The sequence below is a fragment of the Neobacillus novalis NBRC 102450 genome (genome assembly GCF_001591805.1).
In the GTDB taxonomy this organism is placed as follows: Bacteria; Bacillota; Bacilli; order Bacillales; family Cytobacillaceae; genus Neobacillus; species Neobacillus novalis.
Genome location: NZ_BCVP01000026.1, coordinates 57,672 through 110,722, shown reverse-complemented (window position 1 = coordinate 110,722; position 53,051 = coordinate 57,672). Strand labels below are relative to the sequence as shown.

General features: G+C 36.8%; 39 protein-coding genes and 3 pseudogenes (1 of these 42 only partly in view). 30 read left to right on the top strand and 12 right to left on the bottom strand.

What is annotated here, in order from left to right; all coding sequences use genetic code 11:
* The first annotated feature begins 570 nt into the window (after positions 1 to 570).
* From BANVL01_RS19105 to BANVL01_RS28340, 8 genes are all read left to right on the top strand, one after another.
* Positions 571 to 1,278, top strand: coding sequence for an Ltp family lipoprotein (locus BANVL01_RS19105; RefSeq protein WP_066086671.1), 708 nt, complete (start codon positions 571 to 573; stop codon positions 1,276 to 1,278).
* 663 nt (positions 1,279 to 1,941) lie between these two features.
* Positions 1,942 to 2,928 (top strand): DnaD domain-containing protein, encoded by a 987-nt coding sequence (locus tag BANVL01_RS19100; protein ID WP_066096446.1) that lies wholly within the window; start codon positions 1,942 to 1,944, stop codon positions 2,926 to 2,928.
* Entirely contained in the window at positions 2,925 to 3,119 is a 195-nt protein-coding gene (locus BANVL01_RS19095; RefSeq protein ID WP_066086674.1) for a DnaB-like helicase N-terminal domain-containing protein, read from the top strand. Before BANVL01_RS19100 ends, BANVL01_RS19095 begins: the two co-directional genes overlap by 4 nt.
* 5 nt (positions 3,120 to 3,124) lie before the next feature.
* Positions 3,125 to 3,448, top strand: a complete 324-nt coding sequence (locus BANVL01_RS19090; protein ID WP_066086677.1) for a hypothetical protein — start codon at positions 3,125 to 3,127, stop codon at positions 3,446 to 3,448.
* A gap of 30 nt (positions 3,449 to 3,478) precedes the next feature.
* Positions 3,479 to 3,676: a hypothetical protein gene (locus BANVL01_RS27450; protein ID WP_169803202.1), complete on the top strand. Its 198-nt coding sequence runs from the start codon at positions 3,479 to 3,481 to the stop codon at positions 3,674 to 3,676.
* A 218-nt stretch (positions 3,677 to 3,894) separates the two neighbouring features.
* Positions 3,895 to 4,455: a hypothetical protein gene (locus BANVL01_RS19085; protein ID WP_066086680.1), complete on the top strand. Its 561-nt coding sequence runs from the start codon at positions 3,895 to 3,897 to the stop codon at positions 4,453 to 4,455.
* A 144-nt stretch (positions 4,456 to 4,599) separates the two neighbouring features.
* Positions 4,600 to 5,061, top strand: coding sequence for a PDDEXK family nuclease (locus BANVL01_RS28345; RefSeq protein ID WP_235845659.1), 462 nt, complete (start codon positions 4,600 to 4,602; stop codon positions 5,059 to 5,061).
* A 59-nt stretch (positions 5,062 to 5,120) separates the two neighbouring features.
* Positions 5,121 to 5,630, top strand: a complete 510-nt coding sequence (locus tag BANVL01_RS28340; protein ID WP_235845657.1) for a hypothetical protein — start codon at positions 5,121 to 5,123, stop codon at positions 5,628 to 5,630.
* Positions 5,631 to 5,764: 134 nt separating this feature from the next.
* Here the strand turns inward: BANVL01_RS28340 and BANVL01_RS28630 are convergent, their stop codons facing one another.
* A complete protein-coding gene (locus BANVL01_RS28630; RefSeq protein ID WP_268874952.1) occupies positions 5,765 to 5,893 on the bottom strand; it encodes a hypothetical protein in 129 nt (42 codons plus the stop codon).
* A 543-nt stretch (positions 5,894 to 6,436) separates the two neighbouring features.
* Between BANVL01_RS28630 and BANVL01_RS19075 the strand changes: the two genes are divergently transcribed.
* The 9 genes from BANVL01_RS19075 (at position 6,437) to BANVL01_RS19035 (ending at position 24,349) form a co-directional block, all read left to right on the top strand.
* A complete protein-coding gene (locus BANVL01_RS19075; RefSeq protein WP_066086681.1) occupies positions 6,437 to 8,116 on the top strand; it encodes a hypothetical protein in 1,680 nt (559 codons plus the stop codon).
* A 10-nt stretch (positions 8,117 to 8,126) separates the two neighbouring features.
* On the top strand, positions 8,127 to 9,701 hold the full coding sequence (locus BANVL01_RS19070) for a hypothetical protein (RefSeq protein WP_066086687.1): 1,575 nt from the start codon (positions 8,127 to 8,129) through the stop codon (positions 9,699 to 9,701).
* A complete protein-coding gene (locus tag BANVL01_RS19065) occupies positions 9,698 to 14,755 on the top strand; it encodes an FtsK/SpoIIIE domain-containing protein (protein WP_066148043.1) in 5,058 nt (1,685 codons plus the stop codon). The genes BANVL01_RS19070 and BANVL01_RS19065 overlap by 4 nt, the downstream gene beginning before the upstream one ends.
* 113 nt (positions 14,756 to 14,868) lie before the next feature.
* A complete protein-coding gene (locus BANVL01_RS19060; RefSeq protein ID WP_066086691.1) occupies positions 14,869 to 15,759 on the top strand; it encodes a DUF4007 family protein in 891 nt (296 codons plus the stop codon).
* Positions 15,743 to 19,195 (top strand): hypothetical protein, encoded by a 3,453-nt coding sequence (locus BANVL01_RS19055; protein ID WP_066086694.1) that lies wholly within the window; start codon positions 15,743 to 15,745, stop codon positions 19,193 to 19,195. Before BANVL01_RS19060 ends, BANVL01_RS19055 begins: the two co-directional genes overlap by 17 nt.
* Positions 19,196 to 19,198: 3 nt before the next feature.
* Positions 19,199 to 20,050, top strand: a complete 852-nt coding sequence (locus tag BANVL01_RS19050) for a phosphoadenosine phosphosulfate reductase domain-containing protein (protein ID WP_235845655.1) — start codon at positions 19,199 to 19,201, stop codon at positions 20,048 to 20,050.
* A gap of 171 nt (positions 20,051 to 20,221) precedes the next feature.
* Positions 20,222 to 21,859, top strand: a complete 1,638-nt coding sequence (locus tag BANVL01_RS19045) for a DEAD/DEAH box helicase (protein WP_066086698.1) — start codon at positions 20,222 to 20,224, stop codon at positions 21,857 to 21,859.
* Positions 21,852 to 23,663 carry an ATP-binding protein gene (locus tag BANVL01_RS19040; protein ID WP_066086703.1) on the top strand — a complete coding sequence of 604 codons (1,812 nt, stop codon included), beginning with the start codon at positions 21,852 to 21,854 and terminating at the stop codon, positions 23,661 to 23,663. The genes BANVL01_RS19045 and BANVL01_RS19040 overlap by 8 nt, the downstream gene beginning before the upstream one ends.
* Positions 23,664 to 23,956: 293 nt before the next feature.
* Positions 23,957 to 24,349: a L5-gp82 domain-containing phage-derived protein gene (locus BANVL01_RS19035; RefSeq protein ID WP_066086706.1), complete on the top strand. Its 393-nt coding sequence runs from the start codon at positions 23,957 to 23,959 to the stop codon at positions 24,347 to 24,349.
* A gap of 411 nt (positions 24,350 to 24,760) precedes the next feature.
* Here the strand turns inward: BANVL01_RS19035 and BANVL01_RS19030 are convergent, their stop codons facing one another.
* Positions 24,761 to 25,285 (bottom strand): IS3 family transposase, encoded by a 525-nt coding sequence (locus BANVL01_RS19030; protein ID WP_066086707.1) that lies wholly within the window; start codon positions 25,283 to 25,285, stop codon positions 24,761 to 24,763.
* 38 nt (positions 25,286 to 25,323) lie between these two features.
* Complete coding sequence (locus BANVL01_RS19025) at positions 25,324 to 25,710, bottom strand: ABC transporter ATP-binding protein (RefSeq protein ID WP_235845654.1); 387 nt, start codon at positions 25,708 to 25,710, stop codon at positions 25,324 to 25,326.
* A gap of 215 nt (positions 25,711 to 25,925) precedes the next feature.
* Between BANVL01_RS19025 and BANVL01_RS19020 the strand changes: the two are divergent.
* Positions 25,926 to 27,832: pseudogene (locus tag BANVL01_RS19020) on the top strand (DEAD/DEAH box helicase).
* 669 nt (positions 27,833 to 28,501) lie between these two features.
* Here BANVL01_RS19020 and BANVL01_RS19015 read toward each other — a convergent pair.
* A complete protein-coding gene (locus BANVL01_RS19015; protein ID WP_066086711.1) occupies positions 28,502 to 29,167 on the bottom strand; it encodes a toxoflavin lyase-like VOC family protein in 666 nt (221 codons plus the stop codon).
* A gap of 115 nt (positions 29,168 to 29,282) precedes the next feature.
* Positions 29,283 to 29,592, bottom strand: a pseudogene (locus tag BANVL01_RS27445) (helix-turn-helix domain-containing protein); the annotation flags it as partial.
* Between the two features lie 261 nt (positions 29,593 to 29,853).
* On the opposite strand from BANVL01_RS27445, the gene BANVL01_RS19005 reads away from it, so the two are divergent.
* Positions 29,854 to 30,054, top strand: a complete 201-nt coding sequence (locus BANVL01_RS19005) for a hypothetical protein (protein ID WP_066086713.1) — start codon at positions 29,854 to 29,856, stop codon at positions 30,052 to 30,054.
* A gap of 86 nt (positions 30,055 to 30,140) precedes the next feature.
* Here BANVL01_RS19005 and BANVL01_RS19000 read toward each other — a convergent pair whose 3' ends face one another.
* Both BANVL01_RS19000 and BANVL01_RS18995 read right to left on the bottom strand, forming a co-directional pair.
* Entirely contained in the window at positions 30,141 to 30,908 is a 768-nt protein-coding gene (locus BANVL01_RS19000) for a hypothetical protein (protein ID WP_066086716.1), read from the bottom strand.
* Between the two features lie 341 nt (positions 30,909 to 31,249).
* The gene (locus BANVL01_RS18995) at positions 31,250 to 32,440 is read right to left on the bottom strand and encodes an MFS transporter (RefSeq protein WP_066086722.1); all 1,191 of its coding nucleotides are present in this window, start codon (positions 32,438 to 32,440) and stop codon (positions 31,250 to 31,252) included.
* Positions 32,441 to 32,570: 130 nt separating this feature from the next.
* On the opposite strand from BANVL01_RS18995, the gene BANVL01_RS27440 reads away from it, so the two are divergent.
* Positions 32,571 to 32,774, top strand: coding sequence for a hypothetical protein (locus tag BANVL01_RS27440; RefSeq protein ID WP_156482365.1), 204 nt, complete (start codon positions 32,571 to 32,573; stop codon positions 32,772 to 32,774).
* Between the two features lie 28 nt (positions 32,775 to 32,802).
* On the top strand, positions 32,803 to 34,005 hold the full coding sequence (locus BANVL01_RS18990) for an MFS transporter (RefSeq protein WP_066086725.1): 1,203 nt from the start codon (positions 32,803 to 32,805) through the stop codon (positions 34,003 to 34,005).
* 270 nt (positions 34,006 to 34,275) lie between these two features.
* Here the strand turns inward: BANVL01_RS18990 and BANVL01_RS18985 are convergent, their stop codons facing one another.
* On the bottom strand, positions 34,276 to 34,593 hold the full coding sequence (locus tag BANVL01_RS18985; RefSeq protein WP_066086728.1) for a hypothetical protein: 318 nt from the start codon (positions 34,591 to 34,593) through the stop codon (positions 34,276 to 34,278).
* A gap of 663 nt (positions 34,594 to 35,256) precedes the next feature.
* Here BANVL01_RS18985 and BANVL01_RS18980 point away from each other — a divergent pair.
* Positions 35,257 to 36,609 carry a glycosyltransferase family 2 protein gene (locus BANVL01_RS18980; protein WP_066086735.1) on the top strand — a complete coding sequence of 451 codons (1,353 nt, stop codon included), beginning with the start codon at positions 35,257 to 35,259 and terminating at the stop codon, positions 36,607 to 36,609.
* 270 nt (positions 36,610 to 36,879) lie between these two features.
* Here BANVL01_RS18980 and BANVL01_RS18975 read toward each other — a convergent pair whose 3' ends face one another.
* Positions 36,880 to 38,094: an MFS transporter gene (locus BANVL01_RS18975; RefSeq protein WP_066086743.1), complete on the bottom strand. Its 1,215-nt coding sequence runs from the start codon at positions 38,092 to 38,094 to the stop codon at positions 36,880 to 36,882.
* A gap of 184 nt (positions 38,095 to 38,278) precedes the next feature.
* Between BANVL01_RS18975 and BANVL01_RS18970 the strand changes: the two genes are divergently transcribed.
* The gene (locus tag BANVL01_RS18970) at positions 38,279 to 38,650 is read left to right on the top strand and encodes a winged helix-turn-helix transcriptional regulator (protein ID WP_066086748.1); all 372 of its coding nucleotides are present in this window, start codon (positions 38,279 to 38,281) and stop codon (positions 38,648 to 38,650) included.
* Between the two features lie 408 nt (positions 38,651 to 39,058).
* On the opposite strand, the gene BANVL01_RS18965 is transcribed toward BANVL01_RS18970, so the two are convergent.
* Complete coding sequence (locus BANVL01_RS18965) at positions 39,059 to 39,721, bottom strand: nitroreductase family protein (RefSeq protein ID WP_066086753.1); 663 nt, start codon at positions 39,719 to 39,721, stop codon at positions 39,059 to 39,061.
* Positions 39,722 to 40,073: 352 nt separating this feature from the next.
* On the opposite strand from BANVL01_RS18965, the gene BANVL01_RS18960 reads away from it, so the two are divergent.
* From BANVL01_RS18960 to BANVL01_RS18945, 4 genes are all read left to right on the top strand, one after another.
* Positions 40,074 to 41,069 carry a zinc-dependent alcohol dehydrogenase family protein gene (locus BANVL01_RS18960; RefSeq protein ID WP_066086756.1) on the top strand — a complete coding sequence of 332 codons (996 nt, stop codon included), beginning with the start codon at positions 40,074 to 40,076 and terminating at the stop codon, positions 41,067 to 41,069.
* A gap of 214 nt (positions 41,070 to 41,283) precedes the next feature.
* On the top strand, positions 41,284 to 41,472 hold the full coding sequence (locus BANVL01_RS18955) for a hypothetical protein (protein WP_066086759.1): 189 nt from the start codon (positions 41,284 to 41,286) through the stop codon (positions 41,470 to 41,472).
* 229 nt (positions 41,473 to 41,701) lie between these two features.
* The gene (locus tag BANVL01_RS18950; protein WP_066086762.1) at positions 41,702 to 41,938 is read left to right on the top strand and encodes a hypothetical protein; all 237 of its coding nucleotides are present in this window, start codon (positions 41,702 to 41,704) and stop codon (positions 41,936 to 41,938) included.
* Positions 41,939 to 42,336: 398 nt separating this feature from the next.
* A complete protein-coding gene (locus tag BANVL01_RS18945; RefSeq protein WP_066086765.1) occupies positions 42,337 to 43,044 on the top strand; it encodes a DNA alkylation repair protein in 708 nt (235 codons plus the stop codon).
* Between the two features lie 143 nt (positions 43,045 to 43,187).
* Here BANVL01_RS18945 and BANVL01_RS28335 read toward each other — a convergent pair.
* Positions 43,188 to 43,307: pseudogene (locus BANVL01_RS28335) on the bottom strand (DUF3006 domain-containing protein); the annotation flags it as partial.
* Between the two features lie 378 nt (positions 43,308 to 43,685).
* Here BANVL01_RS28335 and BANVL01_RS18940 point away from each other — a divergent pair.
* Positions 43,686 to 44,441 carry a class I SAM-dependent methyltransferase gene (locus BANVL01_RS18940; protein WP_066086767.1) on the top strand — a complete coding sequence of 252 codons (756 nt, stop codon included), beginning with the start codon at positions 43,686 to 43,688 and terminating at the stop codon, positions 44,439 to 44,441.
* Between the two features lie 370 nt (positions 44,442 to 44,811).
* Here BANVL01_RS18940 and BANVL01_RS27875 read toward each other — a convergent pair whose 3' ends face one another.
* On the bottom strand, positions 44,812 to 44,991 hold the full coding sequence (locus tag BANVL01_RS27875) for a hypothetical protein (RefSeq protein ID WP_066086771.1): 180 nt from the start codon (positions 44,989 to 44,991) through the stop codon (positions 44,812 to 44,814).
* Between the two features lie 409 nt (positions 44,992 to 45,400).
* Between BANVL01_RS27875 and BANVL01_RS18930 the strand changes: the two genes are divergently transcribed.
* Positions 45,401 to 46,267, top strand: coding sequence for an amidohydrolase family protein (locus tag BANVL01_RS18930; protein ID WP_066086774.1), 867 nt, complete (start codon positions 45,401 to 45,403; stop codon positions 46,265 to 46,267).
* 258 nt (positions 46,268 to 46,525) lie between these two features.
* Positions 46,526 to 53,051 carry the 5' portion of a carboxypeptidase regulatory-like domain-containing protein gene (locus tag BANVL01_RS18925; RefSeq protein WP_066086777.1) on the top strand. The gene runs 2,594 nt beyond the window's last position, so the window shows 6,526 of its 9,120 coding nt (coding positions 1-6,526); the start codon lies at positions 46,526 to 46,528; its stop codon lies beyond the right edge, outside the window.

Below are 53,051 nucleotides of genomic sequence, written 5' to 3'. Positions count from 1 at the left end.
GAGTTAGATACAAACCGATCCCTAATGGGGCAAGAAAAAATAAAGCGGGTGCTGCCAAAAGCGGTTTCCACAGGGACTTACCTGGTTTACTTGATTCCCCATTCTTTTCCTCACTCAACATGAACTCCTCCTTTCCATTTGAAGTCATCGGTACATTATCATATGTAAGTCAACACAAAAACGGAAAATTCTAAAGTCCCATTTTTTTTGAAAAGGATTTTACTAAAAGCGGACTCAGTAAGGGCTGCCGTAATTTTATTTAAGGAATTCTTAAGGTCATTCCCCTGGTGAACTAAAGCTTTACCGTGCCGGGGGACTGATCCCTTTTTCACTATAGCAAACAAAGAAAATGTAATATGAAATGCCAATCGGATTGCATGTCAATTTGATGGGCATTTTTTATTATATTTTGTGAACCAACGCAGTTAAACTATCGGGGTGTTTTAGTGAATAAGGGATAGCGTCAGGAAAATGAAGAATTACAACGCTACGTCAGACTAATAGAATGATACTATTTTACTATAGATATGATATAATTTTATACAAAATGATATAAGGGTGGTACAGGAAATGGAGAAACAACAAAAACAGAAAAAACCGTTCTATAAAAAATGGTGGGTTTGGGTGATTGCGATTATTATTATTGTGGCTGCTGTCAACAGCAACGACGATGATAAAGCGGACGCAAACAAAAAGGAAAGCAAGTCGGCTGTCACCGAATCGGTAAAGGATAAACCAGAGGAGAAAAAAGAGGAACCAAAAAAAGAGGAACCAAAAAAAGAGGAACCAAAAAAAGAAGATACGAAGGCAGAGGATAATGTTCCTGCAGAATATAAATCTGCTTTGAAAAAGGCTGAATCGTATGCAAAAACAATGAACATGTCAAAACAAGGAATTTATGAACAATTAACTTCTGAATATGGTGAAAAGTTTTCCGCAGAATCTGCTAAGTATGCAATGGATAATCTTAAATTTGACTGGAAAGCAAACGCTTTGAAAAAGGCTGAATCCTATTCAAAAACTATGCACATGTCAAAACAAGGAATTTATGATCAACTTATTTCTGAACAAGGTGAAAAATTTACTAATGATGAAGCACAGTACGCAATTGACAATTTAAAAGCCGATTTTAATAAAAATGCCTTGGAAAAGGCAAAAAGCTATCAGGAATCAATGAGTATGTCACCAGAAGCGATAAGAGACCAACTGACTTCTGAATACGGTGAAAAATTTACAAAAGAAGAAGCCGATTATGCTATTAAGAATTTAAATAAATAAAACGCAAAACACGCCCTCATCCTTTTCTTTGGTTAAGGGCGTTTTATTGCCATTGGGAGAATCGTCATGAAAATGTGCATAGCGCTGTAAATTCGCATTTTCCTGACGGTATCCCAATTAGCAACAAAAATAAATTCTGAGAATAGTCTAGTCCTACGGATTGGCTATTTAATTTTTAAACAAAAAGCATCGTAATATGAGGTGCAATTTGATATGCATTTTACTTTACATTTTTATTTGTTAATTAACGTTTTGCGATAGGAAATGGAACCCGTTATATTAAATATAGATATAAGATACCGATAGCGCTGCGTGTCTAGCATTTTTCGACTACTTCATTCAAAAAAGCCTATAAAATCACCCAAAATTGTAAAAACGCCTTCAAAAATGATTTTTGAAGGCGTTTTTTGACGTTTTGCTCTAAAAATCCCTTCATAAATAAAAAATGGGGATTCGCTTTACCCCGCCAATCTCGCTATCGTAGAAGTACTGAGACGCGGGCTTTTTTCATATTGCCCTTGCAAAGGACAAGGTTATGAATAGTGTCATAAAAGATTCAGATTCAATTGAAAAACATATGACCATTTTCTTCATTTAACTATAAAAAAGTAATGAAGAAGTTTTATTTGAAGAAAGGCAGTGGTTGATTTGGCAAAGTATAGAATGGTGCGTACGGATTTTTGGAAGAATCCGATTGTTTCAGAAGAGATGACACCGGAGGACAAATACTTTTATTTGTACTTGCTTACCAATCCACATACGACCCAAATTGGAATCTATAAGATTACCAAAAAACAAATGGCTTTTGATTTGGGCTATTCTATTGAAAGTGTTCATTCGTTAATGGAACGATTCATCGTGCATCACAAGGTAATTCGTTACAATCCAGAAACGAGAGAACTCGCGATTAAAAACTGGGGTAAATATAATCTCCATAAAGGCGGAAAACCGGTTATGGATTGTATTTATTCCGAGTTAAAAGATGTGGAGGATCTCTCACTCATTCAATATATTTCGGTAGGCATTCAAAAACAGGAAATTCGCAGTCTATTTGAATCCTTTTGTGGACAAAAAGAGTTGTCTAACTGCAATGATGTTAGTGACGAAAATGAAATTGATACATATGTCGAAACTGAATGCGAAGGTTTAGACGATACGTTCATGCAACGATATACGATACGTGGACAAAAAGAAAATGAAAATAAAAAAGAAAATAAAAAACAACAACAAGAAGCTTTTAATCCAAATATAGAGGAAAAGCCAGACATCGTGAATCCATTACATAATAATCAAAAAGATGTGAAAGAAATTGTAGAGTTTTGGGACGTTAATGGATTTGGTTTTTCGAACGTAAATGCGAAACAGCAGCTGTTAGCTTGGTTGGATGATTCTAGTTTTTTACAGCCGAAAGATGTGATGATAAAAGCGATGAATATTGCCTGTGCTAATAACAAGCGAAGGCTTAGCTATGTGGTTGGGATCCTGAAAAACTGGGAAAATGAGTCTTTACTCACTGTAGAAGAAATTGATGCCTACCATGAGAACCAAAAGTCCGTACCGAAGCATAGGCAATCAACCGAATCGTTTAAAGCTGGAAGAGATATTCCAAGTGGATTTGAACTCGACCTTACGGAAGGTGAAGAGGATTGAGTATCGCGGAAAAAGCGTTTTTAGGAAGCATGATGAAGGCGGAGTACTTACTCAAGGATACCGTGATCCAACCTGAGCTGCTGGAATGTACACGAAATAAAGAAGTCATGAGAAGAATGGTGGAGTTAACACGAACTGGTAAGAATATCGATTTGATCACATTGTCAACCCTACCCGACCTTGAATCGTAGGGGGAATGTCTTACCTAGCGGAGCTGTTATCGCACGCGGAAGTTGAGAAGTTTGAGGGAATGGAGAAGCTCATTCTTGATCTGTGGAAGGAACGGGAAAAGAGAAACATATTAACGGTTGCTGCCATAAATGATTGGGAGATTTCGAAAGTCATTGCCGAATTGGATAAAATCAACCAAATGAAGATGGATAATCACACGCCCTTACAACAGGCGTTGGCAGATATCTATGAGGCACCCTGGGAAGATCCAATACGCCAGAAAAGTGCAAAAACAGGTATCATCCTGACCCACTCAAGTCAATTTTATGGAGGAAATTCCTATTTGTAGGTAACGGAAATATAAAAATCCCTCAAAACGATGGGGAAGGATTTTGATTGCCCTGTCATTTGTTTAATTAAGGGAGGCAGACTATCGATGGAGTTTGAAGACGGGAACAAAAATGATGCTTACGGTAGACTGTTTGCCTATGATTTCGTGGATGGGGTATCCGTTAAAGAGACACTGCTAAAAGAAGTATTTGCACGGGTGGAATATATTATGGATATGAACGGGTGAAAATCTAGTATAGAGGAGCAAACTGAAGATCTGGAGCACCTAGGACTATGTGATATTTAGGAGATTTAATGGGGGTGTGAATGATAGAGAAGGAAAAAATAGCGAAAGCCAGTTTCGTTTTTATTATGATTTATGAAGTAGCGGTTGTTTCTTGGGAGGAGTAATCCCAGATTTTGTCGAATTACAATATAAAAATAATATATATTGGAGTCAAAAAGATGAAACATACTATTCTAGAACCTATTAAATTACCAAACATTTTGCGAGGACGCAACATTCATCATAACGTCATCCCCACAGTTTGTAATTTAAAAAATATGCTGAACAAACTGATTTCAGTTCAAGGTGTTTACACCCAATTAAAACAATGGGAAAAGCGAAGTTATCAAGCGTATCAAATAGACGAAATTAAACTAGCAATCTTATTCGCATCCGATGAACAAAGAAAAAACTTAATTAAACAACATATTCTTAGCGGCAGCCCAAATGAATTTGGAGCAAGCTGCATCGATATTTACTTAGTAGCCTATGTTGCCGAAACCTATGGACCTGGTAAAGCTGTTTTTGTTGATTACATAATGAAAAGCGGTATTTCAGAAAAAGTAAATTCCGCTCAAGCTATTTGGCAAGTGGGAAAGGGTGACGGTGTTTATCTTGAAATACTAAATAATGACGGAACAATTCGGGATTGGGACTTTTTTGCAAAATGGATAAATGGTAATCAGCGATGGGATAATGGCAATTCTTTAAAACATTTGAGTATTTCAGGTGATCATTGATGCAGAACGGGATAGATAATAGTTTAGAAAAAAGGGAACTTCACAAAGTATATACGCTAATGGGAGCCGATAGTGAACCCTATGAGAGTGAAACTCCAGGGACATAAAGTATGATTCTTTTTAGATTTTGGAAACATAACTAATATGGTTTATGAAATTTTGTTAGGTATGTGGGGTGATTTAGTGTACGTTTTGAATGGCAGAAAAGCAGAGAAAATAGAGGCAGTCACTTTTGCTGATTTAAGAATGCAAGAAAGTGATATAGAAGAAATTCTAAGAAGCAGTATCGATATGATTTGTGATGATGAAGAATCAATGCTCATTGTGGGTCAGCAAGTCAAGAATGAAAAGAATGGTCGGAGCGACTTAACTGCAATTGATAATAATGGGAATATCGTCTTAATCGAAATTAAACGGGACCGAAAAGATATTGAAGGCAGGAAAGAGGCTTTTGAATTTCAGGCTATCCGTTACGCAGCAAGTTATGCCACCCTTGAGAGTACAGAGGATCTTGTGAAAAAAGTTTATGCACCCTATATCGAAAAATATCGAAGTGAATTTGAACTTGGCGTACTAACCTCTTATGAGCTCGAATCCGAAAGTTAAACGAATTTTTGAGGGTCAACGAGGCGGAAAAGAGTTTTAACAAAAAGCAAAAGATTGTTTTGGTAGCTTCAGATTTCGATGAACAGACACTTTCCGCAGTGTCCTGGCTAAATAGTAATCATGTGGATATGAGTTGTTATAAACTTACTCCCTTTAAGGTCAATGATGAAATTTATTTACAAACGGAAAAAGTTTTACCCGTCACCAATTTTGAAGATTACTATGTGAATCTTATGGATAAATCATTAGCTACAATGGTAAAAAGAAATAAAGGTGGTACCCGACGGACTCTACCAAAGATAGATGCAATGCTTGGTTGGGGAGTGGTCAAAGAAGGAGATGTTATTGCAGCCAAGGATAGAGACAATGAAGGAATACTTCTAGCTAATGGAAACATCATGGTAAATGACAAAGAAAAATCTATGCAATCGTGGTTAAAGGAGATTTATGGATGGTCCAGTGTACAAACATATGTTTTTGCAATCCATAAAGAAAGCGGTAAATCTCTATCGCAGATTAGAGAAGAATATATGTCTCAACAGGCAATGGAAGCTACTGATGATTTTTAAGTATAGTTTTTGAATATACAAAGAAATAATTATTCTTTATCAAAATCGACAAGTACCCGGAACTTGTCGATTTTATTTAAATTGGATAAACAAGAGGCAAAACATAACACTTAAAAAAGGATACCTTGAAATCATCAATTAGTTATTTCGCCGTACCTGCTTTTCCATGTTAACCACTCCTCGTTTGGATTGTACACCACCAAGAAAAACTGCTTTTGGCCCATCGCATTAGCCAATTGGTTCTCCTTATCGTGTTTTTTCATTCACATTTACCTTCAAAAAAACCCAGCAGAACCGTCCCCATGGTCCCGGGTCATTCCCCTGGTGAACTAAAGCTTTACCGTGTCGGGGGACTGACCCCTTTTTCTGTGCAAGGCCAGTGGGTCAGATCCTTGATGCGCTAACGCTTTAGCACACTGGGGGTCCCGCTGACCCTGGAGTATTATCCTACACAGGCACAAACTATAAAACCGCCTTTTTGGACTAAAACACTTTTTCATTTAGAGGAAGTGTTTTTTTATTTTCAAAATCTAAGTATACCTATGAGCGAAATCGATTAGTTTGAATTTCTTAGATTGTTTAACTTGTTTCCAATAGTTAATAGTGATCTATTTTCCAATTAACATAGAAATTTCTTCTTTATTATTAAAACTGAGTTAACTTACCTATTTATATTTGTGGCATTTAAGTATTATTTTACTAATTTATTTGAAGTTAAGTCCTAATGTTCCCATTATTTGTGATATAATATTTATAGTTTAGAATCAAGAGTAAATAATTTGAAAATTCTGAAGGGGAACTAATCAATGAATTCTTTTGTAAATTATTTAGATCAGTTTAATGTTCTTTCTCCTAACCATTCAAAAATCTATGATGAATATACATATGAACAAAGTGAAAACGCTTATTCTTTTAAAATTGATACAAAAGTAGAGCATTACTTGATTGAAATGTTTAAGTCTCGGCCGCAAAGTGTAATCCTTACAGGAAATGCAGGAGATGGGAAAACTAGACTTTGCCGTTCTATCTATAATAAATTCAGTCAGCAAGAACTAGGAAATTGGCCGACCTCGGGAATTATTGATATAGAGTTTATTCATGGAAAAATCAGAATTGTAAAGGATCTCTCAGAGCTTAAAGAGGAAATTATCTTACAAGAACTTATTTCTCTTCAAAAAGGTATCGAATCTAATCATTCAAAAAAAGTATATTATTTAATTGCAGCTAATGAAGGTAAACTGACAAAGTTTTTATCTCAATGCAGAGATTTGAGTTCACTGAAGAAGGCAGTAACAGATCGTTTTAGGGACTATAGAAGTAATGATGAAACTTTTAGTGTAATCAATTTATTAAGTGTAACCTCCTCTATCTATGTAGAAAAGGTTTTAGCGGAATGGAACAAGGAGGAAAATTGGCTGCCATGCGATGGATGCACCAGTAAAAATTCATGCATTATATATTTAAATCATAAAAGGACATCACAACCCCATGTGAAAGATAGGCTAGTCGAACAATATAGACTATTAGATTATTTAGGTACACACATTACTATGCGTGAGTTATTGATACATATTAGCTTTCTATTAACGGGTGGATTTACTTGTAAGGATATAAAAGATGCGGGTTATGATGGGTTAAAACAACAAATTGAAAAACCTTATTATCAAAATTTTTATGGCCATAACATTGAACATGAAGCCTTTTCTGAAATGAGAGCATTAAGGCATTTCAGAGAATTGGACCCAGGAGCTCATTCAGTATCAAGAATTGATGATTTTATCATCAATGGAGATTTAAGCGGTGACAAAGAGTTAGAATCTCTACATTCTGCTCTTTATAATAATGACCTAGATTTATATCTGGGATACTTCAAAAAACGTTTAGAAATGTATAGGGATCATAACAAAGATAGTAATGATACTCTGATTGATGAATGGATTAGTAAACTCAGAAGAAAGTTTTATTTTGAATTTCCTAATGAAGTTCTATTTAACAGAAAGAGCATGATCCCATTTCAATACATAAATGAATATGACCAAATGTTCGATAATTTGATTAAACGTATGCACAGTAGGAAGGACATAATTAATGGATTAAATAGATCCTTCTCGAAAAGACTTGTTTCCCCAAGTCAACAATTGTATGCAACGAATGAGAATTTAATGATTCACTCTTTGGTCCCTAGTACACAAGTAATCATTGAAGAAGAAAATACAAGAAATGACATTGACCACTTACCGTCAAGATTTTACATGGCTGTGAACCATAAAATAAAAATGCCAGTAGATTTACATGTTTTTGAATATTTAATGCGGTTAAATAACGGAAATACCCACAATATTCTAAAAGAAGATGTAGAAATCTTATTAGATACTTTTAAAAATGAGATTATAAAAAATAGTGAACAGGATCAATTTGTTTTAAATATTTTAAGACTAGATTCTGAAAAAGGTTTGTTCATTCATGATGAGATTTTTGTAGATTGAGGTGAAAATAATGTCGGGAAAAACTGCAAATGTTGAAGAATTTTCTTCAAAACTTTCTGCTCAAATCTGGGGACATCGATTTAAAGATGGACAAAGAGGACCTGAATATGTTTTGGAGTTTTTAAATGTAATGTATGGGACGGATTATTGTTTAGATGCTGATTGCTATTTTAGAAATAAGTCTGTTAATCTTCGAAAATTTGTTTTTGAGGGAGTTAAGGAAGGAAGTAAAAGGGATACCGCTCAATTAGATTCAGATCAGAAGACTAATTTGTACGAAAGAATACCTAGTGAAGAAAAAGTAGAAGTTATCAGGGAGTTTTTGAGAAACTTGGAAGTCCCATTAACTGACGGAAGAGGCAAAGAGGCTGACCGATCCTGGTACGCCAGAACTTTATATCCTTTACATGAAAGTCTTTTATTTTTTGAACTTCGCACTAAAGGAAAAGTTGTTTCATATGAACGGAACTTTTTTGCTCGTGGTGGGGAACTTTTCTATTTAATGCTATCATACGGAACTGTTAATAATTCAGAATTGAGAAAGTCAATCGAGGAGCGATTAAAGGTATTACTTCAAAAAAATATTTCTATAGAAAAAATTGTTAATTCAATTCAAGCAGCATTAGGAGATAAAGATCAGAATCTGAGGAATGATACCTACCCATTAAAAAATACGGGTGATGTAAAAGAGTACCCTTCCTTACCTGTTAATGACCACCCTTTATTTGAAGAATTTGCGGAAGAACTAAATAACCTTTTAAATATTAACGTTGATGTTTATGAAATGTTTAAATTTTTAACGAGCTTAGTTAGTTTTCAGCTTTTACGATATATGTATGATAGAGCAAAGGTTGCTCAACACGAAAATATTCAGTTATTCTTTGATTGTTTAGATGGAAAAAAAGAGCAGATACTAAAAACATCTGCTAGTACTTTTAGGAAAAATGAGACATTAATTAAGGATAAATTTGAGCACTATTTTAAAATGCATTTCTTTAATTTATTAGGGGATGAGAAAAGTATAGTTAAACAATTATCAATTTGGCAGGAAAATCCTGAAATTTTTATTGAACTAATGGGTTTGAAAAAACTCCTTTCTAGAAAAAGTAGAGTTATCAATACTTTGCTCAAATGTAATAATTATTATGATGTAACTACTAAACTATTTAATACAGTTAAAGAAATAATCTCAGATCAATTAAAAAGACATCAGCTTAGTATTGTAAGAACTTTAGCTAGAGATGGTGGCATCGGTAACTACAAAACAGGAACAAGTTATAGATATAGTATGACTGACACGTTTTTACAAACTTTAGTTTTTATTAATGTTAAGCCAAATGAATCAATAGAATTCAGTGAATTTTTGAATAAACTTTATAAACGGTATGGTTTTGTAATCGGTGTGGTGCAAGCAAGAAATAGTGGATTGTATGAGCAATCGAAATTAAATATAAGTTATTATCAAAAGAATGAACAAGCATTGCGAAGTAAATTAAAGAAGAATGGTTTATTAATAGAGTTCTCCGATGCAACAGCAATGATTCGTAATCCTTACGATATGGCGGAAGGTGTGGCAATAGGATGATTGGCGATAAACTATTAGCAATTTGGATAAATAGATTGTTACAAGATCATTTTAAAAAGCAAAAAAATGATAATACTGAGAAACTATTTATTAAAATATCTGGAGTAGGCAATTCAAATGTGCCTGTTCTTCTGGAAACACTTAGAGAGGATATTGGGGTATTAAAAACTTACTTTTATCCTATAATTAGAACGGTTACTGAGATTCACGGTTTCGAGGAATACTCATATAGGGAATACGAAACTAGCACTTGGTTGAGAAATAATACTAAACCTAATCAGGCACTAGTTCTTATAATAAATGAAATCACCCCAGAGGCCCAAAGTCTTGAAAATATATTTACAATTGATGAGGCATATTTATTATCTCCTCTAGGATTAAAATCATTGTACAATCTTCTTTCAGAAAAAGGGTTTATTGCCCCTGATGAAATCAATTATGTACAGGAATTTATGTCTTTATATACTAGTATTTCTGAGCCTCAATTAAGCAGCGTTTTAAGTTTTCTAGTGGCGATATTAAAAGATCCCAATCCATCAGTTGTTGATAAATTACAAAGAAAGCTGCCTCACTTAAATTTATTTGTAGACACAAAACTAAAAATAAGTATAGAAGATAAACCTCGTCTTAAGAAGAACTTTCTCTTAGCTAATTTAAATATTCGTGAAGCAGACCAAGAAAGAATTATGAATAACGTTTATTCTTTCTTAGAAGAAGAGGAAAAGAGCGATGTTAAACACGAAATTTGGGAGAATAAAACGGTTGACGAGTTTATAACTGAAGTGGTTGATTTCATCAATCAAAATAATAATTTTCTCTTATACTATGATTTTGACTTTATAACGATGGTCTTTGGTTTTAGTACTAAACCCGTAAAAGTTATTGATCAAGTTAAAGAAATTCTTGAGGTCAATAAAGATGAATTTAATGAGGAACAAATAAAAGATTTTGAAAACGGTTATGATGAAGTTGTATCGAATAGCGATCCAGATTCAATTCAAGTATTTATTGATGAGTTTGAAGACGAATTAAATAAAAAACCTGGACTAATAAAAAAGTTAGAAAGACTTGTAGATAAACTTAGGAATCCTTCAATATATGAGGATATTATACAAGGAATTCAAAAAGAGATTTTTACTCTTATCGAAGAGGAGCAAGAGAATCCTGATCTTGCTTCATCAATGTTCCAGGTAGAGATTCTGACTACAAAGTCTACAGAAGATATTGTTGGACTTCTAAAATTATATCTATCCAATATCCAAATTATTATTCCAAGAATAGAATTTATATCTACTTCTTTACCAGATACATGTGACGAGTCAATAAAGGATCCTGATATAGTGTTTGAAATTCGTCATCTAATTAATGGTAACATCATTAATAATAAAAAATTTAAAGTCACTTCTTTTAGTGAGTTAGAGATATTTACTTTTTTTGAACAGATTGAGCAAGGTATAGCCCCGTATATAAAAAATTATGAAGAGAATGAAGTTGAACTGGTCGATCTATTAAGTTTGGTTAAGGAAAATGTGCGGCCATATATTATTTCTAACGAAGCAGGTGTAAAAGAAAATCTTTACTTATTAGAAGAATACTTAAATTCTTATATCTTAAAACTGAATTATGCTAGAGAATATGGTCTATACTCATTAGATGTTAGTTTATTGGAAAATGAACTTTCGGTATTGCTTGAAAATATTTACTGCTCTTCATTGGTTTCACAACAAATTTATCAAAATGTTAATTTTTTTGGAGCTATAGATTATTTTGATAATAAAAAGGGCGAAACCGGTTTACCTGTTACAAGAAAGTTAACAGTATTTAATCCAATCAGGTTAATTGCTTATATAAAGCGGTCTATGGAAATAGGAATACAAATTAACGGATGGATAGAAGCTACGTCCAGGGAAGGATTACAAGTTGAGAAACCGGAAGAGTATCTCGATTATATTCGGCTGCACACGTCAAACCTTGCGCCAAGGTACTTTTCAAGTTATGGTGAACAGTCGTATTTAGTAGAGAACTATGAAGTGCTTGGTGAAGGAACTTTTGTTATTAATACAAAAACTTCATTTAATTCTGATTATCTAGCCAGTGAGTTATCTGATGAATTAATCAAGACAACTAAAAACTATCTAGAAGTGTACCCATATGCTAAGGACGGTATGGACATTTTATTACTGTTTTGTGAAAGTGTCGATGTTGTAAAGAAATGTGTGGATGCATTATTTACCAAAACTAGTATTAAAAAGTTAAGATTAACTGTTCATAGTCCACATGCTGCTAAATTACATAACCAAATAAATAAGTGGATTGAACAGAAGGAAGAGTATACAAAACCAAATCTAGACAGTAAATTTCCAAAGTTGGAACTCAACATCATATCAGGGAAAAATGTTAATGAGATTTTTAGCCAAGTAAATAAATCAATGAGTGATGCTGATATGGTGGTTCTTGCTGATTATTTTGGACATGGTAATCAAATTGCCTATAATTTTGAAAGAATACTACCAAAAGAAACGGAAAAATGGTTTGAAACTATTTATAAAGATCCATTAAAAAATGATGAAGCTGTTAAAAGAATAAGTTATGTTAGTGAGCATTTGCCACAGGTATTACAACATTTTTATCAGATGCAATACATTAATCAAACTGGTGTGATGCCTGATAAAAAAGACTTGTATGTTTTAAAAAATTTAATTTCAATAACGAATATTAAACATAGTTCTCTTATTGACCAGATGCATAAAATATTTAATTGGTCTGTAATATTAGATCGCTATTTAGATAAAACTCTTTTGACAAAAACATCTGCTAACGCAAATATAATTCAATACAAACCAAAGGCAGGGAAAAATAATCAATTCAAACTAATTATTTCTTCTTCAAAATATATACGGAAAATAAGTGAAGAGGCATCTGATTACGCATATTATGATCGACTCCACAGGAAGTTTGTCTCAATAATGAAAAATAAAAATGTTTCAAGAGATGCCGTAATAGAAGCTGTTAATAAGGTTAAAGAGATATCTGGTGGTCTAGTTTTAAAAACCATTGGTAAAGGTAAATATGCTCATGAAATGTTAGCTACATACCTATCAACAGTTAGAAGGAGTCTTACTGTTGATAATCGTCTTCAGGTCTGGGCAGTTTGTGATGATTTACCTTGGTTTGCGAATAACAAAAGGCGACCGGATTTAGTTGAAACTACTATTGAAAAGCACGATGATAAGTTAAAGATTCATTTTGAATTAATTGAGCTAAAATTCATTAATGAGAACATTTTTGATAAAGAACGCTTTGATGCCTTAAAGCAAATAAAAACTGGCTTAAGCCTGTATAATCGATTATTTTCTTTTAATGAAGATCAACTAGACTCAGAGTACTGGAGATCTGAACTTATACAATATTTTATTGAGAAAAGTTCTTATTCACCTGAACATGCGAATTTGTTAAAAGACCTTCAACATACAGAAATTTGCAATATTGAGGTTACTTTTGGTGGAAGTGTGGATGTATATTGTTATACTTCTAATTTAACAGAGTACAATTTCACACAAATTGATAATGGTATATTTAGAGACCAACTAGATTCCAATGTAATTAACTATATATTTACAAGAGGATATATATTAAACCAATTAAAAACATTTGAAGATAACCAACCTATGTATGACGAATTTAACCAATTAAATAGTGATTTTGATGTTCTAAGGACCACTTTAGGATTTAATGAAGATATAGATTTTGAGGATAATCATGAGGAAGAAGCAGTTGGAAAAGGTGATGAAAATGGATTAGGGCAAAAACAAAATCCGATTGAAGAAGGGAACCCTAATGAAGTCATTGATAAGAATGATAATACTCATAAACCTGTCATTTCCAATCAAGATGAGGGTTTAGAACATTTCAGAGAATATCCAGAAGTGGAGGCTCTTAGAGGAATTGAAATTGATTATAAATCTTTTGAAGATAATAGTCTCCAATTAAGAGATCAGTATATTCGGAAACTGAAAAGTAACTTCACTCAAAATGGTATCCACCTTAATATTAAAGATGCAATTATAGGTTCTTCAGTAATCAGACTTGAATTAGATCTGCCTGCTGATTTGCCTGTAAATAAAGTGATAGCACGTTCCAAAGATATTCAGTTATGGCTAGGATTAAGCACAGAGCCGCATATATTTATAAACAAAGGAATGAAAATTGATATTATTCGTGAAGAGCCTGAAACTATCTATTTCGAAAAATTCATGGAACTAACAAGAAAACAATTGAGTGACAAAATTACTAAAACTAACCTAATTGCACCTTTAGGGTTAGATCCACTAAACGATGTTATTTATATGGATTTTTCAAATTCTATGTCTCCACACTTACTAACTGGCGGGACAACCGGAAGTGGTAAGAGTGTTACGTTAAATTCAATTATATTAGGTATGATGTGTCTTTATAGCCCTGATCAAGTACAGTTTCTTTTTATTGATCCGAAAAAGGTTGAATTTACTATTTATGAATATAAAAAACATACCCGTAGCGTAATAACCGATCTTGACGAAGCCATTAAAGTTCTTCAATTTTATGTAAATGAAATGGAAGACCGATATACTAAGTTTGCACGCGAGGGCGTATCGAACCTTGATGAGTATATTGAAGAGGTAGGTGAATGCCTTCCTAGAATTGTTATTGTGTTTGATGAATTTGCTGACTTTATGACTCAGGATGCTGAATTAAAAAAACAAGTTGAAAATTCTATATTGAGACTTGGGCAAAAAGCACGCGCTGCAGGTATACATTTAATTATTTGTACCCAAAATCCGAAAGCAGACATTATTAACACTAATATTAGGAATAACCTAGGAGCTCGTTTAGCACTTAAAGCATCGGACACAAATGCTTCAAATGTAATACTTGATGAATCGGGTGCGGAAAAACTAGCAGGAAAAGGGGATTTTCTTGCCAAAATTTATGGGAATACAGAAAGAGGAAAAAGCCCTTTCTTGACACCAAAAGTTAGAAGGGCATTATTAAAATACCTCAATAAGGAAGAATAGTGGCTGATTCCTTCAGCCACTCACTCCTTTGCATCTAGTTCTTCTAGATGCCTTATTTACTGCTTAAGTTTTTACTGGAGATATCTATCCAGTAAAGAAAAGAGGAAAAACATATGGGATATGGACAACATCAAAGTTTTTATTTAAGAGATAGATGGCTTAATAAAGCTATAAGACATATTAATGATGATGAAAGATTTTTTTACGATAAGGAAGCTTTTGAAAAAATTGGGTTAGGAAAAAACATGGTACAATCCCTTAGATATTGGGTTTTAGCAACGCGGGTTGCTCAAGAGAAATTTAATGATGAAAGAAAAAAAGTGTACAAAATTACACAATTTGGCAAAATATTATATAAATTTGATAGATTTCTGCAATTTTTGGATTCAGCAGCAATAATACATTATCATTTGTCATCTCGAAAAGAACCTAGTACTGCATGGTATTGGTATTTTAATAAATTAAATGAATCGGTTATAACAAAGGATGAACTAATATCAACATTTATAGATTGGGTGAAAGCAAATGAGGAAAAAGAGGTTTCAGAAAAGTCACTCAAGAGGGATATCGAATGTTTAATAAGATTGTATGTTGCTGGAAATAACAATGAAGATCCTGAGGAAGTTATCCAAAGCCCTTTATTTAGATTAAATCTGTTAAAAGAAACAAAAGGCGTAGTATATAAGGTGCAAGGGGATCCAAAGAATATTGGAATTACAGCATTAATGTATGTATTATTAGCGTTTAAAGAAGAGAAGGAAACGAATGTAATTACAGTTGAAGAAATTATTAATAACGAGGGATTATGGGGAAGGGTCTTTAACATGTCGCGTTCCTCTGTTATTAATTCGCTAGAAACATTGACCAACCATCCTTTTTATCCATTAAAATTCACTAGAACAAACAATTTAGACACTATTCGCATACCAAATATTTCACCAATAGAGTTTTTACATAAAGAATATGCGAGAAAGGTTGAATCGTTAAATGTTAACAGCAACTAAAAATTTCAAATCAAGCGTAAATATTAAATTTGATTTAGAGAACATAGATTTTCTAAAAAAATATATGCCAACTCCCTCTCATGCAGAAGCATTACATGGTGTTCTTAATGGTTTTAATGATACTTCCAATAGAAGATCTCATATTGTCATTGGACCATACGGTACTGGAAAATCTTTGTTAGGGACTTTGCTTGCTGCTACTGTTTCAAAAAATATTAACAATAGAGATTTTAACGTTATTAGAAAAAAATTTGCATCAGTTGATGATGATATACATGATGAGCTTATAAAAATAAGATCTAAAGAAAAGCGTTATCTTCCTGTAGTCCTAAATGGATATGAAGGGAATTTTAAAAATAGTATATTAACTGCAATCCAAAAGACACTAGCTCAAAACGGTATAGGCATTATTGTACCAGGAGTTATGTTTAAAATTCTTCAAACAGTGGATAATTGGAAAGAAAACTACCCAAAAACCTATAAAAATTTTAAAAGTTATTTACGAGAAAGGGGAAAGCACATAGATGTCTGGAGACTTGAAGTACAATCTCAAAATTTTAATGAGATAAATTGGTTCAAATCTATTTTCCCAAGCTTAACTTCTGGAACTGAATTCTTGGTTGATTTTAGTGGGGACTTTATTGAACAAATAAAGTTCATCATTGACGAACTTAAATTATTAGATATTGGATTGTTTGTTGTTTATGATGAATTTGGTCGGTTTTTACAGAGTCTAGAACATAATGAAGTAAATGAAACAATGCAAAATTTACAAGATCTTGCTGAATTAGCAGATCATTATACTGTGGATTTACATCTTTTATTTATTACACATAAACATTTACGGCATTACTTTTCTTCTTTTAATCAGGAGTTACAAAATGAATTTCAACGAATTGAAAAGAGGTTTAAGCTTTATTATATCGATAGTGATTCTTCGACATTTTTTAGAATAGCCCAAACTGCTATTAGTAATCTGTATGATATAAATAAAAGTTTATTTAATGTTACTGAGATTACAAATCAATTAAGGAAGTACCCCTTATTTCCAGAATTAAATCAAGTTGAGGTAGAAAATTTAATTGTTCGTGGAACATATCCTATTCACCCTGTTACACTTTTTCTTTTACCTCAGTTATCAAGTCTATATGGTCAAAACGAAAGAACTCTTTTTACTTTTATGGAAAGTAAAGAGTCTAATAGTTTATATAAACACCTAACAGGTAAAAATAATTATTATTTACCGAATCAGCTTTTTAGTTATTTTTTTCCAAACTTCTTTGATGTTGACTTTGAAGAAAAGGATAAAATAGCATCTCTATACAAAGGTATTATTACGAAAATACCTGAAATTAGTTATCCTACTAAAATCGGTATTCAATTATTAGACATTATAAAGTTTATTACCTTATGGGAGCTGTGTGGACTTCAGTCAAAGGTAAAACTATCAACTGATTTTATAGCTTTTGCTCTAAATGTGAGTGAAGTAGATATATCAGAAGAGCTAAAGGTTCTACAGAGTCTAAAGGCAATCCGTTATAACAGGATTTTAGGCTACTGGGAGTTGTTTGAGGGAAGCAATTATAATATTGATGAGCTTGTAGCAGAAAGATCGGAACAACTAAAGATTGATAAAGAAAAAATCCTATCAATTTTTGAAGAATCTCTGACTAAGAAGTACTTTTTAGCTCGAAAATATAATGATGAAAAAAGTATGACTCGATTTGCTGCTGTTAACATATTATTCAGTAGTGATATTTTATTAGACAAACATGATCCAAATAGTATTTTATCCAAAAAGAACACGGATTCGTTGATAAATTTAATCATACTTGAATCCCAAAATGATAGGGATGACATCATTCAAAAAATTATAAGCAAAAATGATCAATTATCATTTTATTGTATACATCCTTACGCATTAGAAACCATATACGATTCAATTTCCAAACAATATATAATAAGAAATTTAATTAATGACGAAGTACTCTTAAATAGTGATAAAAATCTAAAGAAAGAGCTCCATTTGCATCTTGAAAATATAAAACATGACGTCAATAAATTTATTAAAATATTTTTAGATTTTTCTAGTGAATTGACCTGGTTTCGAAATATTCGAAAAATAAAAATTGATAATGAAATTATTTTAGAGGAGCAGCTATCTCAACTAATGTTCGGTTTGTATCCGGATACCCCAGAGGTTAGAAATGATGGGTTTAACCGACGTAAATTAAATAATATGCAGTTAAAAGCAGGCTATAAAGTTGTTAACCAACTACTAACCAAACCCTATATTCAAAATTTAGGAATTGAAGGAAATGGGCCGGAGTATTTAATTTATGCATCTATCTTTAAAAATAACAATTTGCGTTTGAATGAACTTGATAATATTAAATCACCTGAGCTAAATAGATTAAGAGTAAAACTATTAAAACTTTTAAATGAAAAAAATAGTGGTAGTTTCCAAGATTTAATTAGTATTTTTACTAAGAAACCGTTTGGAATCAGACAACCATTAATTCCTATTCTATTAGTTGCATTAATAAGAGATAAATGGGATCAAATTCTATTTTATAATAACGAAATGTTTATATCCCAATTAAATGGAGAAATAATATTTTCAATGGTTCAAGAACCAGAGAAATATAATTATGTGTTTTTAAGGCTTAACGATGAATTCAATCAGTTCCTTTCCATTATGGAGCAAATATTCTCGGATTATATAGATACGGGGAACATCCAAACAATTAAACCAATTTTAGTGTCACAAGCGATACTAAAATGGTTGAGAAGTTTACCAAGATTTGTGCAAATAACTAGAAATTTGGATGACGAACTAGTAAAATTTAAGGATGAAATAAGAACGAGTGAAATTGATCCACAAAAAGGTTTGACTCTTTTGTATGAACGTTTCAAGTATAGTCCAGTAAATCTAGAAAAGTTCGTGAGACGATTAAATAATGAATATAGTAGTTTTAAAAGCGAACTTGTAAATGAATTGTTCAATACTGTTGGTGTAAAAGATTTAATAGAGTTACAAACTTGGATAAAACAACAAAATCCGATCTTTTATAAGGAAAACAATCTTTTAAGATCATTAAATTTACATTTAGAATCCGAAGATTGGATAGAAAGAATTACCTCCGATATTGTTGGTGTAGAGCTTTCTAATTGGTCTGATAAGACTAAAGAAATGTTTTTAGTACAAGTTAAGAATAATGTCTCTAAGTTAGAGGAAGAGAATACTAGTGACAATAATTCAATTGTTATTAACTTTAACAATAAAAGGAAGATTATTAAGAAAGCTGAGTTATCCACCAAGTCAATAACATTACACCAAAATGTCACAAGGATCTTAAAAAACGGTGGACGTAATGTTCCGAAGGAAGAAGTCGAGAATATCGTTTTACTACTGTTAGAAGAATTTGTTGAATAGGAAGTGGCTACATTGGAACGGAAACCTGTACATATTGCAATGTTTAGTGGAGGCGCCTCTAGTGCCTACGTTGCCTATAATATGGTGCAAAAATATGGTAGAGAGAATTCAATTTTATTTTTTACCAATACTCTGTGGGAAGATGAAGATAACTATCGCTTTATGGATGAAATAGCAGAATATATAGGAATTGATATAACTGAGCGTATAGATGGCAGAACACCCGAGGAAGTATTTTATGACTATAGATTCTTAGGTAATTCTAGACTAGCAAAATGCTCGGAAGAACTAAAAGTCTATCAAACTATTACTTTTTTAGAAGAACTAAGAGATGAACATAATTTAGAACCAATCCTTTACTTTGGAATAGGACCGCATGAGAAACATCGTGCTGATAATTTAACGGAATTTTATAAACATCATCCTTTAGAACCAATTGTAACCAGATTTCCTATGATTGATACTTTTACAGAAGATATTGATGTGAAATCTATTATTGAGAACGAATGGGGTATTAAACTACCAAGGATGTATTACATTACTGAAGAAATGCGTCCTGATTTGGCAGCCAAGGGTATTAAGGGATTTTCTCATGCAAATTGCGGAGGACGTTGCGTTAGAGGCGGCTTTCAACATTACGCTTTACTTTATGCAGTTTGGCCGGACCGTTATAAAGAGCAAGAGGAGATGGAAGAGCGATTTAGAGAACACTTCGAAAAGGATGTCTCGATCTTGAAACGAGATGGCGGCCCTTTTACTTTAAGAGAGTATCGTGAACAGTTGGAAAAAGAAGGAGTAGAAAAATCACTAAATATTAAAGATGAGAGTATTCCTTGTATATGCTCATACTCATAAATAAGTAAATAGAATTTAGGGAGGACTACGGTTCTCCTTTTTTATATGGCAGATTATAAATTATTTTTCTTAATTAGTAATACCAAATTCTTATATACTATGTAAAAAATAGTAGTTTTGTTGTAATATAAAAGTATCCATATTTTCCTACTAAAAAGGTGATTATTGGCAATGTATAAAGTTAAGGACATTATCTCTAGGGCGGATGAAGTTACTGTTGAAAAAATATTAGGTAAACAACTAGTTCTGTTAGTACAAAAATTAGATAAACAATATGTAAAGACGAACGAACTAAAAAAACTGATTTTTCACATTAATGAGGAAAGAAAGTTTCTTGATAATAAAAAATTTAGAGAAATCCTTATTGATTTACTAAGGGTAGAAGAAATAAAGTTACTTGCGGAAACGCTAGGTTATCTCAACAGTAAGGGCATAAATGAATATGTATTCTTGAAAAATAAAAAAATAATATCTAAAAGTGAAGACGAATTAATTTTTTATAATTTTTTTGATGTAAAGGTTCCGCAATTCAAAAACGAATTTGAACTCCAAGTAGGTAATCAAGAAACTATAGACCCAAGATATAAACTATTTCCTCATCAAAGAAGAGCTGTAAAAGAATTAATTGAAGTACTCAATAAGTATCCCCATCGAGTATTGCTCCATATGCCTACTGGTTCCGGAAAAACTAGGACTACTATGGATCTTCTTTGCAGTTACTTAAGAGATAATGAGCATACAGTAGTAATTTGGTTGGCTTCTACAGACGAACTATGTAATCAGGCTTATATAGAATTTAAAAAAGCATGGTCCTACTTAGGTAACAGACGAATTAACATTTCGGGTCTTTGGGGGAATACAGATAATAAGGAGGTTTACCACCTTAATGATGGTTTTATAGTGGCTGGGTTTCAAAAATTAACCCAATTTTTGAGGACTCATGATGGATTGAAATTATTATCTAAACTAGCTAGTAAAATTTCATTTATTATTGTTGATGAAGCACATCAATCAGTTGCTGAAAAATACCAAAGTGTTATAGAAATATTATTTAATTCAAAACACTCAACTAAATTGTTGGGATTAAGTGCAACTCCAGGTCGCACATGGAACGATATTGAAGAAGACCAAAAACTCGCAGACTTCTACAATAGCAAAAAGGTAACATTATCAATTGAAAATTATAACAACCCTGTTGAATATTTAATAGACAAAGAATACATAGCGAGTGTAAAATATAAAAATTTAATCTATAGCAATATTAATAACCAATTAGATCAATCTATTTTTTATAACTTAAACAGTAAAAAAGATTATTCGAAGGAAGTATTATCAATCTTGGGACAAGACTCAGAGAGAAATATACAGATTATAGAGCAAGTAATTAATTTGTCTCAAATTCACAAAAGAATAATTGTGTTTGCACCTTCAGTCGAAAGTTCTGAAGTTATAGCTACTATATTAAAAATAAAAGGGTTTTTAGCAAACTCAATTACTAGTAATACGGAATTAGAGGTTAGGAGAACAGTAATAGACAAGTTTCGACGCGATAGCGATGAAATAAGCATCATTTGTAATTATGGAGTTCTTACAACTGGTTTTGATTCACCAAATATTAGTGCAGCTGTTATTGCCAGACCAACATTATCATTAGTTTTATATAGTCAAATGGTTGGAAGAGCAATTAGGGGAAAAAAAGCGGGCGGAAACAGTGTTGCTGAAATTGTAACAGTTGTTGATACGGAGCTTCCTGGTTTTAGAAGCGTTGCAGATTCTTTTTATAATTGGGAGGATGTTTGGGATGATTAGTTTAAAAAATTCATACGTTCCTGCACATTTAGCTATTGAAGCAATGAGAGACAATGGATATAAGAACACAGCATATGCTGTTTGTGAGCTTATTGATAACTCAATACAGGCAAATGCTTCTCACGTACAGCTGCTTTGTGGTGAAGCTGAACGACAATTATCGACTAGGCGATCTTCGAAATTGGAGCAAATAGCCGTATTAGATAACGGAGATGGTATGTCACCTGATGTATTGGCATTATCACTTCAATTTGGAAATGGTACTCGATTAAGAAAGGATCAACGGACAGGTATAGGCCGCTTTGGCATGGGACTGCCAGCATCATCAATTTCACAATGTAAACGCGTAGACGTATGGAGTTGGCAAGATGGAGTAGAAAATGCTTACCATGTTTATTTAGATGTAAATGAAATTAAAAATACTAAATCTAGCTCTATGCCAGAACCGTTCAAAAAAGCAGTTCCCTACATATATTCAAAAGTAGTTAAAGAGTTTGGTCGTACTGGAACACTAGTAGTTTGGTCTAGCATCGATAGATTAATGTGGAATAAGGGTGAAACCTTACTAAGGCATTCGGAATCCTTGATTGGCAGGATCTATAGAAAGTTTATTCATTCAAATCAACTTAAGATTCAAATGACTGTTTTTGATCTCGATAATCCTTCTTATGTATCAAGAGATCAACTTTCAAAACCAAACGATCCTTGTTATCTAATGGCTAAAACTAATTGCCCGGAGCCGTTCCATAATAAGCCGATGTTTGAAAAACATGGTGGAGAAAATTACGAAAGAATATTCAGGGTTAATTACAAGGATCAAAACCATGATATTTTTGTTCGAACTTCTATCGCGTCATTAGAAGCACGAACTGATGACAACGCCGGTAATACACCACATGGTAAGCATGCTAAAGATAATACTGGAATATCCGTTGTAAGAGCAGGTAGGGAATTAGAACTAGATCAAACATTAGTTTCACAAAGTGATCCAACAGAAAGATGGTGGGGAATAGAAGTTGAGTTTCCACCTTCATTAGATGAGCTAATGGGAGTAACAAATAATAAACAAACAGCCAGAAATTTTTCAGATATATTAGGAATGATACATCAAATTATTGACCTACAAAGAAAAGGAAAAGACATTGACGAAATTAAAGAGGAATTGGAAGAAGAGGGCGATCCAAGAGCTCCATTAATTGAAGTAGCAGACTACATATACAAACAAATTACATCATTGAGAAAACTTATTAAAGAACAAACTAAAGGAATGCGCAGTAAATCAAAAAGGTATGAAAATACTGAAATCGAGAAAAAAGCTACTGAATATACTCAAGAAAGAAAGAGACAAGGTTTTGTTGGAAGTAGCGATATAGATGAGGCTCTTACTCCAGAAGAAAAGGTTGAAAACATACGTACGGATCTTATTACATCGGGGGTAGAAGAAGAAGAGGCTCAGGAGATTGCAGTTTATACAGTGACAAATAACTTAAAATATTCTTTTACTGAATCTTATTTTGAAAGCGATGCCTTTTTTACAGTACAGCCAAGTGGAGGTGCATTGAACATTCTCCTTAACAGAAATCACCCTGCATATGAGCATTTAATTGAAGTCTTAGATAATAACGAAAGTAGTAATAGTAGAGATCTACAAGATAGATTAGAGAAAGCTTCAGAAGGTTTAAGATTATTGCTTGCAGCGTGGGCTAGATTTGAAGATGAAATACCTGACGGAGAAAGAAAAGACGATATACAGGATGCAAGAAAAGACTGGGGAAGAATTGCTAAGAAATTTTTGAAAAAGTAAAGGTTATTAAAAAACAGGGTTTACATTGAATTAATAATGTAAATCCTTTTTTTTATGAATTCTTAAAAGGAATTAAGTACTACAATCAACAATAATAACGAAGGATAAAATTTTAAAAAAAGGGAAAGCTTGTCCTATGATTATTTATTTTAATATCATATTTCTTTAGATACATAAAAAATTTGGACTAGGTACCAATTTCCAAAATCAAAATACTTTGTATTATAAAATATATGTGAGTTGTTTGTTTGAAATAAATTTGGTCAAATAACACCAGTTAGGTGGTTTTTAACATGAAAAACCCACTGTTAATAAATAAGGAAATAAAAATGAATCAACGTGTTCAAGTATATAGGAATCTTCAGAAAAGGATGTTTTCTGTGCTTGATAAAAAATCACGACGAGTTATTTCATATCAAGAATCTTTAATTTTGTCAGATGTAGAATTTAAAATTCATAAATCAGGACAAGAGAAAGTAAGACGAGAAAGACAAAAAAATGTTCACGCGTATGTAGTAGGAAATTATATTGGAAATAAAATAGATATCATACAACATAACAAGTTAATCTATTACAATCCATATGTTACAGATTCATTTATAATTGTTGATAATAATGAACCAATATATAGAGCTGATATTTGTTATTTGATCAATGGAATGTGTTATGTTGACAATAGTATTTAAAAAAGTGAATTTTGTTCAGGCTAATAAATATTTAAACGTTTTTGGCATATACACTTAAGGTGTTTGTCAAGAAAGTTGTCGTAATTCCTCAAAATCCTACTGCGCTATCGCTTGGTTGGTGGCCACTTCATAAAATATTGCTTCTTACGCACTAATATTTTATGAAGAGGGTAAAATTTTTATTGATCATTCCGATAGTTTACTTGTTTTCTCCTCATCTTTTATCGGATTTAATGCCACTGATTTGTGGGCAGACCAATCCCTTGTTGAGCGAGACTAAAGTTCTGGGTGCCTGGACTTTGCTTGCTCATAAACTTCTTTTCGCTTCTCCAGAATTTCTATATATTACCCGGCATGACATTGGTGTGGTGTCACGAAATTTAATCCATTATGTTGGTGTTCACAGGCATATTACAGCACAAATTCTGCTGCCCATGAACGTGCTGCATCTAGGGACACAAACCCTTTATGTGGATACTCTGGCCGATACTTCATTGTCCGAAACATGGCCTCAGAATAAGGATTGACATTACTCACTCGCGGTCTTGAATAGGACTTTTGAATGCATAATTTCTGTAATAAGACCTGAAAGGTCGCGGTTTTCATAGGACTTCCGTTATCAGAATGTAGAACTAAGGGTTCACCTGCAATCTTTTCGCTAATGAACGCTTTTTTGATTAGCTCTTCTGCGTACACTGCATCTTCATTTTCCCATACATCCCAACCAACTGGCATTCTACTAAATATATCAATCATATAAAGCCTAAAATAGGGACCCTTAATAGGACCTGGAAGCCATGTAATGTCCCATGTCCACACTTGATTTGGTTTTGGAATCATGGGGACGGTTCTTGTGGCAAGGATATCCATACTAAAAACCACGAGAATCGCACCCGTGACAAGATAGGAGCGGAATGAAAAAATCCCGTGTTCCATTTATGGAACCGCAATTTTTTTATAATGCGCAGATTTATTTACTTTTTCTTCAATACACCTTTTTTCACCAAATTAACAAGTGTTCCTTTATTTTTATACCGATTATAAGCAATTAATCTATTTAAGTCTTTTATGGTTAAGGCTGACGGATCAATTGCCAATTCGAATTCATACTTAATTTTGTCGATTAAAGAAAGGGCATATTCAATTTGTTTCGGGGTTAAGGTGTAATCGTCTGGATCTGCCGGCTGATTTTGATCGGGTGAATCCTTTTTTGTATATTCCAGTGTTGCTGCATGCTCCCTAATTTTTGCCTCTACTAATGCTTCTACGTCAGCTTGGCTAATGGGTTTGACGGCCGGTTGGGGTGTTGGTTCTTTCCCTTTTAATAATTTATCTAGGATTCCTTTTAACAAAATTTCCACTCTACTTTCATGAGTTCTATTGTTTTCTATGTATGTAGGATTATATCTTCCATTCTATTATCAAAATAATAGGACTAAAATACAATACCTTTGGTGAATTTTGTTTGGAATAGTAGAAAAATGTTAAAATAAAAGGATTATATACCCATTCGTTTAAGGAAAAGTGCACTATTTGTAGTATAATGGAGGAAAATGCAGATTTTGGAGCGGTTATTATGGCGATTACAATTCCTGAGACAATTAGATCGACTGCCACTGCTGGCGAGCGACTGTTTTTCCGAACATTAAAAACCTATTTGCCAGATGATTATATTGTCTATTTTGAACCGGAAATCCAAGGGAGAAAACCTGATTTTGTGATTATAGGTCCTGATCTTGGATTGGTTGTTTTGGAAGTGAAGGATTATACGAGAAATACACTTTTTCAAATTAATCATGATGAATGGCATATCGTGGCAACCAATGGGGATCAAACAATAGTTCAAAGTCCGATGAATCAGGCAAGGGACTATATGTTTAAAATAACTGATGTGCTGAAAAAAGATAAAAACCTAATCGAGTCAGATGGAAAATATAAATTGAAATTGAAGTTCCCTTATGGTCATGGTGTTGTTTTTACAAGATTGTATACCAGGGACTTTATTAAAGATGGACTATATACGGTCATTGAACCCAACTTGTGCTTAGCAAGAGATGAAATTGATCCCGAAAATGATGGGTTTTCAGAAGAAATCTTGATGGAAAAAATCATGAATATGTTTGTTGTGCCGTATCGATTAAAGGAACCACTTTCCATTGAGGACATAAATGCCATCCGTTATCATTTGTTTCCTGAGGTCCGGATTAGTGCCGAATTTAAGGCTCCGGTGCCGTATCAGGATCAACTGCTCTTGTCTTTACATGATATTAAGACAATGGATTTGCATCAGGAGAATTTAGCGAAACAGATTGGCGATAAGAACCGTTTGATTCGCGGTGTCGCGGGAAGCGGGAAGACAATTATTTTGGCGAGCCGGGCGAAGATGTTGTCAAAACAAAATCCTGATTGGAAAAATCTAATCCTTTGCTATAACATTTCTTTGGCCAACGCGATTCAGCAGATGATCCACCATATGTTGAATGAGCCAGAGGATCTATTTGATTTTGATCCAACTGTAAAACAGGCACAAAACCAAAACATTATCGTACGGAATTTTCATGCTCGGTTAAAGAATGATTTAAGAATTAGAGAGCAGAACCTTACTGTGATTATTGATAAGATCGAGAAGAAGGAAACCATTCTACCTTCCTATGATGCTATTTTGATTGATGAAGGGCAGGATTTTGATGCGGAGTGGCTGCGGCTTGTTAGTCTCTTAATAAATACCGATACTCAGTCGCTTTTATTGGTAGAGGATCGAGCGCAGACAATTTACCGGCGGAAACGATCGTACTTACAGGATACAGGATTAAGCTTTCAAGGTAGATCAAAGGTGTTGTCGATTAACTATCGGAATACGCAACAAATTGTTAAGTTTGCCTGGGATTTTTACCGCGAACATTCAATGTTTAAAAATAAGGTCGTGAATCGAGAACTCGATGGAGAAATTATCGCCCCACAAAGCACCAGCGGAAAGGGCCAGAACCAGGGATTATTAAGGCTGCCAATTTCTTTGATGAAATGAGATTAGTTGCCAGGCAAATGAAAAAGCTGCATGAAGAGCGGAAGATTCCTTTTGATGAAATGCTTATTTTGTACCGGGTGAAAAAGAATCATAAATATCCGTTTGTGGATATTATTAAACGCTTGTTAAGGGAGTCGGACTTACCGTTTTTTTGGATTACGGAAAATGATGTTTCCAAGCGATCCTTTAAAAAGGATGATGGCAAAATTAAAATTAGTACCATAGACAGCAGCAAAGGTCTAGATTTTCAGGCCGTATTTATCGTAAATGTTGATTCCATGCCATTTCCGCTTCAAGACGATAAGGAGAGGGAGGTTTCCTTATTTTATATCGGGATGACGAGGGCGAAGGAATACCTGTGCTTGTCGTACTCAGGCGAATCGGAATTTACACAGTATTTGGATCAAATCATGGATAAAAGGCATCAGAAAAAGACTGGTATTGAGAAAATCAATTAGGAAATAAAGGGTCAGTCCCCCGTGGATTAAAGCTTTATTATACCGGGGACTGAACCTTTTTTTTCTGAAAGACGAAGGATATAAAGTATATGTCACGAATATACGTTCCTCTTTTGGAGAGGGTATGATATTACTGGAAGTAAAATAGAATAGGGATTTCCCAAGGGTGGTCGGTACACTCCCAAAAAGAAGGGGGGGTGATGCCGAATGACAGTTTTTGAATCATTAATGTTTGCGATAGTCTTTGCTAGTCTAGTCGAAGCTATACTGTCATTTAAATTGATTGGATACGGATATAGCGACTAAAACAATAAACAGAGCATTGTGAGGTTGAAACTGCCCCTTTTTTGTTTGTATGTATCCTTTGCTTCATGAATTCCAATAACAATCCCGAAAAAAATGAAATAATTTTTTGTTAAAGATTCCATAATAATAGGCAATTGGGTTTCTGACGACCTTTGCAAATTTCAGTTTTCTAATAAGTTGTCTGAAGGAATCAATCGCGATATCCACGACATTCAAATCCTTCAATTTTTCCTGATTTTATACACATTGGGCTTTTCCGTTACTTCCTTAAGCCTATTGATGAACATACTGTTTAACAATATAGTCCCATAAAGAAAAGGCGAAATTTTTGCCGCAGAATTACACCCGAATAGAAGAAGATAATTATTTTCTTATTAATACCTCACCATTTTTTTTATAGAATGAAAACTTCCCAAGCCTCTCAATGGATACATCAAAAGGGTAGAACATTGCGTCCTTATTGGAGAAAAACCAACGGCGACCATTCTTTACTGTTATAAAAAGACCATTTTCATCTCCTACTGGGGTCAACCCTTCACTATCATCTCTCCAGTTAGGAATACCGATTTTATTTAAATTCCTTACAAATGGAATCACCTCATCAACTACTATTCCAATCTCACTAATATTAAGCAAATCATCGGATGAGAAATTATGTTCGATTCCATTTTTTAAATTGTGACGAGCAATAAATTCTATTATATTTTCAGAGGGATCTTCAAAATATATAGCATGGGCGTTCCAACTATTGAAAAATACTTCAGCTGAATCTTCCTCTGTATTCAAAGCTACTTTTGATTTAATCCAGGACTTTGCCTCTTCCATTTTATTTTCGGGTATATTAATAGCAAAGTGATAAAAAGGATTTGAATCTGACTGCAAATCTTGGAAGGTAACAGCAGTAGAACCTAATTGTACCGTAAAAGTATTTGAATCATGACTTAGAATTTGAAGTTCAAGTATATTTTTATAGAAATCTTTCATTTCATTTATTTTGTTTGTTAGTAATGTTATTTCAGTAAAATTCAAAAGTTCCTCCCCCTTTGTATAAAACCTTGTCATCTTCAGACTCATTCTATCATAAATATCTAGTTGTAAAAAATTTGTTAATTAATTAGTGGCCCTTTAATGGAATAAGGAATGATTATTTGTTCCCTTCCGATAGCTTTCTATATAATGAAGCCTTAAATACATTTGTAATTTCACAAATTTGATTTACGGTCATACTTCTTTCTTTATATTGCTTTACTGCATACTTCATACCAGCGTGATTCCTATGATATTTCTTTAATCGTCCTTTAAACTTTCCATCTTTTTTTCCAGCTCTATTCCTTCACGTTGCCGCATACGGATTAGATCTCTTCTAATTGATTTACACTAGCCATAACCGTAATCAAGAATTGACTATATGGATTATCTTCTGATAAATCTAGCCATGTATCTTTGGGTAATTTAATAAGCATCTTGAAAGATGATAAGCTCAGAGGGATTCCGACTCTGAGCTTTTCCTGTCTAGTTACAATGTGTTTTATGTTACATTTTCCAATGGAATTTAGCCAGTTATATTAGATTTACATAACAGACGACCGTGATGGAAAATCACTCCTATAATTGTATTATTTTTTGGTAATTACGCAATTGCAACGGAAAATGCCGGCAAATAATATAAAATAGGAAGGGATTTTAATAATCATTAGAAGGGGGTTCTTCTTCCTTTGAAAATAGAAACTAGAACGACATCAAGACATCCATTACTACCATTTCAAAGAGGATTGTCTCTCCCCGTTTTAGGGAAGTTCTGGCTTAGTCACGGACTTGCTCTTATATGGATGGTTTTTTCAATTGTGCTTTCAGTCCCATGGGTAAAGGAATTGGGGCAAGTGGAGACGGTTCCTGTTGCCATTGTTATAAATTGATTGGATACGGATATAGAGACTAAAACAATAAACAGAGCATTGTGAGGTTGAAACTGCCCCTTTTTTGTTTGTATGTATCCTTTGCTTCATGAATTCCAATAACAATCCCGAAAAAAATGAAATAATTTTTTGGTAAAGATTCCATAGTAATAGGCAATTGGATTTCTGACGACCTTTGTAAATTTCAGTTTCCTAATAAGTTGTCTAAAGGAATCAATCGCGATATCGACAGTATCGTCTATGTCCATATCAATTAATCTGTGAATCTGAATGTATGCCATCCGCCAATATTCTTCGATTAATTTTGCATCCGAGAAGAAGTATTGAACAAATTGAACAAAACGCTGTGGAACACGGTTGCTAACATAGGTGTGATCCAATACAGACGGTTCTTCATTACGTTTTTTTATCTTTTGATCTTTTTCAGTTTTTAAAAGATTAATAGTTTCTTTTGGGTGGTTCAATATTTCTTGTTTAGGTGGTTCACTAACGGGAAAACGATTGAACACAAAGAGATTGCTTGACTGCGAACCATTTTTTCTTTCCGTTTCATAGACAGTAAAGATCCCTAATGCTTTTGCTTTGTTAATCATCCGTTTAAACGTGGAACGCGAAATCCCGTTATCGTGATATTCATCATGAATCGTTTTTAAGAGAGTGCCGATTTTGGCATTACATACACCAGGTATTTTCGCAGCAAAACGAACCAGCCGCTTTAATCCGACTAGCTCTCCTTTTGAAAAATCTGTTTTGTGTTCCAATAACCACATCTCCAAATGACGATTAAATTCTTTTAATGTTTCAAATTGCGCATATTGTTCGAATCCTTCAATATTACCTGATTTTATACTCATTTTTGGCGCCGCCCTTCATCGCTTAGTTTCCGTTCAGCAACTAAACGATATCGGATTTTGCCGTTCATATCGAACTTGGAAAATTCACTTTTGGTGCTGATTTTTATACCAAAAGCGTCATATTTGCGTTCAAAAGTGAATTTTGACAGCGATTTTCGCATTTTGGGATGGATTTTCTATCAATTTATTAAAATTTAAAATCCTATTGTGGAATAAGCAAAATAAGGTTCCGATTACTCCCATGTTAGAAGAATTCGGTAGTCTATAAGGCCTTTTTTTTGTGCGTTACAGTTCTTCTAGAGAAACCATAGGAAACATGCCAAGACTTTGTTGCTTTCCTCTTATGCTGTTTTCTTTTGTTTTTTGTCTAAGAGATGACTAAAGAAAGTGAGCAGACTTGCACAAACGGCAACTACCCCACCGACCCATGTTACATTCATTAAATTTCCTTGATGATATACAATTCCGCCTAATGCAGAACCAAAAGCGATCCCTACGTTGCTTGCTACTGGCATAAGTGATGCAGCGAGTCCTGTTGCTTTTGGCTGATAAATTCCGGCAAGGTCTATTAAATAAAGCTGAGTAGATGTTGTTAACAGGATGGCCAATAACGACATCAAGCCAATGTTTGCAAATCCTAATATTGTATGATTGGTAGTCCAAAATAAACTTGTCAGAACAACTGCCTGCACAAGAAAAACAAACCTAAGGCGACCAATTGCATTGTGGCTGGCAATTTTACTCGCGAGGATGTTGCTGAAAATCGAGATAATTCCATAACCAAATAAGATGAAACTAATGGATTGATTTGGTGCTCCCATTCCCTTCAAGATAGGAACAAGGTAAGTAAAGACGGCATAAGTTGCACCAAATCCAAGTGCAGGAATGAAAAAAGCCATCAAAATTCGTGGATTGGTCAATAAAGAAAACTGATCCCGTAACGAACTGCGTATTTGGCTGAGCTTAGTAGGCAAGACGAAAAAGGATGTCAAAAACGCAAATCCTCCTAGTAAAGTAGTTAACATGAAAGTGGCATTCCAGCCGTACCATTCAGCGATGACAGTGCCAATTGGTACTCCAATCACGTTTGCCAGAGTAAAACCACCAAAAACGAATGATATAGCAAGTCCACGTTTTGCATTCGGCATGGATTCACTTGCAACAATCATGGCAAGTGAGATTAACACTCCTGTTACAATCGCCGTCATCATCCGAAGTGCAAGGAGCATGATGTAGCTTGTCGAAATCACACACAAAGCATTCAAGATGATAAACGATCCAATCAAAAACAACATCCATTTACGCTTTGGGAAATGACTTGTTGCTGACATCACGAGTGGTGTAGCAATGGCAAACGTAATCGCAAACGCGGAAACCAATGTGCCTGCTTTTGCATTTGTAATTTGAAGACTCGAGGAAATATCGGTTAAGATCCCGACGATAACAAATTCGCTTGTTCCGAGAACAAATGTTAATAAAGTAAGTGTTAAGATGAGTAACCAATGTCGCTTGGATAATTCTGTAGTACGCATAAATACCTCTTTTCTTAGATGAACGTAAATGTGTCACATGTTAGAACGACATCTCATCATACCATAAAACTTTTTTAAGAGAATAACCCTTGCATAATAAAGCCAAAAATAGGGGCCTATCTAAATATATTTGTTTCTAGGATTATTTATTGTTCTTTATAATTGGATTTTACCTAGCATTGATAGTTTAGCAGGAGCAACAATGGCCTATATAAAAGGTGTTGTTTTAATTGGATACGGTATTGGATTATATGTTTCTGCTGATTTTGGAGCATGTCCTAGACACATAAAACTTTCCGAAAGTGTCAGAGTTCGTTATGCTAGATTTATATAGAATACACGTTGAATAAAGAGGGGATTATTTGAAAAAACTTGCTTGGATTGCTTGTTTAATCTATTTATTAAATGGGTTTGGCCATATTATTATTGGCTCTGTGCTGGAGCCGATGGTTCATGCCTATCAAGTTGATTACAGTGCTGGTGGACAACTCATTATGAATCAATTCCTAGGTTTTTTAGTGGGGGTATTAATTGCTCCAGTGATTGTAAATAGTCTAGGGCGGAGAATGACGATTTTTGTAGCATTGTTCTGTTTTGCCCTATCCCAATTTGTCCTTAGTTTCTTGCCAGATTGGAACGTACTGCTCATAACAACGCCAATCGGCGGTGCTGGGTTAGGGATTGCTGAAACTGTGGTTGCAGCTCTTATCATTGGTTCTTTTAAAGAAAAAAAGGCAGCTGTGCTCGTCCTAGCCGAAGTGTTTTTTGGAGTTGGCGCTCTAGTTATTCCTACCGTATCTGCTATTTTTATTATGAATGGCATATGGAACCTATCATTTACATTCGTAGCAGTAATCATTACTGTAACAATGTTCCTGTGGTTATTTCTATCATTTGGAGATGCGGATTCTTTTTTAAAGAAACAGCCTCGGGCTGCCTTGCAGGATATAAAGTCGCCTGAGAGAAAACGTTATCCACGTAAAGGAATTCCAGTCATAGCTATAGGTGCTTTATTTTTCTTTTTTTATGTAGGGACAGAAATGACTTTCCCTAATTATTTACCTACCATACTAAGGAAAACGACAGATTTAGGTGAATCTGCACTAGCGATAAGTATTACGGTGTTTTGGGGTGCGATGACTATTGGGCGTCTTAGTATGGCAGTTATTATTGATAAAATTGGTTATAGAAGTCTTTTAATTATTTGCTGTATTGGTCAATTTGGCAGCATTTCCGGATTTGCCTTATCGACATCAGCAACCATGAGTTTTATCTCAATCTTTTTCGCGGGATTGTTAATGGGTGGGATATTCTCCATCGGGTTATTGCTTGTGAATGAGGAAGCGCAAGGATTAGAGGAGAACACGACAAGCATTCTAGTTGCGCTAGGTGGACTGGGCGGTGCGTTTCTTCCTAAAGTGGCAGGGGTATTCATTGACCGGTTTCCTATTGCGGTTACTTTATGGGGCCTTGTTGTATGTTCGCTCGTTCTTTTAATCTTAATGAATATGATTTTTTATTTTAAGAAAAGAGCGAAAAATCATTCCCTAGTACATTCAAGTTAAAGAGATAAGGGGACAGGCAGAGGCTGTAGAAAAAGTAACACTTTTTAAAAATACGGAAGATTCCTGAGGAGATTCCATGTTTGGCTGCGGCAGTTTACTTGCCCAAATCCTTAAGCTTCCGGCCTTCAATCGTGTACTTCATTGCTGCTAGACTTACGTTAAAGGTAATTTGCGATCAGTCCCCAAGCCCAATATACACTTGGGGACTGATCTTATATTTTAAAAGGTTATTATGACGATGGATGCATCCACTTAAATTCTTCATTCAGCTTACTTCTTTTTGACTTTTACTAATCCTTTCCCAAAATTACCTTTTTCAAAATAGCATATGACCACATCATCGACTTGTATATCATCATCTGATTCGATGCTTTGAGTAGAAAAAATGATCCCTGTCCCGTCATTACTTTTTCCATAATACCGTTTGCCTTCAATTTTGCTAATTTTATATTCAACTGTAATGTATTCAGAGGAATCATTGCTTTTCGTACTTGGATTGTTAACAGGAGCAATTGTATGGTTTCTAAGTAAAACTAATGCTATTAATACTAAGGAGAGCATCCCAAGGATGATCACTCTTTTGAACATGCTTCTCTACCTCCCTTTATGTATTGTATGAGATGGAAGAGGAAAGTAAATCCAACTTTTTTCCTTTGGTCTTTATACCTATTATTTCTGACAAGGCTTGCAAAACCTAAGTTCAAAAAAATAATCGTTCAGGCTTAATAAATTTTTGAACCTGAGCGTTTCCATACGTTGAAAAAAAGGGCTCTAAAAATTTTTAGAATCCTCAGTGATATTTAAAATAAGCGGAGATTTTCCGGTTAGACTGCAGAATAGAGCCCGGTTCCGGGTATATAAGCGGAGGTTTTCCGATTAAGCAAAGAAAAATTAACCATTTTCACGTTTTTCGAGTCAATAGTCGGAATCTTTCCGTCTATTTGAGCTGTTTTCAGTGCTATTTCTTAATTAAGGGAAATTTCTCCGCTTATTTATCAAACTCGCATTAGCGTCTAATGAACTTGTTCAACTATAGGTACTTTATTGAAAAAAAGAAGATTCAAAAAAAGGCTGCAATGATTACACACTGGCCCTATTAATGAAAAAGAATACCTAACAGACGACCGTAATGGAAAATCACACCTATAATTGTATTATTATTGGTAATTCTGTAATTGCAACGGAAAATGCCGACCAATAATATAAAATAGGTAGGAGATTAATAATCATTAGAAGGGGGTTCTTCTTCCTTTGAAAATAGAAACTAGACCGACATCAAGACATCCATTACTACCATTTCAAAGAGGATTGTACCTCCCAGTTTTAGAGAAGTTCTGGCTTAGTCACGGATTTGCTCTTATATGGATGGTTTTTTCAATTGTGCTTTCGGTCCCATGGGTAAAGGAATTGGGGCAAGTGGTGACGGTTCCTGTTGCCATTGTTATCATTACTGGCATTGCTTATTTACCAGGGTACTTAAATGCCTTTATGGTTGTAAGTCTCTTGTTTGACCGACAGCCAGCTTTTAAAACGCTTAACCCAAAAGAACCTTTGAGTATCTTAATTGCTTGTTGGAATGAAGAAAAGGGAATTGCCATGACTTTACAACAATTAGCAAAACAAGACTATGAAGGGTTGATGCGGATTTACGTGATCGATAATAATTCATCAGATCATACAGCAGAGGTTTCAAAACAAGCAGGTAGAGAATTGGGACTTGATATTCACGTCCTTTTTGAGAAGAAACCTGGTAAACATCATGCATTAAATAAGGCTCTTTTATCAGTGGATACAAAATATACCATCACTTTAGATGCCGATACATTACTCCATCCCCAGGCAGTTAGAAGATTAGTGGCTCGTATGGAATCTGCACCAAAAGAGGTATGTGCCGTAGCTGGAGCTGTTCTTGTACGTAATAGCCGCGAAAACTGGTTAGCGAGACTTCAAGAATGGGATTACTTTTTAGGAATTGCTTCGATTAAGCGTCTACAGGGTTTGTATCAAGGAACGCTTGTAGCACAAGGCGCGTACAGTCTTTATCTGACAGATGTTATTAAAGAAGTGGGCGGATGGCCAGATGCAATAGGAGAAGATATTGTACTTACTTGGGCATTTCTAGAGAAAAACTATAAGGTCTATTTTGAGCCAACGGCGATTGCCTTTACGGATGTGCCAACGAAATTTAGCCACTTTTCCCGCCAGCGCAGCCGTTGGGCACGGGGGATGATTGAAGCGCTAAAACGAGTAAAACCGTGGGAACAGCCAAGGATCTTCACCCGTTATTTAACAGGCTCGAACTTGGTGATGCCCTTCTTGGATTTTGTTTATACATTTGTATGGATCCCTGGACTAATCCTGAGTTTCTTTGGGGTTTTTTGGATTGTCGGGGCTCATACCTTACTTGTTCTGCCTCTAGCACTCCTCGCAAATTATTTGCTCTATCGGTATCAAAAAGGAGTTTTTCATGAATTAGGATTACGAATTCGAAAAAATCGAATAGGGTTTATCTTTTTTGTGTTGTGCTACCAAATGATGATGTCACCCGTTTCCGTTTGGGGATATATTCAGGAATTCATGCAGCGGAAGAGGGTATGGAGATAGTGGAAATCTTGGGTCAGACCCCAGACAGGCTAAAGCTTTAGCGCACTGGAGGTGTGACCTTACTTTTTTTTGAAAAATGTCCATTATAAAGGGACATCAAACTTTTTTATGGAGCAAAGCTATATACAATTAATATAAATTAAGGGTCAGTCCCCCGGCGCATTAAAGCTTTAGTACACCGGGGGACTGACCCTTTTTTCCTTAGGGCCATACATATTTTTTAGTGCTGTTATCCAAGATACGACGGATTCCCGTTCTTCGGTACAATAATCAAGAACACTGTTTGTGGAGCACTCTATCAGCTTTTTTGTCTCTTTTTTCAAGAATTCTGCTCCATCCTGTCAAGATAACAGCTGCTAAAACCATAAGTGATCCAATCCAAGTGGTGTGAATCAGACCGACTGAATCTGTAATAATCCCTCCTAAGTAGGAACCAAGTGCAATTCCGGCGTTAAAAGCAGCAATATTAATCGCTGAAGCTACATCAACAGCGGTTGGAACAAACCGCTCTGCTAACATGACCACATATACCTGTAATCCAGGTACATTCATAAAAGCGAGAAGACCCATGAAGAAGAGGGTAATAATGCCTCCTATTTTAAATGGTGCTGTAAACATGAAGATAAATAGAACAACTGCTTGAAGTATGAACATATAAAATAAAGCTTTAATTGGATTTTGATTCGATAGCTTTCCGCCTATCATATTTCCAATCGCAATGGCAATACCATATATGAGCAGAAGCACAGCTACCGTGCTTTCTTTGTATCCAGTTATTTCTTGCAGGATTGGTGATAAATAAGTGAAGACAACAAATGTCCCACCGTACCCTAAGGCAGTAATAATAAATAAGAGTAATAAACGTCCATTTTTCAGTAATTTGAACTGATCGCCGAACGTAGTCCGCGTTCCCTTTCGTAAGTCAGACGGAACGAGAATGCTATTTGCAATGAGGGCGATGATACCAACGGCAATAATAATAAGAAAGGCCATTCTCCAGCCGAATTGTTGTCCAATAAATGTTCCAAATGGCACACCTGTAACAGTTGCTACCGTTAGTCCTGAAAACATGATGGCTATGGCACTGGCTCTTCGATTTTCAGGTACTAAATCGGCTGCAATTGTTGATCCAATCGACATAAAAATACCATGTGAAAAGGCTGAAATTACACGAGCTGCAAGTAAAATACCGATGCTGCCCGCACTTGCTGCCACACTATTACCAATAATAAAAACAATCATAATCCAAAGTAATAAAGATTTTCGTGACATACTAGACGTGATGGATGTCAGGATAGGTGCCCCGAAAGTTACACCTAAAGCGTAAAGGGAAACAGTTAAGCCGGCTGTTGTAACCGGTACTTTTAAATCCACCGCAATTAGCGGTAATAACCCTACACTAATAAATTCTGTCGTCCCTATTGCAAATGCACTCATTGCTAAAGCCAGAAGTGCAAATGTACTTCGTTTTTTATCGATAGACATTTTTATCCTCCTAATTTTTGGGTATTGTGTGAAAAACTTGCTTAAATTAAACAAAATAAATAAATCAATACATACATTTCAACCGGCTAATGTTATTATGAGATATATCATAATAAATGAGAAGTACGTACTTAAAAGTAATATAGGTACTTTTTAGTACCTACTAATTAGGAGGCGATAGAAAATGAAGGAAAAGAAATACAATATATCAGTGGAAGCAACACTGGAAGTTATCGGGGGAAAGTGGAAATGCGTGATTCTATGCCATTTAACACATGGTAAGAAACGTACAAGTGAATTGAAACGTCTTATGCCAGATATTACCCAAAAGATGTTAACCCAGCAATTACGTGAATTGGAGGAAGATGGAGTCATTAATAGAATTGTCTATAATCAAGTTCCGCCAAAAGTGGAGTATGAGCTCAGTGAGTATGGATGGAGTTTGAGGGATATTTTAGATTCGCTTTGTCTATGGGGAGAAAAACATATTACGAGAGTATACGGTGATAAATTTGCAGTCTTAGAAGAAAATATTTTAAATGAGCATCTGAAGTGATCTTATCTTTTGATAAACCCTCATTTTTTTGGCAAATATTTAGGCAGCACCTTCGCGTTATTCTATCTTAAAATTTTCACGTACTATGCAATCGTTAAAGTTGAGAAGGTAGAAAATACTTCATCCTACGTGGTGAGTATTTCCGCAATCAGGCCATATAGTCGAAGAAATTATGTTAAAATTTAAACAATATGTGATCCCAATTCAACAGATCCCTGGAATTTTTGAAATTAAGGGTCAGTCCCCCGGCGCATTAAAGCTTTAGTACACCGGGGGACTGACCCCTTTTTCCTGGGGCTGCCCTTTTTTGTAGTATGAAATTCCTCTCAAAGAAAAAAAGAAACCAACTTGGTTCAATCACAAGCTGATTTCTAATGTTGAGTCACTTTATTTGTATTACGTTCTTGCTCATTCCGTAGGCATTTCGTTAAAGAACGCTACGTCCTCGATAGGAAGGCGGGTAGTCGGATGTCCTGGTTTTGTTGCTTTTCCAATCGCAATAAGCATCACTGGCACATATTTTTCGTCAATTCCGAAGGCTTCAACAAACTGTGCTTTGTTGTATCCTCCCATCGGAACTGTGTCGTAGCCTTTGGAACGGGCGACAAGCATGAGCTGCATGGAGATCAATCCACCATCCGTATTTACGACTTGGCGCGCTACTTCTGGTGAGAAGCTTGAGTACGTGCTTACCGTCCGCTCAATGAATGATTTAGCCGTATCAACCGGCATAAAGCCAGCTTCAACTGCTTGGCCATAAATCTTTTCAGCGTTCTTGTAGCTTTCCAGGTCACCAAGAACAGCAATAACGGCAGAGGCTTCGACTACTTGTTGTTGGTTAAACGCGATCGGCAAAAGCTTGTTCTTAAGCTCTGGCTTATCGATGACTAAAAAACGCCATGGCTGCAGGTTCGAAGACGAAGGAGCCAATGTTGCTAATTCTAGTATTTCGGTCATTTCTTCGCGTGAAATCTGCACTGTTGGATCATATGAACGAACAGAACGGCGTCTCTGAATCACATCAATGAACGTTTGCTGTTCCTGCTTTTCAATAGTTTGTAAGTTTGACATAATTTTGCCTCCTAGTGATGTAAGGATCGTTTCTTTCCCCAAAATACGAACATTCTAAGGGAATTCATATATAGTTAGGATATAAACCCTTTTATGAAAATTTGAAAAAAATCTATCACTTTTCGTATTCCACTAGGTTACATTACTTAAATCAAAACGAATTGTCAAAAATAATGGATGGGATAAGGGGGGGAACTCTGTCCTGATTACTTATCATAGGAAAGAAGGGTAAAAGAAGGGTAAAAGAAGGGTAAAAGAAGGATGGCGCGCAAATTGAATAATTACAATATTCATAACATTTCTAAAAAAATATAAATAGTGTAAAATTATAGGAAAGGAGTGTGATGAACAAATGAAAGCACAGGTGATTAAGAAATTTGGAGATCCATCTGTTTTTGAGCTTGCTGAAGTTCCTAAGCCTGAAGTAATTCCTGGGCATGTTGTTATTCAAGTAAAAGCAACAAGTGTAAATCCAATTGATACAAAGGTACGCAGTGGTTTGGTAGCAGCAGTTGCACCAGAGTTTCCGGCGGTGTTGCACGGCGATGTAGCAGGTGTTGTTACAGAGGTCGGAGAAGGGGTAACAGAGTTTAAGGCCGGTGATGAAGTCTATGGCTGCGCAGGCGGTTTTAAAGAAACGGGTGGTGCCCTTGCAGAATATATGCTTGCGGATGTTCAGCTTCTGGCTCCTAAACCAAAAAACGTAACGATGGCACAAGCGGCAGCGCTTCCTTTAGTAACCATTACGGCGTGGGAATCGCTTTATAATCGTGCAAATGTGCAAACCGGACAAACGGTACTTGTTCATGCTGCCACAGGCGGGGTCGGACATGTTGCAATTCAGTTAGCAAAGCTAGCCGGCGCAAGAGTATTCACAACGGCTTCATCTGCGGAAAAGTTAATCATCGGAAAGCGTTTAGGTGCAGATGTGGCTATTAATTATCGGGAACAGTCAGTAGAGGAGTATGTAAAGGAACATACAGATGGAAAAGGATTCGATATTGTATTTGATACGGTTGGTGGCGAGAACCTCGATCGGTCTTTCCAAGCGGCGGCCACTAACGGGACAGTATTAGCTATCGCAGCGCGATCAACACACGATTTGTCTCCTCTTCATGCTAAGGGACTCTCCTTACATATTACGTTCATGCTTTTGAAAGTACTGAATAAGGAGCAAAGGCAGGATCACGGGAAAATATTACGCGAAGTAACGAATCTTGTAGAGGAAGGGAAACTTCATCCCTTAGTCGATGAAAAAACGTTTACTTTTGATCAAGTAAGTGAAGCACATACTTTATTGGAATCAAACAAGGCAATTGGAAAGGTCGTATTAACAAATGAATGGTAACTAGTGGGGAACTTATCCCTTCATGAGTAGAGAAGTATGTATTTTTTATACGCCTCTACTCTTTTTTGTGCATTACGTTTACACTTAACTGCAAGGATAAAAACTGATTACGTTGTATCCATAATCGTTCTAAATTTTACAGTAGTATCAAATAATAATTAAGTTAAATGGGATATAATCAAAGAGAGAAATTAATAATCATTAGAGGTATTCAATGAAGGTATATAGATTAAATAGGCAGTTTAATGGATATAAAAAAGGAGCGCAGTTTTACCTGGTCAGCGAATCAGAATTTATCGGGGTTAAAGAGTTTGTATTTTTAACGGAAGATTTAACAAATAGGATATCAATCAATGAAAGCGAAGTTATTAAGAATTTTACATACATAAAGGAAATCTTTTAACCAAGGGAACTGTATGAAGAAAACACAAGAAAAAGCATGATCATTCACCTGTGGAATAGGGCATACTTTTTTCATTGACCGAGAGACCATAAAGGTTAGTGTTTCCATTAATCTCAAAAGCAATCAGTTTGTCAATGAAATTTATGAAAATAATGATAGTAAGTATGATACTATTTTGTAAAATTGAATGAGGTTGCGCAATGTAGGGATTAAAAAAGGGGGGATTTATTTGAAGAAAAGGTATCCAATAGGCCTGATTGGAGCCCGTTCCACTGGGAAAATTGGAGAAAAGGTGTCCAAAAGGCTTGATTGGAGCCCGTTCCACTGGAAAAATTGGAGAAAAGGTATCACAATAGGCTTGATTGGAGCCCGTCCCACTGGAAAAATTGGAGAAAAGGTATCCAATAGGCTTGATTGGAGCCCGTTCCACTGGGAAAATTGGAGAACAGGTGTCCAAAAGGCTTGATTGGAGCCCGTCCCACTGGAAAAATTGGAAAAATGGTATCCAATAGACCAGATTGGAGCCCGTTCCACTGGGAAAATTGGAAAAATGGTATCCAATAGACCTGATTGGAGCCCGTCCCACTGGAAAAATTGGAGAAAAGGTATCCAATAGGCTTGATTGGAGCCCGTTCCACCGGAAAAATTGGAGAAAAGGTATCCAATAGACCTGATTGGAGCCGAGTCCAAAGGGACTTTTCTTGTGGCCAGTAAATCCTCAATAAAAACCACAAGAAACGTCATTGGGCCATCAACTAGACGGTAGATTTGCTGACAATGGTAGTATGTTATAAGATAATGGTGATGTATTTGATCGGCAAACTATTACGAGGAAAATCTCCAAAAAGAAGGAAGTGCTATACGATGAATTTAGAAATGGTTATGCAGGAGCTTGAAGCCCTTGGCAAGGAACGCACTAAAAAAATGTACATATCCAATGGTGCGCATGAGCCGCTTTTTGGCGTGGCAACAGGTGCAATGAAGCCAATAGCCAAGAAAATAAAAATAAGTCAACCGTTAGCTGAAGAACTTTATGCCACAGGGAACTACGACGCCATGTACTTTGCGGGCATTATTGCAGATCCAAAAGCCATGACTGAGTCGGATTTTGATCGTTGGATGGATGCGGCATATTTTTATATGTTGTCCGATTATGTGGTGGCTGTAACCTTATCAGAGACAGATATTGCACAAGAAGTTGCTGATAAATGGATCGCAAGCGGTGAAGAGCTGAGAATGTCAGCGGGTTGGAGCTGCTATTGTTGGCTTCTAGGGAATCGAAAAGACGTTGAATTTTCAGAAAACAAGATTTCTAATCTGCTTGATTTTGTCAAAAATACGATTCACGATTCGCCGGAACGAGCGAAATCTGCTATGAATAATTTTCTATACACCGTGGGGATTTCTTATTTGCCGCTCCATGAAAAGGCAGTCGAGACCGCAAAGGAAATAGGTATAGTAGAAATGAAACGGGATAAGAAAAAAAGCAGTTTTCTCAATGCTTATGAAAGTATTCAAAAAGAAGTCGATAAAGGAAGGCTTGGTTTTAAACGGAAGTATGTAAGATGTTAAAATGAGCATCTCATTGCGAAACAATTTTCACTTTTCAAGGGCATTGTCCAGCAAGGATCGATGAGGGATTAATGCCCTTATTTGTGAAAGTTTCTTCTTAGCTAAAGCCCTCAACTAAATAAAAAATGGGAGGGTTCGGAACCCTACTCCCACATATCCTCCATTAACCTATTAATTTGCTTTCTTCGCTCCTGAGTTCCTGGCACGTCAATAGAAATATGCTCGCCATCCATCACTAGGATATCGCCCACTTTTGCGCCACTAGGAAGACGGTTCGTTCATATATCGATAAACGTGCCATCTTCTTTTTCACAAACGACTAGATCTCCTTCAAAACGATCAATGATCAGCTTCACTTCACTCACTCCTTATTTGGGAATAAAAGATGTTTGTGTTTGATATTGTTTCCCATCTGCCTGAACTGTAATATGGGAAGGATTCATCTTTATTACGTTAATGTGGTGAAATTAGAGGACATTATCTATTTAGATTACTTGTGTAAGTTGGAGCGGAAATCAATAACATCTACTTTTTAGAAAGCTTAGATGAAACATAGAAATGAATAGAATTTCTTGAAGAAACATGTCATGATTTAAGTAAGCAATTCAAGTTAACAGATTCTTCAAAGGGGAGAGACTTAGATGGCCCAAAAATACATAGAACTAAATTCGAAAACGATTGATAAGTGGGTGGAGGATGGTTGGTTATGGGGGCAGCCGATTAGTCATGAGATTTTTGAAAAAGCGAAAAAACATGATTGGTTTGTAGTCCTAACTCCAACCAAGCCCGTACCAAAGGAATGGTTTGGCGAAATCAAAGGTGCCGAAATCCTTGGCTTAGCTTCTGGCGGTGGTCAGCAAATGCCGATCTTTTCGGCATTAGGAGCAAAGTGTACGGTATTGGATTATTCAGAAAAGCAATTGGAAAGTGAAAAAGAAGTGGCAAAACGAGAGAAATATGAGATCAACACAGTCAGGGCTGATATGACCAAGCCGTTACCATTCGAGGATGAATCATTCGACTTGATTTTCCATCCTGTTTCCAATTGTTATGTGGAGGATGTTGTGCCGATATGGAAAGAATGTTACCGAGTATTGAAAAAAGGCGGAATCCTCTTGGCAGGATTAGATAACGGTTTTAATTATCTATTTGATGAAGAAGAAACAACCTTTACGAATCAGTTGCCATATAATCCATTGAAGGATCCCGAGCTATATGAAAAATCGCTAAAAAATGACTGGGGCATCCAGTTTTCACACACAATTGAGGAACAAATAGGGGGACAATTACAGGCAGGCTTCATCCTAACTGATATTTTCCAAGATACAAACGGTTCAGGTAAACTTCATGAATTCAATGTCCCCACTTTTTATGCAACAAGAGCTATTAAAAAGTAGCTAGAACGTTTATCGGCATTAATCGTTTGGGGAGTGTGTGGCTTTAATGAGTGATTTCGCATTTGAATCCCTTTACCTGCACAAACTCCATGCTAGTGTGGTGGATGCAAATGTTGGCTCTGCAAGGATCCTTTAAAAGAATGGCTATGAATTAGAAGGAGAATTAAGGGATCACTATTTTATTGAAGAAACCTAATTTAACGCTTTAATTTTCGGAAAAATTCAAACCAAAAAAGATTAATATTCAAAAGATTTCCAAAGGATGGAGCCATTGAACTTCATCCTTTTTTTATATAATTAAAGTTCGAAATGTTGTAAAAAAAGAAAAGAAGGTGGACTCACCTTCCTAATTTGATTTGATTATCGAGTTTTAACTACGCTGAATCGTAGAGGTTGAGAAGTTTTTGACCATCTTTTGAAGGTTTCGATGCCCCTCTCTTAATTTAATAGTTTCATCGATAATTTTTTGGAATCCTTCCAAATCTCTATCGCTTGCATGTAATAAAGACTTCGGTAGACCTTCGACGATTTGTTGTAGGGTTAGTTCCATACTCAGGGATCATGACCACCTTTCAACTTACTCGTTTGACATCTGTTCCGTTTTCTTTACTATTTTGTAGCGGAATGATTTTTTCCTGCCTGCACGGTAAAAAAGTTATCTACATTAATCTCCATATTTTATAAAAAACAGAAAAAAACCCCCTTTTTTGGACAAATTAACACGGTAAACCAAACGGTGATTCTCTTATTTGTAGAAAAATATTTAAAATGTATGGTTACTAGCAAAGTTTCTGGCATCAACTATTTGAAACCTGAATATAAAGTCCAATAAAGGTTAGGTGAATTCTGAATGGACCTAAAAAATTATAATAGACTGTCAGTTCCAGAGCTAGAAAATGTAATTGAGTAATAGAGGGCGGCAAAATGAAAAAAGTGCAGTGGATAAGGGGAGGATTAAAATGATTGTTGATTGCCATTTTCATGTGGACGAAACAATGCTGACTCTAGAAAAAATGATAGAGGGTATGGATAAAAATGATGTAACAAAAACAGCGCTAATTGCCCCCATGAACGAAACAATGTTTGAAGCGGATAGCAATTTTCAACATAATTTACAACGCTTATTTCGTTTTCTAATTCTATATACACCTCAAATTGGATTCAAAATTTATGATGGTCTAGTAAAGGATGGCTATATGAAACTTTACGGCAATTCATACAAGATTTTTACCAAGCCGAGCAATGATATTGTTGCTGCTGCCATTGATCGATTTCCAGACCGGTTCCTGGGCTGGGTAGCAGTGAACCCAATGATCCCCGAATCAGTGGATGAAGTAGAATTATATCTAAATAAACCTGGTTTTATTGGAGTGAAAGCTCATCCGTTCATGCATGCATATAGTATTAAGGCTCTTAGTCCAGTTGCGGCTATGTGCGAATCAAAGGGCATACCTATGATTATTCATCTATCTTCAGAACTAGACTCCTATAAATATTTACCTGAAAATTACCCTAAACTTAAATTAATTTACGCTCATGCCGGTATTCCCTTTTGGAAAAAACTATGGAAATACGTAAGAAATCAGCCAAATGTTTTTTTAGACACTTCAAGTGATTATCTTAATCCATCTATAGTGAAGCAGGCAGTGGAATCTTTAGGATATCGTAAAATCCTTTATGGCTGCGACGGACCATATGGAATGAAAAAATTTAATAAATATGACTATTCGACTAAGAAAAATTGGATTGATACACTTCAAATTTCTGATAACCAAAAGGAATTTATCCTAGGAAAAAACTTCTTAGGTTTATTAAAAATTCTATAAAAAGATTAGTTAAAAAATTGCCACAATAAAGAAGGAGCAGCTGAATTTGCCGTATTGGCCTATTTAGCCGCTCCTTCTATTCTTAGGTCATTAAACGCTCCTTTTTTCAGAACATGCCTTTTTTCCCATTAAATAAATAGCAGGCAGGACTCCGGAATCATTTTTGTCGGAATCTTCGGGGAATTTGTGTTTTTAGAAGGAATTTCCAATATCTTTGAAGAATTCTTTCGATTAACAAATCCTAGGAGGTGTAGTTTTTTGTCGTTTTTGCGAAAAAAATCAAAGAGAGAATGGTTTGCTGTACTTTTGTCACTATTCATCCTGTTTTCCACGTTTGCTCCCCAGGCAGCACTGGCAGAAGCCAAGACTTCCTCTTTTTCCAAAGAGGAGCTTCAGTTGGAAAAGAAGCGGGAGCAGGATGCCAGGGCTGCTGAACCGAAACATGAAGGGCTTGAAAAAAGTGTGGATACCGACACGAACGAACTTTCCAACCTTTTAACCGGCCTTGGAATCAAACCTTTGCCGCTTGAAGAAGCAGCAGACAAAAAAGAGAAATCGGAAGCAACACTAAAGGAAGCGTTCAAGAAAAACAGTGAAGTCGACGTCATCATCAAAATGAAAAACCAACCAGACCTCCAGGCTATTTACCCCCAGATGAAACAAATGAAGAACCGTACCGATAAAATCAAAGCCATCAAAGATCACCTCACACAAAAAGCCGACAACTCGCAAAAAGGAATTCATCAGGCACTAAAGGCGATGGAATCAAAAGGAAAAGCCAAGAAAAAGGAAACATTGTGGATTATCAATGGTCTTTCCGCTACTGTGACGAAGGAAGCATACGATGAGCTGAAGCAGCGGGATGACATCGAAGAAATTTCACTGGATGGAATAATAAGTGTTCCTGAAATCACGGTCGAGGATGCTCCGCCAAGGCTTCCGGAGTGGGGCCTTGAGAAAATTTTCGCACCAAAAGTCTGGGGGCAATACGGGCTTAAGGGCGAAGGAATTGTAGTTGGCATCATGGATTCCGGAGTTGACGGAAATCATGAAGCCCTAAGAAAGAATTACCGCGGCCGTGACGGCAATCAGCAATATTCCTGGATCGACTTGTCAGGTCAAAATTATTCAACACCAAATGACGGGAATGGCCATGGTACCCACGTTGCCGGGACGGCAGTGGGAGGCGGCGACGGTGAGCCAATCGGCGTTGCTCCTAGAGCGGAATGGATTGCAGCCAAAATTTTCAACGACAGCGGGAATGCCACTCTTTCGGGCATCCACCAGGCATTCCAATGGTTCCTTGCACCAGGAGGAGACCCATCCAAAGCGCCGAACGTTGTCAACAATTCTTGGGGGAATTCGAATACATACACTCTCGAATTCTATGAAGATGTGAAAGCCTGGATCGCAGCAGGCATTTTTCCCTCCTTTGCTGCGGGAAATGACGGGCCGGGGTCCCAGACGATCGGATCACCGGGCAGCTTCCCGGAAACGTTTGCCGTCGGAGCCACTGATATGTTTGACCAAACGGCCTCATTCTCTAGCAGAGGCCCGGTTTACTGGGAGGATGGCAATGGCGAAAGGAAGCAGATCATCAAGCCGGATATTTCCGCCCCGGGCCACCAGATTTATTCGGCATGGCCAGGTAAATTAAATAAAGGAAAATATAACACAATCAGCGGGACATCAATGGCCACACCGCATGTTACCGGAGCGATTGCGCTTCTTTACCAGGCAAACCCGAAGCTGACAGTTGATGACGTTAAAAAAATCCTGAAGGATACAGCCCGCAAGGATCCTCATATGGGAACCCTGCCAAACGATTCCTATGGTAGCGGGATCATCAATATTTACCAGGCGGTCACCGAAGCGGTTTTTGCCGGTGAATTGAAGGGGACTGTAAAAAACAAAAAGGGTGAGCCAATCGCATCGAATATGAACATAGATGCTGAAGGTCTCTCCTACCAAATCACGAAGGATGGCAGCTTTTCTTTTAAAATTAGGGAAGGCTCTCATAAAATAACGGTTACTTCCTTTGGCTACAAGACATATGAAGGAACAGTCACCCTTAAGAAAGGCGAAGTAACGAATGCCAACTTTGTCCTTGAAGAAGCGGAGGCCTATACCGTCAACGGAAAAGTTGTTGACGAGTCCGGCAAGCCGGTTCCATATGCGTTTATCCGAATAAAAAACACGCCTTTTTCCGCCATCCGGACAGACGAGGGAGGCAATTTTGAAATCAAGCGGGTTCCGGCAGCGGCCTATGAAATGCAGGTAACAGGTGAGGGCATCAAAGGCAAAGCAGAGGAACTGACTGTAAACAAAAATATCACGCTCGAACTGAAGGTTCAGAGGCTTGCAGCCGCACCAAGCAAACAGTGGGGCATGGCAAATGGGAATGCCCAGCGTAATGCCGTCTCCGGCAACGCAATTGACGCAGCTTCCCTGGAAAAGTCCTGGGAATATAGTGCGGAAGGAAAAGGTGACATCCTTTTCTCCACACCTGCCGCCGCTAATGGTTATATAGTTTTAACTACAGACAGGGGCTGGGTCGTTGGACTCGATTCCAAGTCAGGCAAGGAACGATGGTCTGTCAGGGTTGGCAGCATGAACCGTTCGTCACCGACCATTGAACAAAACACAGTCTACCTTTCCGGCGGCCAGGATGGGAAGATTTATGCGCTTGACCTCGCATCCGGCAGCATCAAATGGAGTACAACGGTCGGGGTAATGGCAATCTATGAATCTCCTGTTTACTATGAAAGCACTCTTTTCGTATCCTCAGACCTTACGGAAAATGCGCATTTACATGCATTGAACCCTGAAACGGGCAGTAAGCTGTGGAGCGTAAAGCTGGGCGCACCGACTTATTTTGGGCCAAGCATCGGGAATGGCTTGATTTATGTTGGCAGCTATGACAACCAAACGATTCGTGCTTTGAAAATAAAAGACGGCACTGAAGTGTGGCAGAAAAAACTATCCGGAGAAGGGATTGCCTCTAAGCCTGTGTACGACAACGGAGTCCTTTACTTTACAGGCATCAATTTCGATACTGACGGCGGCACACTGTATGCATTAGATGCTCAGGCAGGAGCAGAAAAATGGAAGGTTCCCGGGATCGGAGATACCCAGGCGGGATCGCCGATTGTCTATGAAAATATGGTCATCATGGGATCAGCAGTGCAGTCCAATCTGCGTGCATTCGATAAGGAAACGGGGAAAGAATTGTGGAGCAACACATCTGTCGGAACAACATTGAATAGCGGTTCGGTAACGGCGAACGGCCTGCTGTTCTTTGCTTCCACGACCGGTTCCGTATCGGTTCTGGACGTTTTTACCGGTGAAAGGCTAAAGGATATCATTCTTCCGGTTTACAGCACATCGGGAATTCCAATCCTGCCAGGCCAGGTGATCCTCCCACATTTAAAAGGTATTGTAAGCTATCAGTCTCCCGGTATTCTTACTGGGTCCTTGAAGGATGCGAACGGCCAGCCGGTCAAAGGAACGCTGACGGTCGAAGAAACCGGTGAAACAACGGCAGCGGAAGCAGACGGCAGCTTTGTGCTGAAGCATGCTCCAGGTGAATACACGGTCCTCATTTCGCTTTATGGCAAAAAGCAGATCAGCGAGAAGGTCCAGTTTGTATCCGGCTATAAGCTCACGAAAGATTACCAGCTTGAGGATGCGAAGAAAGGCTCGCTATCGATTGCCGTCAAGGATAAACGTACAGGCAAATCGCTCAAAGGCGTTAATATCGACATGAAGTCTGCCGGAATTCACGGCGTGACGGATGACGATGGCATGTTTGCTAAAGAAGACGTCTTCGAAGGCACATGGGACATTGCATTTTCGCTGGGCGGATTTAAGGACGGCACCAGTAAAATTGCTGTAAAGTCGGGTGAAAATGCAACACTCATCTTTGAGTTGCAGCCAATTGATGTGGCGGTCCTGAATGACTATAAAGGCGACATCACCAAGCTCCTCGAAGCGAGCGGCTATCATGCGGAAGAACGGGACTGGGATGTTGTCAATGATATCGGCCGTTACAAGGTATTATACCTGAACGGCGCATATGGCACGGATGGATTAATCCCGACAGAGAAAGAAGTTACGAATCTAATTAATGAAGCAAGCAAGCATAATGTGAGCATTATTTTTACCGACCAATGGGGACAAAGCTATGGTTCCATCCACCAGCTGAAGGATTATTACCAAAATCCAAGTGACCTTGGCCACAGTTATAATGAAGGCGAAGTGAGGCTGAAGGTGGAGGCCGAGCATCCGATTTTGAAGGGTTACAAGGCGGGGAGTGAGATCCCGCTGCTGATGAATAATGCGGACTTTGCCTGGTTCAATAACTACACAGGCCGGACGCTTGGCAAAATCGGCGCCGCGAAAATTGGCTATGTTGGGTCCGGCGTTGCCTATCAGGCCGTCTCGGAAAATAGCGCCCATCTCTTGTTGTCGAGTTTTGCTTCTGTACCATGGGAAACAGCCGATGACTGGATGCTAGGACAGAAACAAATTCTCTTGAATAGTCTTGACTGGCTGTACAGCTCCCAGTTCGGAAAAGTATCCGGAACAATCGTGAATGCCGCCGGAGAACCGGTCGAAGCGAGTATTGAAGTAGTCGAAACAGGTGTGAAGGTGGAGAGCAGCGCAAATGGGGAATTTGAATTTTTCCATGATGAAGGCACCTTTACCCTTGAGGTGCGCGGCAAAGGCTATGGCACCTATACTGGAACGTTCACATCAGAGAAAGGCAAGCCTGCCGAAGTAGCCGTTAAGCTTGGAAACTCGGAAAGAGGAAGCTTGTCCGGCGTGGTTACGGATGGGTTGACAAACCTTGAAATTGAAGGAGTGAAAATAGCAGCCACGAATGCTGCCGGGGCAATAGCAGCAGAAACTCAGTCCGCAGCGAACGGCCGTTACCAGCTGACAGGGCTTCAGGAAGAAACGTATACACTTACCTTCAAAAAAGAGGGATATATTATCTACTCGGAGAAGGTGGACATTGCCCGCCATTCAGGCGACATCGATGTGAAGCTTCATACGATGCCATCGGTTGCTGTCGTAGGGGACCACTATACAAGTGACACCAGCTTTAAAGCATTGCTCAAGGAATTCGGCATCACGGCTGTCGAGATCCAGCCTGCCGACCTACCGACGCGAATGGCTGAATTTGATGTGGTCTTCCTCAACGAGCCAAGCACGATTGGATTTACCAAAACCGCTTTTGAAAATACAATGAAAGCAGCCGACGCAGCGGGAACGAGCGTGATATTTGGCGATAACTACTGGAGCGGTTCAGGCCTCAACCACCTGGTCAACTACAGGAAGGACCCTGAATCCCGGACAACCGTCCGGAGCACAACACAGGCGGCAATTTACAAAGTCATGGCAGAGCATCCTATCTTTGGCGGTGCAAAAGCCGGTGATGCGATTAAAATTTTGACACCTGCCGCAAGTACCTTTGCTTATTTTAAAAATTACAGTGGCTATCCGCTCGCAGAAATCGGCCTTGATGGTTCATCCACAACAGACGGGCTTGGAATCGCGTATAAGCCAAGGACCGAAAATAGTGTGGAACTGTTAATGGGCGGCCACGGATTCTCGTCGTACCATGGTTCAAAGGACTATACCCAGGAAGGAAAGCAGATCTTGCTCAATGCCATCCTTTGGGCAGCTAATGTAAAATTTCCTGTTTTGAAAGGGACCATCCTCGATGAAGACGGCGAACCGCTGAAGGCTGACATCAAAGTAAATGGCCAGCCTTTTGAAACGCAATCCGATTCTACCACCGGTGGATTCTCGATTGCCATCCTCGATGGCACGTATGATGTGAGTATTAGTGCTTATGGGTATAAGACGGAATCAGTTAAATTGAAAGCAGAAGTTGATGGGGAACCGCAGACGATTTCAATGGAAGTGGCCGGTGATGTTGGGTCGATTGCCGGTACGGTCGAGAACGAAAAGGACGGAAATGCGATTTCTGGCGCCAAGGTGACGCTAATCGGCAAACCGAGGTCGACCGATTCTAATACCCAGGGGCAGTTCAGCCTTTCGAAAATCGAACCGGGCACCTACACGGTCCGTGTGGAAAAAGAAGGGTTTGTCCGCAAGGATGTTTCAGTCAAGATCGTTAAAGGGGAAAAGCTTGCTTTAAGTGTGAAACTTAGTCCTTCCTCAACGATTGGGCTGATTGTCGACCTAACAGCCTCTGGAACTTCCTTTAAACAATACTTAGAGGGACGAGGTTATAAAGTGGTATACCTCGACTTCAAGGATATTGACAAGCTTGATGGGGTCGACCTTGTGTTCGCGAACTCAGATTATAAGCCGGAAGTGGTGCCGAAAAAAGCAGAATTTAAGGCATTCCAGGAAGCATTGGACAAAAAGCGCAAATCAGTCATCTGGACCGGCCAAGCCGGCGGCCGCGGCTCGATCCGTTATTTGTACGAGTATGATGGAGATCCTTCGTCCATTTTTGACGGCACGAATAAAACCGGCTCAAAAGGCATCGTAACCGAAGATCATCCATTGGCGGCAGGCTTTAAGGCCGGAGATGTAATCGACATCCCAGTTAAATCCGGTTACTATTACGGATTCAATGGCTATTCCGGAAAAACAGTCGTCGCTTTTGAACAATCACAGACCGGCGAAAAAGGTTCGATGGTGGCCTACAAGGGGCGGACAAGTGAATCATTGGAGATCCTGCTGGCGAATATGACCATCAGCAACGTTTTCCAACCAGGCGATCCGGCACTCTTTGACGCCGGCA

Bases quoted from the DNA above. Each gene is read 5' to 3' on its own strand.
- BANVL01_RS19105 (WP_066086671.1), top strand. From the start codon at position 571: ATGGAGAAACAACAAAAACAGAAAAAACCGTTCTATAAAAAATGGTGG.
- BANVL01_RS19100 (WP_066096446.1), top strand. From the start codon at position 1,942: ATGGTGCGTACGGATTTTTGGAAGAATCCGATTGTTTCAGAAGAGATG.
- BANVL01_RS19090 (WP_066086677.1), top strand. From the start codon at position 3,125: ATGTCTTACCTAGCGGAGCTGTTATCGCACGCGGAAGTTGAGAAGTTT.
- BANVL01_RS27450 (WP_169803202.1), top strand. From the start codon at position 3,479: ATGGGGAAGGATTTTGATTGCCCTGTCATTTGTTTAATTAAGGGAGGC.
- BANVL01_RS19085 (WP_066086680.1), top strand. From the start codon at position 3,895: ATGAAACATACTATTCTAGAACCTATTAAATTACCAAACATTTTGCGA.
- BANVL01_RS28345 (WP_235845659.1), top strand. From the start codon at position 4,600: ATGGTTTATGAAATTTTGTTAGGTATGTGGGGTGATTTAGTGTACGTT.
- BANVL01_RS28630 (WP_268874952.1), bottom strand. From the start codon at position 5,893: ATGAAAAAACACGATAAGGAGAACCAATTGGCTAATGCGATGGGCCAA.
- BANVL01_RS19075 (WP_066086681.1), top strand. From the start codon at position 6,437: ATGAATTCTTTTGTAAATTATTTAGATCAGTTTAATGTTCTTTCTCCT.
- BANVL01_RS19070 (WP_066086687.1), top strand. From the start codon at position 8,127: ATGTCGGGAAAAACTGCAAATGTTGAAGAATTTTCTTCAAAACTTTCT.
- BANVL01_RS19065 (WP_066148043.1), top strand. From the start codon at position 9,698: ATGATTGGCGATAAACTATTAGCAATTTGGATAAATAGATTGTTACAA.
- BANVL01_RS19060 (WP_066086691.1), top strand. From the start codon at position 14,869: ATGGGATATGGACAACATCAAAGTTTTTATTTAAGAGATAGATGGCTT.
- BANVL01_RS19055 (WP_066086694.1), top strand. From the start codon at position 15,743: ATGTTAACAGCAACTAAAAATTTCAAATCAAGCGTAAATATTAAATTT.
- BANVL01_RS19045 (WP_066086698.1), top strand. From the start codon at position 20,222: ATGTATAAAGTTAAGGACATTATCTCTAGGGCGGATGAAGTTACTGTT.
- BANVL01_RS19040 (WP_066086703.1), top strand. From the start codon at position 21,852: ATGATTAGTTTAAAAAATTCATACGTTCCTGCACATTTAGCTATTGAA.
- BANVL01_RS19035 (WP_066086706.1), top strand. From the start codon at position 23,957: ATGAAAAACCCACTGTTAATAAATAAGGAAATAAAAATGAATCAACGT.
- BANVL01_RS19030 (WP_066086707.1), bottom strand. From the start codon at position 25,285: ATGGAACACGGGATTTTTTCATTCCGCTCCTATCTTGTCACGGGTGCG.
- BANVL01_RS19000 (WP_066086716.1), bottom strand. From the start codon at position 30,908: ATGAGTATAAAATCAGGTAATATTGAAGGATTCGAACAATATGCGCAA.
- BANVL01_RS18995 (WP_066086722.1), bottom strand. From the start codon at position 32,440: ATGCGTACTACAGAATTATCCAAGCGACATTGGTTACTCATCTTAACA.
- BANVL01_RS18985 (WP_066086728.1), bottom strand. From the start codon at position 34,593: ATGTTCAAAAGAGTGATCATCCTTGGGATGCTCTCCTTAGTATTAATA.
- BANVL01_RS18975 (WP_066086743.1), bottom strand. From the start codon at position 38,094: ATGTCTATCGATAAAAAACGAAGTACATTTGCACTTCTGGCTTTAGCA.
- BANVL01_RS18970 (WP_066086748.1), top strand. From the start codon at position 38,279: ATGAAGGAAAAGAAATACAATATATCAGTGGAAGCAACACTGGAAGTT.
- BANVL01_RS18965 (WP_066086753.1), bottom strand. From the start codon at position 39,721: ATGTCAAACTTACAAACTATTGAAAAGCAGGAACAGCAAACGTTCATT.
- BANVL01_RS18960 (WP_066086756.1), top strand. From the start codon at position 40,074: ATGAAAGCACAGGTGATTAAGAAATTTGGAGATCCATCTGTTTTTGAG.
- BANVL01_RS18955 (WP_066086759.1), top strand. From the start codon at position 41,284: ATGAAGGTATATAGATTAAATAGGCAGTTTAATGGATATAAAAAAGGA.
- BANVL01_RS18945 (WP_066086765.1), top strand. From the start codon at position 42,337: ATGAATTTAGAAATGGTTATGCAGGAGCTTGAAGCCCTTGGCAAGGAA.
- BANVL01_RS18940 (WP_066086767.1), top strand. From the start codon at position 43,686: ATGGCCCAAAAATACATAGAACTAAATTCGAAAACGATTGATAAGTGG.
- BANVL01_RS27875 (WP_066086771.1), bottom strand. From the start codon at position 44,991: ATGGAACTAACCCTACAACAAATCGTCGAAGGTCTACCGAAGTCTTTA.
- BANVL01_RS18930 (WP_066086774.1), top strand. From the start codon at position 45,401: ATGATTGTTGATTGCCATTTTCATGTGGACGAAACAATGCTGACTCTA.